Genomic DNA, 57671 nt, shown 5'->3' with positions numbered 1-57671 from the left:
GTTGAAGTCAAGAAATTTATTTATTTTTTTGGAAAAGCTAGTTAGATTTTTTAGCTAATGTAGTAAATTTAATTAATAAAAAATTTAAAACCTTGAGTTTTTATTAATTAAGCTTTACTATTGTGTAATATTATTACTAAAAAATATTTGTCATATTTAACTTTTTATTTTATAGTGCACCACAAATATATTAAGAGGAAAATAATTTATGCCAAAATTTTCTATACAAAAAAAAACTCATAGTATTTTCCCTACTATAGGTAAAGAAATAACAGAAACATCTGAATTAAAAATAAAAGCAGAAAATTCTGCCTCTGAACTCCCTTCTATAAAAGATAACAGAGTTTTATCTCTTTCAGGGGGAGGGGTAAAAGGAATAGTAGAATTAGTAATACTTGTAGAAATTGAAAAAATAACAGGAAAGTCTATATCTGAGCTATTTCCTATTATTACAGGTACGAGTGTTGGGGGATTAATAGGGGCTTTATTAACGATTCCCAAAGAGGAAGGCTCTAGAGAAGCAAAGTACTCGGCAGAAGAAGCATTAAAAATATTTACTGAAGCTGTTCCTAAGATATTCCCTAATATATTTTTAGGATCAGTAAAACAGGTCTTCACTCATAAATATAGCCAGGATCCTTTAGAAAAAATATTAGAAGAACATTTACAGGATAACAGATTAAGCGAAACTACTTCCCGTCTTATCATTCCGGTAACCGATTTAAATGCCACTAACAAAGAAATAAAAATTTTTGATAGCCACGACTCTTATAGTTTGCATATTAAAGTAAAGGATGTATTACAGGCTACAACAGCAGCGCCAACCTTTTTTAATTCAATTATAAATAAAGAAGTTGGAAATTCTGCCACCGGTACTCCTTACGCTTATGCAGATGGAGGACTCGTGGCAAATCGTCCCGCTAATGAAGCTTTAAAAATACTTAAAGAAGGACATACTAGAACAGAACAAGCAGAAATTCTAGATCACACTATGGTGTGTTCTCTTAACTTTAATAATGATATAGATGCACATACTCCTATACCACAATTCGATGAAAAACTTGCTGGGCTCATTAAAGTTAAATTATCTGCAAATCTTGGGCATGATATATTAAAATTTGGGCAGAATATGATAAAATCCAACGGGATAATCGGTTGGCTAACTACAGGTAAACTAGTAGACAGACTTATGCAGGGTAATGAAAACTTATCGACCGCAAGTGTAAAACTTGATTTACCTGGAGAAAATGAATTTTTTGAAATATCTATGCCTATTAATAAAGAAACTGCTGCATTAGATGATGCAAGTAAAAAGAATATAGATGCTTTAATTGCAATAGGAGAAAAATGGGTAAAAGAAAATCCTGAATTAATTCAGAAAATAGGAAATACCTTACTTGCTAATATTGCTCGAGAGCAAGAGTTCAATGCCACTAAAAATTCTTCTGAAAGCAATTTAGATACAGAATATGAGAATAATCAAAAAGAAGCAGATCAAACTATATCACTTAAATTACAAAAAATTGATAACGTTGAGGAAGAATTTAATAAAGAGTCAATTTTAATAACACTTCGTGAAGCTGCCCAGGAATTTCATAAACAATTTCTTAATTTAAAAGTGGATAAATTGCTTAATGGATTAAATAATTGTACTTACGGTGAATTACAAAAACTAGTCATAGAGTTTTGTAAATTAGAAAAACTTTCTGAAAAGGAAGCAACTCAGTTTGTTAAAAAGCTTAATCTACTTGAAAGTTTTAATCTTTCCGATCTATTAAATTTAATTTCAGATTTTTCTAATATTAGTCAGGAAGCATTTACTCCCTTTAGTAGCTGCAGCATAGAAGCGGCCAAAGAAGAATTATCACTAGAAGGAATTGATGATGTACCGCCGGAAGAAGTTTATTAAAAAACTTCGGAATGCGTTAAAACCGCATTCCGTAGAGATATACCTACTATTTATATAAGCTTCTGCTGTTTAGGCAGTAAGGATTATAATGCAGCAATGCAATCTAAAAGCTCATCACTAATTTAAAATTTTCGTTCTCACTAGCAATAATTTTGCTATCCGTATTGTAAATAATAGGGTCATTAATTTTACCATGCCCAAATCTATTAGTCTTAAATACTGGAATATTTAAAGTAGCGGCAAAATTACTAAGTACCGTTATAATATTTTCATCTTCAGGAGAAAAGCTACCAAATATTATTGCTTTCACGTTTTTTAATAAACCTGCTTGTTTTAAATGAAGTAAAGTACGGTCTATTTGATAAGGTTTTATATTTATATCTTCTAAAAAGAGAATTTTATCAACAGTTTTTATTTGCCACTCTGTACCGATACTTGTTTGCACCATAGTTAAGTTACCGCCGGTGAGCTTACCGTTAATAACCTTATCAAGCTTTGCCTCGCTATTCATCGCTATTAATTTATCAATCGTAATTTGTTTACCTTTACCGGAAATTATTTCGGCTATTTTTATAAAATTACTACATTCTTTTTCAGGTTTTAATATTTCAATCAACACACTACTGTGAATAGGTTTCCAACCCCATTCTTGAGCAAGAAAAATATGCAGAGCGGTTATATCGCTATAACCTATAAAAAACTTTTCTTTAGGAGGTTTTGCTAGTTTTTGTAAATACGGAATTAATTTTGCTGAACCGTATCCTCCTCGTAATACCCACACTACATGATTTGAGTTATCAAATAATGCGTCTTTTAAACATCTAAATCTTAGTTCATCACTATTAGAATGAAAAAGCACTTTTGTATTATCAAAGCATTTATGTGGTATATTTAATTTTAAGCTAATATTTTCTAAATTTGCTAAGATATCAATATCCGTACCGGAAGCAGGAGCAACCGCAGTAATTGAGGTGTGTTTTAATAATTTAATAAGTTCTGGATTATCTTTTTGAAAATTTGCGTTTGAAAATGCAGATAATATAAAAAATATAGTTAGAGTAAAAAAAATACGCATAATATAAAAAAATAAAAATATTTGTTGTGAAGCAGTAATAACTGGGTGGTGTCATTGCTCACTTTTGTACAGGTTTATTGCATGGCTTGATAAAAGCTCGGTACGTCATTATTGTGCAGGCAGGAATAGCTAAAAAATACTTTAAACATGCTCAACTTCAATAGGACCGCTAGTCGAGCCGTTAACAAATTGCTTTAAATAAGGGTTGTTATTATCGATTATTTCCTTTTTTTGACCGCTCCATATAATCTTCCCCTGATAAATCATTGCTACTTCTTTAGCTATTTTTTTGGCACTTTCTATATCATGGGTTATAGTAACGGTAGTTGCGCCCAATTCCTCTTGAATCTTAATAATTAACTCATTTATAACATTCGCCATTATAGGATCAAGCCCTGTTGTTGGTTCATCTAGGAAAAGAATTGAAGGAGTGCTACAAATTGCTCTTGCAAGCGCTACTCTTTTCTGCATTCCGCCGGATAATTCGGAAGGATAAAGATCGAGTATTCTAGAAGATAAACCGACAGATTCAAGTTTAGACCCCGCTAATTCATTTTTTTCCTTTTTGGATAAATTTTTAGTAAAAAAAGTAATATTAGCACGAACGGTCAAGGAATCAAAAAGCGCTCCTCCTTGAAATAAAAAGCCGATAGTTTCCATAAGTTTGAATCTTTTACTATCAGAGATATTTGTAGTATCTGCATCATCAATAAAAATCTTACCGCTATCAGGTTTAATTAACCCCACTATAGCTTTAATCAAAACTGACTTACCCGTACCCGATCCGCCAAGAATTACCAAGGAACTGCCTTTTTTTATATCTAAATCTACGCCGTCAAGTACCGTATGGTTAGAAAAGGATTTATGCAAAGATCGAATTTTAATTTTTAATACTTCTTTTGTCATTTCTTTATATACATTAATTTTGTGTAGGGCGCTGTTAACAAAGTTAGTAACTAACATCATAACGAAAATTTAAAGAAAAGAGGAGAAATAATTTAAATCTTGATGAAAATTTTTTGCTTTATTTATACAATGGCTAGCAGTTTCTTAGCTTTATTAATATCTTTGTCATTATTTCGATATATTTACTAGCGGGTTATTATTGACAAATATACAAAAAAGATTTATTATCACTTTTAAGTTTAAACAAATATTATTCCTTATGTCAAAAGCAAAAACCGCTTCAAAAAATAACCCGACTTCCAGGGAGCAAGCTAAAGAATATTTTTACAACGGTCAGAAAATTAAGCCAGTAAAACTTATATCCGCTCAAACTTCTTTTTTAGCAGCTGAATATGAAGGTTCCGGAGATTTGGTTTTAGGGAATAACGGTAAAGCCTTGGCTTGGGGCCTGGTAAAAAGTTTATCTTAATATTCTTACCTCACAAACCTTACTAACAAATAACAGGGGATGTAGCTCAGGGGTAGAGCATCTGCTTTGCACGCAGAGGGTCAAGGGTTCGATTCCCTTCATCTCCACCATTCGCCAGTTTTTGGTATTTCTATAAAGCTATCAAACGGCGGACGCAGCATAAAGTCAAGCTTTTCACCATTTAAAGAAAGGTTAGAGAATACCAAATTTACTAAACTCCTCTTTTCTGCAATTGTCGAACCTATAAAGGTCTGATGGGCGTCGGAAGCTAGTTCTACTAGGGAAATCAGCATTCTTGCAAAATTATCATCTGCCTTATTGTGTGCTTCGATTTCCTTTATGGTATCTTCTCGTTTTTGAGCTAATTGTTGCCGCTTCTCTTCATGCTCTGCTTTACTTAATTCTCCATCAAGGAATAAATCCATTAGCCTATCCATACGAGTTTTAAGTTTAGTATTTTCAGCGTAAAGCTCGCTTAATCTTTTCTTATGGTAATCTTTTTCTGCATTTGCAGAAGTCTTTATATAAGTTATTACTTCTTGCAGTAGCTCACGGCTTAATTTCATTGATTTAAACACGTTCTCGACTTCTTGTAATGCTATTGTTTCAGGTACATATATAGCTTTCGCATGATTTGTTGCATCCCACATTCTTAAATAAGTCCATTGCCCTACCTTTCCATTAACGTAAGTTTTCTTTTTAAGGTCAGGAGTTACTATGCGACCACTATTGGCACATCTAATTAATCCTCTAAATATAAACTCCTTTTCTCTATATTTACCTTGCGCCTTCCGACCCCAATTTAGCCGTATTCTTTTGCAAGTGTCAAATAAGCTTTTATCAATAATAGTAGGGTATTTATGTGGATATTCTTTGCCAGTCTTCAGTAATCTCATTACTCCGTAATAAAAAGGATTCTGTATTATTTTATAAATATGTGATTTACACAAATGTCCTTGATTACCTCTCGAATTAGTTAAGCCCCATTCCTTGGTTTTCTTAAGGATTTGTATAAGGCTATAATTACCGGTAGCGTAAAGCTCAAATATCCTTTTAACCAATACTGCCCTATTTTCATCAATTACAATATCACTTTGACCTCGTTTAGAAACATCTTTTTTAACATGCAAATATCCTATCGGGGCAGTACTTACCCATCTACCTTCACGTAATTTTTGAGAAATAGCACGATTTATATTATCCTTAAGGCTGTCAACGTAATTTTGTGCCAGCATAATAAATATATTCCACAGCATCCGTTCTTGATTAGTAGAGTATTTATGGATAATGCAATTTTCCGTATAAAAATGTAATTCTATTTTTTCTTCTTTAATGAGTTTATTTAATAAAGGCACTTTTTCATAACTACGTTGCAACCTATCTACTTTATCGGTTACTACTGCTATTATTTCTTTATGTTTTTTAGCAAAGTCTATAGATTCCATAAACTTTTTGCGGTCTCCTTTAGTAGAAGATTCAGCAAACTCAAAAACTTTTAATACTTCAAGACCCTTACGTATACAATATTCTTGCATACGATGCTTTTGAGCATTAATTGAGTAGCCCTCCTCTTGCTCTTTAGATGACACCCTTGATAATAATATTGCTTTTGTTGCTACTTTTCTTTCTATCATAATAGTTTCTTTATATTTTTTATATACAACCTACATATACACATTATACTTTATTTTAATACTATAAGTTGAATAGCTACACGCAAAACTATTCTTTACGTAATGACATAATTTTAGTTCTTGCGTGTAACGGAGTTAATTTTATTTTACTATGTTGCTATCTTGCTTAATTGCCTTTAGCTTTTTCCCACTCAGAGTATCTAGCAGTTTCACGGGTAACATTCTCAAATCTACCCCATCCTTCAACATCCAGAATAGTACGCCATTTATTCCAGCTACCTATGTCAGGCGATTTATCATATATTACCGCTTGGCATAAAAAGTCGTTTTCACGTTTATTTAACTGGCGTAATGATAACTCTTTGCCTTCCCGTACATAAACATAAATTTTTATTAGCTCTGCGGTTCTAAGTGTTCCTATTACTGCCCACAGTATTTTATTTATAGGAGTGCGTAGGCTGTAATAATCTATTAGCACCATAACAGGTTTAACTTGCCAATTATTTATTATGCGTATTAGCTTATGGAAACTATCATAATCATAGGGACTTATAGATTTAACAGTTTTAAGTATTCCATGGCCTTTTTGTTCACAATAAGCGGTAAGCTCTTCTCTAATTTGTTTGCTTTCAAGATCAAAAGGAGGTTGTAAGAATAAGATTGGTTTTGATGTTAATTGTTCTTTGTGGTAGGTTTTATTATTTGGATTCGACATTTTAATACTCCCATTAGTTAAACTTAAATTGCTCAAGTTTTAACCACCAACGAATTTCAAGAAAATCCGGCGGTGGTCGGGGAGTTAGAAAAACTGCTTGAAGACAGCTACAATAGCTTTTAGGTTTAAAGTTTACACTTTAGACCCTGAACATATGCTATTATCCCCCAGACCGTAAAGTCGAGGAATGCACCATTTTATGGTTGATGCTCACCACTTCAAGTTTGGAGTTTCTACACCCCGAAATAACATTGCTGCTACTTCAGCTACGATTTTATACTGAACTCCCCGGAAAAGTCAACTCTCAATTAAGTTTTACTAAGAACTTTGAGAATAATATAGTTATCGCTCTGTTTCCTTTATCTGATAAGCTTCCTAGGTGTTAATACAAACCTATTAATATAATATATGCTATATATATGATAGTTTATGATGGATTCCCCCTGGTATCTTCTATTATTTTCTGCAATTTCACTCCGTTTTTAACTATTTTTATCTAAAAACATGTGCGCAAAGCTAGATAGGGGGTTAGCCCGCATAGAATAGGGGTATAGGGGGCAAACGCAGAAAGATTTTTTTGAGAGCATTAATCATTTATACCAAAAATTTTCACTTTTTGTATATAAAATAATTTGTTTAACTTTCACCTAATATTTCAGTTCCAGGTAAACTGCTATATAAATACATTTCAGGAGATGGTGCAGAAATTAAAGCTCTAAAAAATTAAGCGTTTCCTCTTTATTATTACATTCTTTGTCGTATTTAATACTGCACTGATCACATGCTAATTTTATCTTATCATCTGCTACCAAATCTTTTAATTTTTTTACTTCTTCTACGGTAGCAAATTTTATATTATAAAAGCCTTCTGCTGCTGCATCTGACATAAAATTTACTTCTTGTTCAACCGTCATATTTATAGTATGCATATGTCTAGTATCTCCGCTAGTTAACCAAGAAACATAAGGTAAACTACTATCGTATTTTTGAAATAATCCCCAACACCAGCCTTGCTCCGCTCCTTCCGTATTTAAAGGAATCTTAATATAGCTTGCGTTGGCAAAAATTACGCCATTGTTAAATATATTATATCTGTCTATATCATTTATATTATAATGCTGCATTTTGGGAGTATAAGCTATAATTGCTCCAGTCCAATTAGATTTACATGTAAAATGTCTTTTCATAGTTCACCTTTTTAAAATTTAATTAAAAACTTTTACAAGATAGAAAAATATATATAAATATTATTAACTCACAATAATAAAATAATATTATATAATATCATCTTCTTCACCCATTAATTTAATTAAGTCTGGATAAGTTTTTTCATATTGATCTATTAGCTCAATTGCTTCTATTTTATAATGAGATGATAATTTAACTTGATCACTTTCTACTAGCCCTCTTAACTCTTTTATTTCTTGTAAAGTAGCATAATGAACGCTAACCTCCTCCCCATCTTTTGCATCATACCATTGACTTTGAGCATCCCATAAAAGGGCATTTTGCATACTGGTATTGTCACTAAGATTTGTTGGCTCTAAATCTGACTTCACAAATAAATTTTTTCTTATTGAAGTTGCTGGACTTTCCACAATAGGTAAATATGTCAATCCAAAACACTTATCGTTAGTTATACAAAACGGTTCTGCAGGCGTTTTAGAATTAATGCTTAAAAATGCACCTTTATAGAAATCAGGAATAAAACCATAAATTTTTATTTTATAGTATTGATTTATATAATTCATATCGTTTTTAAATAAAATTTTTTCTTTCATTTTTACCTTTTTAAGTAGTTAAATTCTTTTTATCAAAGTAGCCTAGCTATTTCAGCTTTTGATTACAACATAAAATTATAAAAATCTGCTAAATCAAAAGTAGAAAAAGCTATAATAAACTATACAGATGTAGGGTTACCTAAAGCTTAATATTTTTATTTTAATATAGTTTATATATGAGTACAAAATACTCACCAAAGAATTACAGCTTGTTTGAAAAGTACCTAAGTAAAATATCAAAAGCTATAACGACTAAATTTGGCTCGAGAGAGAATATTATAACATTTTTGGAGGAGCTCTGTAATAGCGGACATGTAGGACTTGCTGCCAGAAAAACATTAAGTAATCTAATCTCGCCGCTATTGCTATACAAGGTTATTAATAGTGATAGGCACTTAAGCAAGTGTGTTAAGCTTGCTCTTACTTACGCTGCCGAAATGGCTGAAGCGGTTTTATACGATCGAGCTATTAACGGTTATGAGGAATTAATATATAATGAGCAAGGCGAATGTATTTCCAAGAAGAAAAAATACTGCTCTAAAAGTTTATTGGAATATTTAAAAGCTAACTCACCGAAATATCAAACTAATATCAAAAACGTTGGTGAGATTAAAAAACCGGATAGTATACCGATTATTTCAGATGACATTGATATATTTGAGGTAGAGGCTTATAAAGCAGAAGAAACAGAAAGTGAAGAAGAAGCAAATAGTTAATAATGGCAGAGTTAATAAACAGAAGATTATAAAATTCCCTGTAGATTGGTCGCCTTATCCGTTTCAGTTGCCGCTATGGCGTTATTTGTATAAAGGCGGTAAGAAAGCAATCGCCATCTGGCATAGAAGGGCCGGCAAGGATATTATGGGGATTAACTGGATTACGGCTGCAGCACTTCGGGAAGTTGGGATATACTGGTATGTTTACCCGACCTATAACCAAGCTAAAATGTCGGTATGGGACGGCATGACCTTAGATGGTAGAGCTTACATGTCATTTATTCCGAAATCGGCAATTGCCAAAAGTCAGCAATATAAACAAAGAATAGTATTTAAAAACGGCTCGGTAATTCAGTTTGTCGGTAGTGATAGATATGCAAGCATAAGGGGCAGCGGTATAAAAGGGGCGGTAATCTCTGAGTATTCTTATCATGACCCTAGAGCTATGAGTTCGGTAATAGAGCCGATGGTAATACGCAATAACGCCTGATTATTATATTTATATACACCTGCTGATAATGCAAAATTAACTCATGGCGAAGAGTTATATTTAAAATATAAAAATGATAAGAACGCTTTTTGTGAGATTAAGACTATTGAAGATACTACGGACTGTGAAGACAAGCCGTTAGTAGCGATTACCAGCCTTAAGTCAGTAGACATGACGACGGAAGAAATCCGTAGAGAATTCTACTGTGACTTTGAGGCCTATAGATTTAAAAGAGCTGATCAGGGCGGTACTTTTGTAGAGCAGCTGCGATTAGCAGAAGCTGAAGGACGCATTGGCTTAATACCACATGATCCTGCTTATAAAGTAAATACCTACTGGGATATTGGTATAGTTGATTATACTGTCATCTGGTTTGCGCAAGAAAAACAAGAGTCGATTGATATTATAGATTTTTATATTAATCGTGGCAAAGGCTTAGAGTTTTACTTAAATCATTTAAGATTTAGACCTTATCAATATGGGCGTAATATATTACCGCATGATATGGCTAGGCGTCAGATGCCGACTTTGGACACGAGATTACAACAAGCAAACGAGGTAGCCGAGAAGCTGTGCTTTGCACCTTTTGACTTAGGACGGAAATATTTACGTGAAGAAATGATAAACAAAGCTCGTAATTTGCTTACGGCAAACTATTTACGAATAGACGAGAGAAAATGCCGAGAAGGGTTAAACGGCTTATATGAGTTTGACGCCGGTAAGCGTAGCACTCATTCAAGTTCTACTCGGTGTACTGATATTACTGAGAGCTTTTGTTATTTAGCGATGGACGTTAAAACTGGTAAGCAGCAAGCGCAATCTGGAATTAACTACTTAAGTTATAATAAAGTTATTAGTGATTATAACGCCTTAGAATTATAGAGGAGAAAAGAAATGGGAGGGTTCTTCAGAAAACCGTTTAAGGCACTTACTGGAGCGATAAGCAGGTACGTGCCAGGCGGGAAATATCTAACTGGTCGAGAGACCGCGCGGCAGAAATCTCTTTATAATAATGATCTCAATATTTACAATAATTATGCAGCAGAGGCTCAAAGTACCATAGATAATCTTAGCAAGCAATTATCCGAATCGGCACAGAAATTGCAAAGCATCGAACAGCAGAAACATCAGCATGGACAGAATAGCGGACATTTACACAATCAGGTAGAGCAATATCAACGAGGGTTACAGAATCTAGAGCAGCAAAAAACAGCTTTAGGGTCTGAAGCTAACGCTTTACAAATTGTTGCTCCTGTCGGTGATAATAGTACCAATAAAATCAGTAAAAATCGTAAGACCAATCAACACGAATATAGCTCGGAATATATTTATTTAGCCGAACAGCAAGTAATAGCCGAGTCCGGTTATTCATATTTTCCATTCTTTGTCACAAGGTAGATTAAAGAGGAAGGAGAAGTATACGGCTATGCTCCTGCTCATCATGTACTCCCTGATATAAAGCTACTTAACTCATTAAGACAAATAATGCTTAAGGTAGCACAGAAACAATTAGAGCCGCCATTGTTAGTGCCGAAAGACGGTTATTATTTACCACTATACACCAAGCCAGGTTCAATAAACTTTTATCGTAACGGCATGGCAGATAAGATAATACCGCTTACAGCACATAAGAATATCATACCAACCGAGATAGAACAAAACCAGTGTCGAGATTAGTGTCGAGATTCGATATTTAAAGCGTTCTATATTGATATATTTCGTATGCAGAAGGAAAACAAAGAAATGACTGCAACGAAGGTGCAAATCCGGAATGAAGAACAAATGCGGATGATGTCACCAATGGTTGGCAGAATCGAGACTGAGTTTTTAAACCCGTTTATTAAAGCTATTTACGGCATACTTAACAAATATAACAAATTACCGATATTAGAGGGACTCGCAAATGTGCAGTTAGATATCAGCTACACCTCCCCTTTAACAAGAGCGCAGAAATCAGCGGCTATTACCAGTATTGAGCAGATTATAGGGTTTGTGCAACGTAGCGGCATTAGTAACTTCTGCCCTGAAATATACGATAAAATAAACTTTGATGAATTCTTAAAGCTATTATTTGAGTTAAGAGATGCACCACAAAGAGTATTAAAGAGCGAGCAGGAAGTATTACAGCTAAGACAACAACGTAAAATAGCACAGATGCAGCAAATGCAGCAACAACCAGTATAGGGATAAGTTAATGAAGATTTTAATTGAGAACAATAAACCTGTTGAAAACGACTTAGAACTGACCATATCTAAAGCAAAAGATTTAGCACAAATTTATAGTAGAATGTTCACCTCAAAAGATGGTATAATGATACTTGAAGATTTAGCCAATATGACCGGCATGTATCGCAGCAATTTTATAGTCGATAATGATAGGCACACCGCTTTTTTAGAAGGACAGAGGGCATTGTTTCTTTATATCTGTTCCCAGCTGGAAAATAATACAAATAATATGGAAGGAAGTAGTTAATATGTCAAAAGTTAATCCGAGAGTAGATTTGGCTTTTAAAAAAATCTTTGGGGTAGAAGAAAATAAGGATCTACTGATATCTCTTATTAATTCAATAGTGTCAGAAGAAGACCAAGTTGTAGAAGTAATATTGCTTAATCCTTACAATCCCAAGAATTTTAAAGCAGACAAACTCTCTATTCTTGATATAAAAGCAAAAAGCGAAAGCGGTAAAAGATATAATATCGAAATCCAAGTAACCGATGAAGCGGATTATGATAAAAGAGCTTTGTATTACTGGGCAAAAATGTATACGGAGCAATTAAGGGAGGGATCAGATTATTCGGAATTAAATAAAACGATAGGAATACATATACTCAATTTTACCAGTATTACAGATACGGATAAGTATCATAACGCTTTTCAGTTAAAGGAAATAGAAAGCGGTTTAGTATATTTTAAAGATATAGAATTACATACAATAGAGCTTAATAAGTTTGCTAAAAATGCTAAAGAGGAGCTAACAGATATAATAGCAAAGGTAAAGAACTCGTTAGATGTATGGCTAGCTTTTTTAACTCGTCATGATTTACTTAACAAAGACAACTTACCGAAAGAACTAAACAATAAAACACTACAGAAAGCATTAGCAGTACTTGAGGTAATGAATTTTAGCGAAGAAGAAAGAAATGCGTATGAAGATCGTTTAAAGTGGCTCATGATTGAGGCTAATATTCTCAAAAAGGCTGAAGCAAAAGGCAGAGCTGAAGGAAAAGCTGAGAGAAATATAGAAATAGCAAAGAATTTATTAGTTAAAAATATCGATATAAATACTATATCAGAAATAACAGGGTTATCGGTAGAGGAAATAAAGGAACTAAAAGAGTAATACACAGTTAATAGGTGGTCGTTCCCCGCTACGCAGTATAACGACCATAAAAGGACGGCGTCGTGTTAGATAAGCACCCAAACCTGCAAAACGACGCAGTCACGACGTAAGTATATTATACTACTAAACGATTCAACCCACAACAAATTATTTTATATTTAGATTGAAAAAGATACTTTTTTTATAAGGAATAAAAATATGATAGAAGAACAAAATACGTTACAGGAAAATAATATAGGAGAAGCAGCTACGTCATGGCTTTCCAGCTTACCGGCAGAGTTACAAAAAGCCGAGTCTTTGAATAAGTTCAAAGATATATCCTCTTTAGCAAATAGTTATCTAGAAGCAGAGAAGAGCTTAAACAGCCGTATTGCGATTCCTAAGAATGATGCAGCTGAAGAAGATTGGCATAAATTTTATAGTCGTTTAGGACTGCCGGAAGATAAGAAATATACGGATAAGCGAGAGGCTGAAGATGAGCAATATTTAAGACAATATGAAGAGATGTTTTACCAAAGCGGCTTGAGTAAAAGGCAAGGAGAGAAGTTACTTGGCAGTTTATATAATTATTCTACAGATCTGCAGTCGAGACAGCAGGAAGAGTTGGAAGGAGTCCGCAATTCAAATATAGATTGGTTAAAGAAACATTATAACGACGGCTTTGATAGTAAAATGTCGGTGATGCAGGCGGCACTTAGTAAATTCGGCACGAAAGAATTAGCGGGATTAATAGAGGAATCAAATTACTCACCTGCGCTAGTAGATTTGCTCGTTAAGGTCGGTGAAACATTAAAATCGGACTCATTAGTAACAGGCAACGAAAAACCTGTAATACTAGGCGCTGAATCGGAATTAAAAGAGATAAAAAAGCTTGAATCCGACCATGATTTTATGGTAAAATATAGGAATAAAAATCATACGGGTCACGGGTCAGCCGTAACTCAAATGAACGAATTATACACGATCGCTTATAATACCAAGTGATAACTTCTTCGGGTCGTAAACTTTTCTAAAAAGTGAGCGGTAACCTTTTAAAAAGAAGCCACTAATAATTATCAAGTTAGATATTTATTAAAGCTTAACAATTTAAAAAGGTTACCGAGATGGAACAGATTACCGACGCACTAAAAGAACAATTCGCCCGCAATATCGCCTTAGTGGCACAACAAGAAGGCTCGAAACTCCGCAAATACGTCAATAACGAAACGCAAGAAACGGAAGTAATCCATTTTGAGACAATGGGGACTCATGAGGCATTACCGAGACACAAAACAGCTTCAGGTTATCATGAACCTAATCACCCTGACCAGTTAGAGAAACTTACTGATTTTAAAACTCCTGTAATAACAAGACGCCAGGCAGTAGCGCAAGCTTATTACTGGACGGCGGCGATGGATAGAAACGATAAGCTTAATCTGTTAAGTAACCCTACCAGCAAATTTCCTAAGATGGCGGGTTATGCGATGGGTAGACAACAAGACCGCTCTATAATAAACGCTTTTGCTTCGCCTATTAATAGCGGTAGAACAGGACAAAATCTCATCTACTTTGATGTAGCAAATAAAGTTATTCCGGTTGGTGTAAAACTGGTGGATGCGACACTTGCATTGTACGCTAATAATTTGATAGGTGACAATAACGGACAGCAGGGAGCTGTTAAAGCAAAAGAAGCGTTAAGAGTCGGAGGACTCACTGTCGATAAGTTATTAAAAGCGCATCAATTATTAAAAAAGCATAGTTTTGGAGCAGATGAGAAATATTATATTGTCTGTTCTTCTGCTCAAATCGGTAATTTACTCCGAGACAGCCAAGTAACAAGCCATGACTATAACAGTGTTAAAGCTCTTGTTAGCGGTGAAATAAACTCATTTGTCGGCTTTAATTTTATCATTACCGAGATGCTAGGAGGTATTAGAGGAACTGCAAACTCTATTCGAGACTGTTACGCTTTCACTGAAAGCTCTATAAGATTTGGCAGCGTTACTGGCTCCGTTGAGCGTCAAATAGATAGGCTGGTGCAATATCATTATGCACCGAGTTTATATTATTCGGAAAGTTTCGGCGCAACTAGAACTGAAGAAGGACAAATAGTTTGCATTAAATGTTTAGAATCTGTGGACGCGGCAGGACATAGAGGCGATCACTGGAAGATTTCTGCTGATGATGCTCATTTTAACGGCGCTACTTCAGCAAGTATAGTGCCATGGCAGATGGTGGGTAATGCGTGCCGCAATGTAGATAATACAGCTGATATTGCCGTTAATGCTTTAGAGCCTTTATTAGTTAAATAAATTATTTCTTAAAGTAATTAACTTGAAGTAATTAAAATGAAACAAGAAATAATCCGTAAAGCTTTAGTGTTGCTTGGCTCTAACAGTAGCAGTTACAGCAACGTGCAAAGCGGTAATAGCATCTCTAAAGCAGAGAATCTTTGTGAGGAGTTTGTAGAGCCGGCAACAGAGGAAGCTTTGTTGTCAGTTAAATGGGATTTTGCTTTAAAACGAGTGAATAAAATAGACGCAGAGACCAGCGGATTTAAAGAAATACCGAATATCAGCGATTGTATTAAACTTGCCGTTATAGTGCCGTCTAATTTGGGGAGGAAAGATTTACTTTAAAGGCGGTAATCTTACCTCGCTCTTTTATTACAGCGGTAAGATTTTAGAATTACTGCTTAATAATGATGGCAGAGCCTGGCAATTAGTCCCACAAAACTTTAGGCTAGTTGTCGCTCTCTCATTAGCATCGAAAGTAGCTTTTGCCCTTTACTCCGATAGCTTATTTGCTGATGGTCTGAAGAAACAATATTTAATTCATTTAGACCAAGCAAAGCGGCTTTATAATATCGGCTATAATATAGTTAACTCCGGTGAAGTATAGGTAAAAGTAATTTTAAGATAAAATTTTATGTCTGAACAATTTATCTATTCACAGAAAAACAATTTTTCGGGCGGGGAATTAACGCCTACTATCGAGGGACGCACGGAGCTTGGGCTTTATCAGAACGGCGCAAAAAAACTTACTAACTTTGTAATCTTGCCGTCAGGGGGAATTGTCAGGCGGCATGGGACTAAATTTGTGCATTTGTTTAAGGATTGTTGCCCTCGGAAAATAATCAGCGTGATGTTCTCAAGGGAATTATCATATTTACTGGTATTTGAAGCCCACCTAGACAAGACAATATGTTTATTCTTTGTTGATGGCAATTTGTTTTTGACTAGTAAAGTAATTCAGGATGAGGGGCAGAATTTCCATTTTAAACTTAAGAATTTCTCGCATACATGCTTTCAGGGAATAGCTTATATTAGCTTCGGTATTAATAGACCGATATTTAAATTTTCTGTTGACCCTGGTATAGTACAGGAGTTTTACAAGCATATAGCAGGTAGCGGGGCTACATCATCGGTTACACAAGCAGTAAATTTTCCTGATAAAGAAAAAATGTTTATTATAGAGCCGTTAAAAGCTCATGTTACTTATTATAAGCAAATGCAAAATAACGTATCAACACAAAAACCTTTTAATGAAGTAATCTATAATGCTGATATTGATAAAATAAATGATGTGTTAAAGAGTTTACATGCAGCAGGAAATGTTAACATTTACGAACAAAAGCAGGAAAAACTATATGCAAGTAGTGTAGTTACCTTTGAAAACCGCTTGTGGTGTTTTGGGGTAAATAAGAATATTCATTTAATTTGGGCAAGCTATAAGGGTGATTTTTACGATTTTCGTATGTCTTATAAAACTTTGCTTGAAGCACGCAATCCTCTTACTGCAATATCAGCTACTTTTTCTTCAAGTACTTTTGATAATGTATTATGGGCTGTGCCTTTCTCGAGTGAGATGTTGCTTGGCACTACCGACGGCATTTATTTAATAAAAGAAGGTGATAGATCAAAAGGCGAGTTTATCAGGATACATAAAGAGTTAGACGTACCGGTATCACCTATTAAGCCGGTTATAATCGGTAAAACAATATTTTTTGTCGAAGGTAGCGGTACCAAAATCAACAGCTTATATTACTCACAAGAAAAAGGCGGCTTTCAGCTCTCGGATATAACCGCCTACGCCGAGCATATATTTAGTAGCGGAATCAGGCAAATAGTCGGTATTAATAGCCCGTTTTCTATGATTTTTGTTGTGCTTAAAAACGGCTCATTTGCCAGCTTTACTTACTCGCAGGATTTAAAAATAATGGGCTGGACACCGCATAATTTAGGCGGCAATAATGCGATAGTGTTAAGCATTACTCCTATCTACAGCGAGGATGAAGATAAGTTATTTTTTCACGTAAGAAGATTAGACGATATAGCAGGAGGCAGTAAAGAATATATTGAGGTACTAGCGACAAAATATTTTACTATTAAAAGCTCTGAAATGCACAAGCCGGTTTATTTGGATTGTTATGTAGATATAACAAGACCGGAAGAGGCAGCGTTAGACCATGCTATAAAACAAGCTATTAAAAATGATAGTGGCGTAGAATTTAGAGGCGATAACACTAAGCTTGAAAATCTGGTACAAACACAAGCAGCAAATATCCTGAAACTAAATATTGGAAACGCTGATATTGATAATAACTTTATCGATAATAATTTTAAAGTTAATAATAAGCTTGTTAAGGATTTACTTACAAATGTGCAAGCTTCGTTAAAATTGTTCTTACAGAAATATTATAAAGAGCAATTGTCGCTTATAATGGAATTAATGGCTAGCTGCTTTGCATTTTACCGTTTAATAGGCAGATTATACTCGCTACTCTTGGATATCTTTAGCGAAGAAAACGAGAATATAGGGACGGCAGAGCAAATATTAAATGATGCGGAGCGGCTAAGCAATGATATAGCGATGTTGGTTACTAATATAGCAGGGCAGGACTTAAGCATTCCAAGTGAGATAAATAATAGCAGCTTAATAGAGTATCTACCAAATAACGCATTTTCCTTTAATATAAGTATTTGCGATAAAATCAAACAGCTAGATATAAATTTAATCAAATCATTAATCAGAGATATTAAAGAAGTAATAACTCTTACTAAAACCGCTATTGATTTGCAATTTGAAAAGATGCAAGAAATAAACGAGCTGCATAAGAGTGCGGCAGAGCTAAATAAAGCGTTGATTTTATATTATGCCAATAAGGATAATGACAACAGAAAAGAACTACTTACCAATTTACAAAAGTTTTTTAATAAGCGTATCCATAGTTTCTATAACGTTCTAAATGCTATTTGTCACCCTATTTTAACACCTTATATATTTGTAGCGAAATAAAAGAATTGGTGTTAAAAGAAATATCAAATTTAAATCAAACTACTAACGAGCTACAGCTAAAAAATAAAGTTAAAGCCGCAGTCCTTAATTTAATCAGAAAATTAGAGCAGAAATACGAAGCTAGTAAAATAATTAGTGTATCGACTAGTAAAAGACAAAAAGAAATTACTGATTTATTAACTAACTATTTATTAGAAAAAAACTTAAGCACTGAATTAAAAGAATTTTTACTAACCAAAGAATTTAGAAAATACGTTAAGCAAATTATAGAGCAACATTATATAGCTGACAGCTCAAGCGACGAGAGCGATATTGAACCTGAAATTACCAGCCATGATGAGGATCAGCTAAGCGTAAAAGTTTTTGATTTAATGCAAAATATTGGAGAAAACTTAAGAATATTTCATAATAGTATAATAGAGTATGCTGCGCTTATTATGCCTAATGACTCAAGACTATTACTTAAGGAGATCCTGGAAGATGGCAATAACCTTAAACTTGAGAAATATCTACTCTTATCGAAAAAATACTTTCCGTTATTTAAAAAGATGTTTCCTGATTTTAGCGTACATGATCTCGCACATCTTGCCCGTCACTGTTTGCCGTCCTTTAATCAGATATCGGCTAATTGGCTGCTTGATATTTATAAAAATAATATGGTGGCGATACTCGGTGATGAAGAAATGCACGAGCTAAAAATTATCGACAAAGTAGTAATAAAGCTAAAGCAGCCGGTAAGGTTTTTATCACTCGGTTTTAATTATAGCTCAATATTGCAGACATTTCCGTTTATTTTCCCTGATGAAATTGAACATAGCTATAAGAGTAATGTAGAAATCGGTATAAAAGTATTTAATACGAAAGGCGGTTATATAGAAGAGGCACTTGAGAACGGCGAGAGACATACGCAGCATCTTAATAGCAGATTTGTTGATAGTGACGATTTAGTTAGATTCGGTAGCGGAAAAAAGCATTTAGGGGAATATTTAGGAGTTAATAACGCTCTAAACCTACTTACCACCCCTTACAAATCAGGGTGGGTGAATTTTATTTTAAAAGAGCAAATTAAGCAGGACGTAGATTTTACTTTTGTGGTAGATAAGCCTTGCCCTGCAAGTATTTTAAAAATATACGCCAAGGCTAAAATATTACCAAGTTATAAAGAATTATAAACGTTATAGCTCTCTTATGAAGAAAAGAACCATAACGCTAGAAGTGGCATATATGCTAGCTGAGTTTACAGCAACTGACGTACCTAAACTTTTTATACCTAGCATGATAAATGCTGCTTTACTACACGATACGATAGAAGACACACCGCTCACGGAAGAAGAGATTGCCATTATTTTTGATAGAACTACCGCAACACATGTAGAAGGCTTAACCCGTGTTAAACCCTATGGCAAAATTAGTGCTGAAGAAAGTTTAAATTTATTAGTCAAGCAAAGAAGACACGAAACAATACTTATAAAAATGTTTGATCGAGTCCATAACATGCAAACCTTGGGAGCTAAATCCCCTGAAAAGATTAAGAAGATTACAGAAGAAACTATAAAAAGTTTTATACCTTTTACCATATATTTAGGTATAACTCAAATAGAGAAAAAATTAACTGAATTATGTTATAAGTACTTACCGATCAAGCCATTTTTGATAGAGAAGAATTTAATAGCGTGGGAGGAAAGTTCCCTGCCTCTTTTTCCAATTTTTCAAAATGGTACATACCAAATATAAACCCTATACTCGCGGGTACCATAATAATTAATAATCCATAATTATTGAAATGCATTATTAACCAATTAATACCAAACGAACTAATAACGTACATTATTGCTCTTGATGAAGCATACATTAATGCGCTGTAAGTAAAACGCTTAAAAACAGGAAAATGCTTAACTAAAATAGGAAAAGCAGGAGGAGTAGAGGTGCCAAAAAATACTACAAATAATTGTATTAAAAATATTTGAGTTGAATTAGTTACATTGTCTAGTAAATAAGGACAAAAAAGAACAAACGGAAGGAATAGAACCATCCTAAATTTTAGAATGCGTAAAGGATATATATAATAACTCAAATAAGCAGTTATTATCATTCCTAAAACTTGTACAACAGAAACAGAAAGGTTATTACGTATAATTTGCTCAGCACTAAAATTAAAAGAAATTTTTAAAATATTTCCACAATGTATAAAGGCAAAATAAAAACATACAGGCCATGCACATTCCATAAGCATTAAAGCCAAAGCACTTATTTTATTTACTTTTATATTATAAACAAAATTATCTTTTAGAGTTTTTTCATCTATATTAGCTTCTTGGTACTGTTTTTTAATCCGTCTCTTTGCATCAGCAAATTCTACAGTCTCACGTAAAGCATTTCTAGCAAACCCCCCTACTAATGCTATTGTAGCTCCAAATAAAAAAGCATATCTCCAATTAGTGCCGTAAGAAGTAACAAGAGTAGCAACAAATAAAGATGCGCAACCACCTAACCCAGCACAAGCTGAAGTTGCTGCAACACTTGGAAATTGTATAGACGGCTTGGTAACTTCTGTTATATACAGACCCGCTCCTATTATTTCCCCCATAGATGACATTCCTTGAACAATACGACATATTGTTATCACCCACGCAGACATAACTCCCATTGTTGCATAAGTGGGAAAAACAGCCATAACGAAACAAGATATAGACATCATAAATGTTGTAATAATAACTGTAGATTTTCTTCCTAAGGTATCACCTAGCCATCCAAATAAAATCGCTCCAAATGGCCTAAAAACAAATGCACTACAAAAGGCTAAGGAAGAAAAAAATGTATTATTGTGAATACCATCTGGCTTTGGAAAAAAAATCTCATTTAAAAATACTGCCATGTGTATATAAAGCATTAAATCAAAATATTCAAGAAAAGTACCTATGGAAAGTATACCAACGGCTTTTTTTTGTTCTTTATTTAAGTTCCTTTGCTCTTTCTCATAGCCTAACATCTTCTTAACAATTTAATTAAATGCTAAAAAACTATATTTTTTCCGTTGAAAGTCAAGAAGAATTTTCGCCTTTTGCGATAAAAAGATGAAATGTGGCTTAAACGCTTCATTATCACTTTATTTATTTAAATTTTTTGAAGTTTTTAGGATAGGTGTTAATAAAACGCCTTAGTATTGAGGAAATGGCAGAGCAAAAAAGATTATAATATATCGCAATGATGATATTTAGCAACATCTCCCGCTAAGTTAGTTTTTCCGTAATGTTCTATATTTAAAGGATCATTAAGAGTATGCGAAAAGTCAGCTGCTACAAAAATATCTAGAGCCTCGGATATTATCTGTGACGTCAATATTTCATTATTAGGATGATTATTGTACGTTGAGCCGACAAGCATCAGATATTTAATTGCTTTATCTAAGATGCCTTTTAAGTAAATGGGCTTTGATTGTAAAAATCCTGCTATATCGAATATTTCATCATTTCCACCTTTCATATATTTTTTACATATCGCGCTTTCTAAGTTATTTCCTACGGCTATATAATTTTACTTTATTTATATCTTGTTTAGTACCATAGCCATGATAATATGTAGTTTGTGCTTCTTTCTGCTCCGATATCATTATCTTTAAAACTTTTTTGTTTTGGCACTTTGGATTTTACATTCACTCCTAAATTTTTCTTATTACCATAATTTCTTAATTAACAGTTAAATAATTAGTAGACAATATAATTATTTTTTATATAAATAAGCATATAAAACAATTTAAAATGGAACTAACGATATGATAGAACTATTTGAAAGATTTGCGAATGATAATACCGAGATGTATTTTGATGACCGCACTCCTGTGTCTTTTAAGAACACAATAGAAAAATTGTGTAAAAATAATTCTCCTGCCGAAGCTCAACAAAAAATTCTAACTTCTTTACAAGCTTATGTAGCAGGAAATGCTAATAATGAAAATATGAAAGAAATAAAACATTTTCATGATTGGGCGCTTAATATTCATAACTCTCACTTAATAGCTCCTCCTGAGGGCGGATGGCCAAATAATATTTTTTTTAGAATATTACTAGAGCTTCGCACATTAAATTCAGCAGATCAGTTAAATCCTCAAGAAATTCTAATGCTGTGTATGATGGAGGGAATTAACGGTAGAAAAATTAATAAGGGTGAAACACCTACTACAGATTTTATTTCCACAACTCTTGCTACTCAAGTTGTCAAAGCTGTTAATACATTAGGGATCGAGGATGAAAAAAGTCAAATTTTTAAACAAAAATATGTACAAAATTCTAGCCTAGTTAAGCAATATAAATCGTTTATGCAAGGATATGAAGCCTTTAAAAATTCTCAAGATTCATTAATCGGTTATTTAGCTGCCAAAGATGCACTTGAATTAGAACATACAAAGAATCCTAATACCGGAGCAAATGCTTATTTACCTAAAACATTAGCGCCAGAATTCTTAAGTCAATTAGATAGTGTACAAATTAAAGCTTCTGAAGTTACAGATTTTTTAAATAAACAAGCTGATGAATTTAAAGAATTAATCCCAAATATAGGAAAAAATAGAATTTCTAAATCAGAAGAATTACTTTTATGGGATCTATCAGAATATGTAGAAAAAATAGTAGTAGCTTTAAAATTAGCTAATATAGATAATTTAGATATGCTTTTAAGTAAGCCATTTGTTGAAGAAATTATTACTCGTAATAAAACTGGAAATTATCCTGTTGCTAATGAACGTGCTATGGATTTAAAAGAGCTTGAGCAGGTAACAACGATATTTCAACAAGAAGAAATTCATGATTATAATGAACCAGGTATATTAGGAAATACAAACGATTTATTAATATGAAAACTTTCCGGAATATTTCTTGATCACAATAGGCATTATTGCATGACTCGATTTTTCCGTCATTGTAAGGATATTCGAAGAATCAACGCGGCAATCTAAGACTCTTGCCGTCATTGCGAGCGAAGCGAAGCAATCAAGCTCTTTTTTCTTAGATTGCCACGCTTTTTGCAATCGCTCGCAATGATTTTTGTAGTGTGCCACGGTCGGGATGCTGCTTCTCCTCATAATGACAGTACTCACATGTAACAATAATTTATTAGTAACCGTTTAGAAATTTATCATATGTAGCCATCACGCCTGCTTTATCTCTTTCTCGTACTCGCTTGTTGCCTAAATATACTCCCCACGGTTCTAAATTTTTGCTAACTATTGATCCCGCTCCTACAGCCACTCCTTCTCCAATTGTAACTCCCGGTAAAATAACGCAATTACTACCAATTATACTGAATTTTTCTATAATTATCGGGGCTTGATAAATATTTCTGTATTTTTCTGGAATAGTTGAATTGCCAAATCCCCAGTTTTTGAAATCATCAGTTTTAGTTACGATTCTACTACCGCTAGAAATAGCTGTAAAATCCTGTATCTCAAAATGGTCTCCACCATTGATTGAACAAAAGCTAGCAATATGAACAAAATTACCAATTTTCATCTTTTTTTGTGCGTATATGAATACAAAATCATCAATGATAACGTCATGCCCAAATTCTATATTTTCTTTACCTATTATTTTGGTATACTCGAAAGTTTTTAAAGGCATTTTATTATTTTCTATTAATTAGCAATAATTTTATATATTTTATTCCACTCATTAATACTTGCTTTTTTGAAGTATGTACTATTTTATTAAACAATGACTTTAATAAAGCTCTACCTGAAACCTCCTGATTAAACGAACCATTTAAAGAGGCGATTTCCCAAAATTTTTTATCATCAAAATTATATTTTGTTATTAAAATATAACGTATGTCAGTATCTTTTAGCCAATTATACAATTTTTCAATAGCAAAAATATTATAGCATCCCATTCGAAGATAAAGAAAAGCTTTTTCGATTTCGTACTCTTCAGAACCCACAAAATCTTTATTGTATAAAAAATCTTTAAACCCTTCCTTAAAAACTGCAATAGGCATTTCATCAAAAAAAGATCTCATAATTAAATGCGCTTCAGTCCTTCCTCTAATTTGATTCTCTAAACTTGGACTACTAGTATTTTTATTATTTTTAAGAATTCGGAATTTAACTAATTGCTCAGGCAAAACATGTAATTGAAATTTTTTACAAAATTTAATCCACATATCTAAATCAGGAAGTTGTCGGTATCTATTATCATAAAGGCCTAATACATCGTAGCATTTTTTTTTAATAAGTATGCTTGGATGACATAAACAATTTCCTTCAAAAAAAAACCTTTTTAACCACTGACCCGAGGATCTATTATTTTGTTGAAAAATATCACTAAAAAAAGGCTTTTCTTCTGCTTTAAATGGCTTCATATTTTCATCAAGAAATAATGCAGAGCTAAATACCGCATCTATTTTTCTATTATCTAACAGAAAACTAATTTGCTTTTGTAATTTATCTTTTACCCATACATCATCAGAATTAATAACTGCTATGTATTCACCCTTTGCCATTGAGATAGAATTATTGATAGCCGCACAAGCACCTTGATTATGTTCAAATATAAAAAACTTTATTTTTTTATTTTGAATATTTTGGATCACTGCAACGGTATTATCAGTAGAGCCATCATCCGTAATAATTATTTCAAAATCCTGAAAAGTCTGATTAAGAACGCTATATATCGCTTCTTTTACATATAATCCATGATTATATGAAGCCATTACGACACTAATTAAAGGATTATTTTCTTTCATGACACCTATTTTCTAAAGTATTTATACCATAAACGATAAATAATAGGAGGGCACATTAAATCAATAATTATCCATCCTAATCTAGGCATACATAAATTCCAACCGTTAATACGTAAATAATTATATATGGAAGATATGGATTTTGTCTTACTATAATGAATTTTTAGAGTATTAAATTCATTGTCAAATTTATAGTTTAAAAATTTATTGTAAGTAGGAATAATGGTTAGCAAATCTAAATTTCTTTTTTCTTGAGTTTTCTGAGACCATACTCCATCCTTGTGAATTCTATAGATAGACATAGGTTCTTTTAGATAGCCTATTAGACCATATTGAGAATTGACTATATTGAACATCCAATCATATACTTCCATTTCAAAGAGAGAGTCGGGTATTTGTTCTATTATTTTTTTCCTATACATACAAGTAGAAAAGTTACCTATAAAATTATGAGAAATTAAATCTGCCGTAACTAAAATTTCTTTTTTATGACTCATATCATCTGATAAAGAGAAACGCCCGGTAAATTGATCACGCCTAATGAATCTATTGTAACAGAAACTACATTCTTGATGATTATCTAAAAACTCCATTTGCTTTAAAAGCTTAAAAGGAGAAGTCCAATAATCATCTCCCTCTAGAACAGCTATATATTCACCCTTACATGCTCGAAAAGCACGTTGATAATTTTTAGTAATTCCTAAATTTTTAGAAGAATTAAGCACTATAATATTATCATTTTGAAGTTGATATTCTTCAATAATTTTTCTTGTATTATCCGTAGAGCAATCATCTGCTACTACAATCTCATATGCAACAGCTAGTTGTTGCATTAAAATACTATCAATAGCTTCTCTTATATACTTTTCGTTATTATAAGATACAAGCAATATACTTAATTTAAGATGCATCATTATTCTTTATTTTAGTTAAAATTGTATTTTTACTTTTATAAAACACTTAATACTAGCCTTGATATCACCTCAACCTCATTTATAGTCAAACTATTATACAAAGGTAAGCATAATATACGTTCAGAAATATCTAATGATATTGGCACATGACTTGGCTCAACATAATTGAGCGTAGATAAAGAAGGATAGAAATATCGACGTGCGAAAATGTTATTATTATTTAATATTTTTGTTACTTCTAATAAATTTTTTTGAGATGGTAAAATTATAGGATAATAGGCATAATTATAAGTTGTTCCTTCTCTTATTAAGGGTTTAATAATCTCTTTATTAATTAATAATAAACTATCATATAATTCAGAAAGTTCTTTTCTTTTCGCTATCAAGTCAAAAATTACCGGCAAATTACATAATCCCATTGCTGCGTGCAATTCTGAATTTTTACCATTGATTCCAATCCCAAAAAAATCTTCCGCTCCATTATGACCAAAATTTCTCAAATAAGAAGATTTATGCGCAATATCCTTATCAGAGGTGATAATAGCTCCTCCTTCTATAGTTTGAAATAACTTAGTCGCATGAAAGCTTAAGGTAGAAATATCTCCATAATTTACTAAAGGAATATTTTTATATTCTACTCCAAAACAATGTGCAGCATCATAAATAACTTTTATTCCATAACTACAAGCAATCTTTTCTATATTTTCTACATCACAAGGATTACCATAAACATGCGTTGCTATTATGGCCGTAGTTTTAGCTGTTATAGCTGCTTCTATTTTTTTGGGATCTATAGTCAAGCTATCTGATTCAATATCTACGAAAATTGGTTTACATCCTTCCCATGCTATGGAAGAAGTAGTCGCTACATATGAAAAAGGTGTGGTAATAATCTCGCCAGTAAGATTTAAAGCTTTTATCGCTATCTGAAGAGCAATAGTGCCGTTTGAAAGAAAGAAACAATAATCAGTTTTAAAAAAATTTTTAAGCTTAGATTCAAGCTCAAGAACAAAAGGGCCTGCGTTAGTTAACTGCTCATTTTGCCAAATTTTTTTTACATAACCAATATACTGATCTATAGGAGGAAGATAAGGCTTTGTTACAGGAATCATAATTATTATTTATACATATATAATGATTGATAGAAAAATATCGTTTATACGTTGATAAAAATACAGTAACTTTTTAAATTATACTATAAATTTTTTATCCTGACTAACCTTTAAGCAAAAAAATGTAATGAATATGCACTTTTTATTTTAAGTGCATGAAGGGGCGTTCTATATAGAGATAGCTAATTGTTGATAAGAACGTTGCTAAAATAAATGCTATACAGTTAAGCATTGAAAAAGAAAACTTGGAAAGCATAGTGATATCTAGAATATATAATTTTGAGACCGTCCAAAATACAGCAAATATTACCATCGCATGAAGCAAGTAAAAGCTATAGCTTATGCAGCCCATTGATACAATTGTTTTGGTAGTTAATATTTTCGGTTTAGTAATCACAATGGCGGCAAATAATATTGTTACTAACAACCATCTCTCCGGCCCATAATCTCCAATACCATAATATTTCATAAAAACTCCAGTTATAAATGTCAATATAATTACTATATAACCAATTATGCATGATATTTTGCTAAATTGTTGATACATTAATGGAACGCAGATTGCTCCGGATATAAAAAACACCCACGCAGAGTGACGTATTAAAAGTATGTCACAAAGTGCGAATACAATTATAACAACCCAAGTAAATGAACGCCAAGTTTGTATAAAAATAAATAATATCGGTAATAACACATAAAATCGCCATTCTATAGCTAACGTCCAATTCACTCCAAGTACAATTAGCTAGATTAAAGCCGTTTATAATAGGAAGAGGAAGTAGACCAAATGATAGAAGTTTAGGTAATTCAGGTAAAATTCCCAACAAAGATTGTTTCACAGGCCATGTACTCCATAAAGTAAGCATAAGAGCTACGATACAAGCACAAAAATACGCTGGGACAATTCGCAGTAAACGTTTTTTATAAAATAAAGTCCAATCTATTACTTTAGCGTAAATGATTTTATGAGCAAATAACATCCCTGTTATACAAAAGAATAATTGAACTCCCAGTGCACCGGTAAAATGAAATAATGTATATTCCTGTTTGATAATATGTACTTGTACATGAGTTAAAGCTACTAACATTGCGGCAATACCGCGTAGACCATCTAACCATTTGCTTTCAGGGTGTGCTTCACTGCTTAAAATGGGAATAAGGCGTGACAGAATCCACGTTGTAGTAAGTATAATTACAAATATTCCTACTGCTAGTAAAAACACAAAAAAATCTCTTTCTATTATAACTTTCATATATTTTTATTATAAAGTTACTCAATCTATAAAAGCGGAAGGTATATCTCTTAATAGTCCTATATGTCTTTCTACAATTTCTAAAATTACTACGTTGGGTTGCTCTTGCTCTATCAGTTTATAATCTATTTCATAATTCCAGATATATGTGGATTTAGAAAAATTTGGCGCTACAAACGGTAATAAATTAATAAAAAAAGAATCTCTAAAAATAACTGCTTTAGGTAAAGAAAGGTTATCGGTTTTAGTAACTATCGTTGAAGAAGGTAAGCTTTCGTTTGGTAAAGAAGTAATAGAATAAGGAATAACAGGGTTATGTATTATTTCAGTATAAAATTCCTTTTCATCTAAAGTTATCATATTGGCTAAATCTCCTATAAACTCCAAACTATTCATTTTAACCCTAAAATCATCTAAATTAGAATACGGGATTGATGAGAAATGTTCATGCAGCTCTTGGTATAAATCCTGATAATATAAAAATGCTCCTAAAGGAGTCCAATGTGTATCAGTGCAATAGTAAAGCTTTCCTAAATATTTGCTTTTTTGTAGCTTATTAATAGAGTAGATAATTTTTAACTTATTATCTAAATGATCTATTAGCTGCTGTACTCTAGTTAAGCTATTTTTAGCTTTTTTATTAATGGAGTTTGGTAAAAATTCTGAAAATACTTCTTCTTTATTAGGAGGAATCATTATAATAAAAATAATTCCTTTTTTTTGCATCCAATTATTCCAACTTATTAATTTGTTAGAAATGATATTTAACTCTTCTAGGGTAAATAAATTTGTTCCCAAATAATCAGCGATAGGCTCTCCATCATTTTTAGCATTATAAAACAACCAATTATTTTTCCCAAGCAAAACTACTTTTTTTGAAGAAGTTTTAAATATATGACGTTTTAACCAATTATTTATTTTAATACATACAGAATGAAGAATGAAATTATCTTCAAAATATTTTTCATATTCTTTCGTAAATTTTTGAGGAGATTTTATTAATAGTCCTAAGGAAGGTAATGATGCTAAATTTCTATTTTCGTTTATTTGACTTCTAATTAAAGTGAAATTTAGAAGCCATGAGATAATCAAGATGGTAGCTAGTAAAGTAACATATAACCTGGATAATTTTATGCTCATTCCTTAAAACCTAAAATAAATAAACGGGTTATGGGTTGTAGAAAAAATTTCTATAATAGATAGACTAAATAATAACAAAGAAAAACTTATTAAGACAAGACTCTTTGCTACTTTAAGAATTCTTAAATTCTGTATAATATAATTATCTTCTAACTTCAGCCACTGAGTATAGATATTTAAGTTTTTCCAATAAATGCAACCTATTATACTTAAAACCAGTATAAATAATATTTCCCTATCAAGAAAATAAGATAAATTATAAAATGAAGATATTTTAGATTGTTCGAGAGCAAACATAACTTTAAGATAATAATAAGCTTGGTATAAAGTATCTGATCGAAAAAACACCCAACCTATGATTATAATAAGTAAAGTATATAAATGCCTTAAGGGTAACCAAAGCATTTGTAAATAGTAGGAAAAGTTGGTTCTTTCTATAGCTAAAAAAAGCCCGTGAATCAGTCCCCAAATTAAAAAATTTAAACTTGCACCATGCCACAACCCACACAATATAAATACTGTAAATAAATTCCGATAAGTTTTTATTTTACCGTGTCTGTTTCCTCCTAAAGGTATATAAAGATAATCTCTAAACCATCTACTAAGGGACATATGCCACTTTTGCCAAAAATCTTGTATGGTTGAAGCTTGATAAGGATAGTTAAAATTTTCTGGGAAGATAAAACCAAACATTCTCCCAAGACCTATTGCCATATCAGAATATCCAGAAAAATCATAATAAAGCTGTAAACTATAACAAATAATCCCAACCCAAGATACTTGAAATGTTAATTCTGCTTGCGGCATAGCAAAAATATAATCGGCAACTTTTCCTAAGCTATTGGCAATTAGCATTTTTTTACTAAGACCGATAATAAATCTATAACTTCCTATAGAAATATTATTTATTGAATTAATTCTAGCTTTAATTTCGTGAGAAATTTCCTTATAACGTACAATAGGCCCCGCAATCAAATGAGGAAATAAAACATTATACAAGGTAAAATCAATAAAATTTTTCTCATATTTTATTTCTTTCCTGTATACGTCAATAAGATAAGAAGCACAATGAAAGGTAAAAAAAGAAATACCCAGCGGCAAAGGAATTTGTAATGGAGCTAACGAATATGTAATGCCTAAAATTTTCAACGATGAATTAATATTGCTGATAATAAAATCGGTATATTTAAAGTAAATTAAAAATAAAAAATTAATTAATAACCCTATTGCTAAAAATTTTTTACCTTTTTGCTTTGTTCTGCTTTCTATTAATAATGCTATTAAAAAGGCATTTGTAATTAGCAACATCAATATCCAGCTATATTGCAGTTCCCCCCAAATGTAAAATAAAATACTTGCTAGTACTAAAAAAAAATTTCTTACTTTTAGGTTAGGTATTAGAAAATGCAGAGATACTACTAAAGGAAGAAAAATAAATATAAATAAAGGAGAAGTAAATAACATAAGACTAAAGACCTAATATACGCGAATATTATCAAAATTTATTCCTAACTTGTCTTTTTCAGAAATAATAAATTCCTTTTCTTTAATAGGCGAAGGCCATTTAATCCCGATAATGTCATCAGACCATAAAAGACATCGCTCTAACTCTGGAGCATAATAATTTGTTGTTTTATATAGCACTTCTATTTCTTCGGACAACGCTAAAAAACCATGAGCGAATCCTTCAGGAATCCACAATTGCTTTTTATTTTCTGCAGATAAATATTCTCCTACCCATTTACCAAATGTTGGCGAGTCTTTTCTAATATCAACGGCTACATCAAAAATCTTGCCTTTACTAACTCTTACTAACTTTGCTTGAGCTTTAGGAGGCAATTGATAATGCAATCCTCGGAGTACATCTATATTTGAACATGAGTGATTATCCTGGACAAAATTAACTTTATAGCCGACAATTTTTTCAAAATTCTGTTGATTAAAACTTTCAAAGAAGTAACCTCTAGAATCTTTATAAGTTGTTGGTTCTAGTAATATGACTTCCGGTATTGATAAGTTAATATATTTCATCGCTATTATCTTTCATGTAAAAGATTTAATAAATATTGTCCGTAGCCGCTTTTAACTATTTTACTGCCCAATTCTTCAAGTTTTGCCTCGTTAATCCAGCCCATACGCCAGGCAATTTCCTCCGGACAGCCTATTTTTAAACCCTGCCTATGCTCTATGGTTGCAATAAACTGGGAAGCTTCTAATAAAGATTCATGGGTTCCGGTATCAAGCCAGGCATAACCACGCTTTAAAATTTTAGTAGATAATTTATTTTTTTCTCGATAAAGATTATTTAAGTCCGTGATTTCTAATTCCCCTCTAGCCGAAGGTTTTAGTTGATTAACTAAATAAGGGGCTTCTTTATCGTAAAAATATAAACCGGTAACTGCAAAATTTGATTTTGGGATTTTAGGTTTTTCTTCTAACGATATTACATTACACTTATCATCAAACTCAACTATCCCGTATCTTTCGGGATCGCTCACCCTATAAGCAAATATGGTAGCTCCTTCTTTTTTAGAATCTGCTTCATATAGCAAATCTGACAGGCAATCACCATAAAAAATATTATCACCTAATATTAAAGCACTCGGATTGCTATCAATAAAATTTGCTCCAATAGTAATTGCTTGTGCAAGTCCATCCGGAGAATTTTGTACTGCATACTCAAAACTCATTCCCCAACTACTGCCATCTCCTAATAATTCTTTAAATAAAGGGATATCCCTTGCAGTAGAGATAATTAATATTTCTCTAATTCCGGCTAACATTAAAGTTGTTAAAGGATAATAAACCATTGGCTTGTCAAATACCGGAATCAATTGTTTAGAAATAGCCAGGGTTGATGGGTGTAAACGTGTGCCAGAACCGCCAGCTAATATAATTCCTTTTCTACTCATATTAAGTTCATCATATTAATCTCTTCTATAAACTTCGGAATATATATATCCCATTTCGGCATTTTTAAGTTAAAGCTTTCCTCTAGTTTTGATACGTCTAACACCGAATTTGCAGGACGAGGAGCTGGCGTAAGATACTCAGCTGAGCTAACAGGCTGAAGACCAGAAACATCAAACTTGAAATCACTATCAATGAGGTTCGCCTGGCTTACCAGAAACTTTGCAAATTCAAACCAGGAAGTTCGCCCGATGGTAGACAAATTATATAACCCAATAAATCTAGCATTTTCCTTAGTTGTTAAAATTCTATAAAGAATTAAACATGTTATATTAGCGATAAATATTGCGTTATTAGGTGAACCAAATTGATCATTAATAATTTTTAAAGGCTTGTTCTGTTTTGCTAAAGACAGAATTTTTTTTGGAAAGCTGGTACCATAGGAATCATAAACCCATGAAACACGTAAAATTAAATAATTTTTTGCTATATCTTGGATATAAGCATCTCCTTTTGCTTTACTTTTACCATAAATACTTAAAGGGTTAACTTCATCCTGCTCGTTATATGAAGTTTTTTTAGTACCGTCAAAAACATAATCCGTAGAAAAATGAATTAACCAGGCGTTTAATTTATTTGCTTCTTCTGCTAAAATTCTCACTGCTTCTGCATTAATCAAAAAAGCATTATCTTGATCCGTTTCAGCCTTATCGACTGCGGTATATGCAGCTGCATTTACTATTATATCCGGGTTATGGTATTTTACACATGCTCTTAATTTATTACCGTCTCTAAAATCGACGTCTTCGCTACAATATGCTATTACTTTACCAAGAGGTAACAAAGTTATATAAAGCCGCCTAGAAACCTGACCGTTCTTTCCAAATAATAATATTTTCACTACTCAGCCTTCATATTACACTGTAAGTATTCACCAGTTTTTATAGAATTAACCCAAGAAGAGTTATTGACATACCATTCAACAGTTTTAGCAATTCCGGTTTCAAAAGATTCTTTAGGTTGCCACCCAAGCTCTTGTTGGATTTTATTAGAATTAATTGCATATCTTCTATCATGGCCAAGCCTATCAGGAACAAAAGCTATAAGCTCATGGTACGAGGTCAACGCAGCTTTTGTTTGAGGATGGAGAATTTTACGTGAATGTAAAGGTAATAACTTATCAAGTAATAAACAAATATTTTGCACAACCTCTAAATTTGTTTTTTCATTGTTTCCGCCGATATTATAAGTTTCTCCTATTTTTCCTTTATGCAATACTGTACGAATTGCCTCACAATGATCTTGTACAAATAACCAGTCTCTGATATTTTTACCATCTCCATATATTGGTAATAATTGACCGGATACAGCATGATCTATAACCAATGGAATTAATTTTTCTGGAAACTGAAATGGCCCATAATTATTTGAGCAGTTAGTAGTAATTACCGGTAAACCATAAGTATGGTGCCATGCTCTTACAAGATGATCGGAGGAAGCTTTGCTTGCCGAATAAGGACTATTGGGCTGGTAAAGCGAATTCTCAGTAAAAGCCGACTCATTTTGTTCTAGGGAACCATATACTTCATCAGTACTAATATGGAGAAATCTAAATACTTTCTTTGCCTCCTCCGGTAAAGAATTCCAATAAACACGAGTCGTTTCAAGTAAATTATAAGTACCTAAAATATTGGTATGAATAAAATTAGACGCGTCAGCAATTGATCGGTCTACATGACTCTCTGCTGCAAAATTAATAATGGCATAAGGTTTATGTTCTTCCAATAATCTAAGGACTAAATCTCTATCCGCAATATCACCTTTGACAAAAATATGCCTGGGGTCATCTTTTAATGATTCTAAATTATTACTGTTACCTGCGTAAGATAATATATCTAGATTTATAACTTTAATGTTTGAAGTATGTATCCATTGCAAAATAAAATTCGCTCCAATAAAACCGGCTCCTCCAGTAACTAATATACACTCCGAAGAATTTTTATACATACTATATTTTATTAAATATTGCGCCTATCCATAAGGCAATTTGCCCAGAAAAGCTCTGCCTGAAAATACCAGCTTTATAAAAACCTGTCAAGCGCCCTACAATAGGCTTATTACGCGCCTGTTCAAATAAATTTAGCTTTATAATATTTTCTTCAGATAATAGAATACTATTCTTTTTAAGAACTTTAATGTTTTTGCTATTCCATGATCTAAAAGAGTTATCTAATAACTTTTTTATTCTAAATAATTTAGCAAATATACCAATATTTCCGCCTATTAAGTTATCACTATGTTGGCGATATAATATTTCAGGACTTGGATCATAAAAAACTTTGCCACCCGCTCCCGTTACCAATTGGTACAAAAACCAGTCGTGGCTAATAATAACTGTATCACAAATCGCACGTGATATTAAATTATGAGCTGCCTGATTAAATACCATAGTATTACCTCCAGCGATGCTTTGTACAAGAGCATTACTGAAAGAAGGCGGTTTAGAAAACAGGGGAGAGAGCCCTGTTTTTTTATTTGAATTATTATATAGCGTAGTTCTGGAACAATAGAGAGCGGGAGTATTAGCCCGAATTGTTTTTAAATAATCTACAGCTCTTTCCAGTTTTTTACTACACCATATGTCATCTTGATCAGAAAAAGCATAAAAATCAAAATTTCTCGAAATATTTTTTGTAGCATTTAAAAAATTGTTAACGAAGCCCAGTTTATTTTTATTAATATTTAAAGTTATTTTGTGGTTTTGATTCGCGATTTTAAATTTTTTTATTATATCAATTGTTGCATCAGTTGAATTATCATCAGAAATAAATAATTCCCATTTCTTATAATTTTGTGATTTATAAGAATCCAATTGTTCTTGTAAGTAATTTTGTCCGTTATAGGTACATAATATTATCGCCAGGTCTTTTTGCATTTTTTTATTAGTAATTAATTATTTTTTATATTCTAATCTGAGCAATATACTCTGCACCCAGATTTCAAAATAATTAAATTTAGCTTTGAGCGTAGTATTTTGGGCTATAAATTAGAAATGTTTGTAAAAATATAGCAGGATTAAATTTATCGAGATATAGTTTAATTTACTTCTTTAAAAATATTCTAAAATTATTATTTACTCAATAAGGTAAAAAGAGTTTTTATTCTATTATGATCAATTTTTTCCTTATTATTTGCAACATCTAAAAAATACTCTAATTGCCACGCTTGAGTCTTTTTGGCCTGTTTATTTAACCCCATATCCCAAGGAGGATATACACGAATAGCCCGTTTACCCCCAGTCCCATTATTTGATATAACTCCATGCTTATATAGAACTGATTGCGAGAATATAAATTGACCAAAATGATAACCTTTACGAACTGACACAATAAAAATATCTATCTCATCTTTTATATCATATGGTTGAATTGGCCCATTTCCCTGTCTTTTCCATAGAGTTACAAACTGACCTGTTTTTGCAGGCGTAATTTTAGCTATCCTGAATATTACTTTTGTACTATTTAATTTAAAGGTACAGGCGCCATATTCAGAGCTTTCTTTCTCCATCATCAATTCAGAAATTTTAAATTTACAATGCTCATAAATCAAATCTCTTAAGATTATAAAATCGGAATGAATTAAATTTGAAGACATATTATAATTCATTATTTTTCCTTTCTAAATCATTCCATTTATATTATATCTCTCTAAAATATTTTTCATATAATATTAAATCAACTTTTTAAACTTTTTTACTATAGAGTCTATTATTATTTTTCAACCAATTATTAAAATACTTGACTTATTTATTTTATCTCTCTAGGTTAAAAGTCACTTAATGATGTTTAACCTCTATCGTTAACATAGTAGGTACTGCTAATAATTAAAATACGTTTATTAACAGTACCTAAATCGACCCAAGGCTAATGTTTATTATGCCGGGAGTCTGCTATTATAAATATCTCTCGAGATGTGAAGTATAGCAGAAAGTCGTTACGTTGATGACTGAGGTTAGCTCCCGGTACCTCTTTTAATTAAGCTGTAGCTTGATTATTATATAATCCCTTACAGTTCCAATTATCTGCTAAAAAAATCCAAAGACACATTCAATTGAATATATTTAACAGCTCTAACAATAAAAACGTTATATTTAAGCAAGTTAAATTCTATAATCTTTGGTTATTAATACGGTATATACTGATTAGATATAAAATTTTTGTATTAGAACAACATAGGCCAATTATAAAAGAATTCTATATAGCGGATATTAAAGCCGCTCATTATCTACTTTTTGCCGGCATTGAAATAATCGGTACTGGTAGAATTATATATGAGAACCACATAGCTCTTTTAAAAGAATATAGAAATCAAGGCTACGGCGCAGTAGTAACTAAAGCATTAATTAATATTGTAAAAAAGGCAAAGGAAGCAAAAATAATAAGCCTCTTTGCCGAAGATAAAAAAATAAAATTCTATAAAAAATTCGGTTTTGTAGAAACTGAAATGGTACTTAATCTTTAATGATATTCCATATGTTAATATGGAATATCAACATGAGAAAGGAAAAATTTAAATTTTGTTCATACAGCCTTAGTATATTCCTTCAATAAATAAAAAATACATGCCTAAATTTCGGTCGCACGTTTTCCTCAATTTACTATAATTAAAAAAAAGAGGTAAACATGTTAACTGAAATCACTAAGCAGGAATTTTATCAAGCTTTAATCAATAAAAATTCGGAATATGAAGGGATATTTTACGTAGGAGTTAAAACAACCGGTATATTCTGCCGTCCAACCTGTTCCGCTAGAAAACCGAAATTTGAAAATTGTGAATTTTTTACAAATGTAGAACAGGCATTACTTGCATCGTTTAGACCGTGCTTGCGTTGTCGTCCTCTTTCTCATCCAAATCAGGTTTCAGAATTGATACGAATTTTGGTTGAAGCTATTGAGACGAATCCTGAAAAAAGATGGAAAACTCAAGATTTTAAAGAATTAGCTGTAGACCCCTCAACTGTCAGCAGGCAGTTTAAAAAACGTTTTAATATGACTTTTATAGAATATGCGCGAGCAAGAAGAATGGGGATTGCCATGAAACAAATTAGAAAAGGGGAGGCGATAATTGAGACGCAGCTTAATATGGGTTACGAATCAAGTAGCGGTTTTAGAGATGCTTTTTCTAAGATTATGGGAGCAGCACCGACAAAATTCGATAATCATCATAATATTTTAAAAGCTAGTTGGTTAGATACTCCCCTCGGTCCGATGATTGCTATTGCTGCTGAAAATGCTTTATATCTTTTAGAATTTGTCGATAGGCGTGGTTTAGAGCGTGAAGTTGAAAGACTACGCATTAAAACCAAAGCGGCTATTATTCCCGGTAGTAATGCTCCGCTTAAATCAATTGAGACAGAACTTAAATTATATTTTGCTGGCAGCCTAAAAGAATTTAAAACACCTTTGCATCTTATGGGTAGCCCATTTCAGCAGCATGTTTGGCAGGAGCTAATGCGCATTCCTTACGGAACAACAAGAAGCTATCTAGATCAAGCTAAGGCAATTGGTAAACAAACAGCTTACCGGGCAGTAGCAAACGCCAACGGAGCGAATCAACTCGGTATCATAATTCCCTGCCACCGCATTATTAACAGTAACGGTGAACTTGGCGGCTATGGCGGTGGTATCGCTCGTAAAAAATGGTTGATTGAGTTTGAGAAAGAAAATTAAAACGTTGTTGCATAATTTAATTAACTTGATTATATACAAAATTTATGATTTAATTGATTAAATTAATTAAAATGATCAATTTTATGGAGCAATTAAATGCAACCTATGCAAAACGCGAATTTGGTGAATTACTTATTAAAGCTCAATTAGAGCCTATTAGTATAGTTAAAAATGGTAAGCCTATAGCTGTAATAGTATCTGATAAAGACTTTCAAGAACTTGAAGCTTTTAAAGAACAAATATTAAAAATGGCTATGGCTGAAGGACTAGACGACTTAGCAAGAAATAAAATACATAACCATAAAAATGTTTTTGATAGTTTAAAGATGAAAATCAATGAGCATATGTAATTTTACGGATAGTGCTAAACGTGATCTTGAGGATATTACGGATTATAGTCTAAAGCACTGGGGGAAACAACAAACTATAAAGTATTTAGATGAAATATATGAAAAAACTATTGCTTTGAGCTATAATCCTAATATAGGAATTCTACGTGCCGATATATGCCCTAACATATTAAGCTTTCCTATAAAAAAACATGTAATTTATTACATAAAACAAAAGCAAGGTATTATGGTTATTAGGGTGCTGCATACACAAATGCACCTCAAAATTCGTAATTTTCAATTTCCTAAATTAAAATAAATTATGAAACTTTTTAAAATTATTTTCTTAAGCTTAATTTGTCTAGCTAATAACTGCTTTGCCAAAATTATCCCCACTAATGACTTTAAAGTAATAGAAGAATATGTAAATAAAGCCGACAAAGATACGCTAGTTATTTTCGATGTAGATGACGTGTTAATGATGCCGACTGATGAATTTGCTTTTACTGCACCGGTTAGAAGAGAACTAACTAAAAAACTAAAAGAGAAATATTCCGAAGATGAACTTAAATACTTATTCACTCCCATTTTTAAAATTCGTACCGTACAGCTAGTTGCTTCTGGGATGCCGGATTTAATAAAGGATTTAGAACAACGTAAAATCCCAACAATTGCTTTGACAGGATGGTGGACCGGTAAATATGGCCATATAACTAAAATGGAAGATTTTAGATTCGACGGTTTAAAACAAGTGAATATTTCTTTTATTAATACTTCACCTTTTAAAGAAGATATGATTTTTCCGGAATTTAAAAATAAAGATGGCGTTCCTATGTTAAAATCAGGAGTTATTTTAACAGCCTCTGCAGATAAAGGTTTAGTACTTAAAGCCGCTCTTGAGAAATCCAATTTACATTTTAAAAAAATTGTTTTTATTGATGATAATTTAAAATTCCTTGAATCGGTTGAGAAAATTTGCCTTGAGTTAAATATTGATTTTCAAGGTATTCATTATGGAGCTGCTAAAATAGCTCCTTTGCCTATCCTTGATAAAGGAAAAGAACAATTACGCTATAAGGTACTTGAGCAAGAACATGTTTGGCTTTTGGATAAAGAGTTAGAAGAAAGATTTAAAAATAATAAAGCAAAATGACTTGTTGCCTGAATATCCTAAACGACCTTGGTGTCATTCCCTCGAAAGAGGGAATCTACTTAACAATATAGCAAAAGTGAGATACCAGCTTTCGCTGGTATGACACCAAAAATTCGATCCACGCAACAAGGTTTTCAGTCGTTTGCAATGACGTTTGGAGTATCCACGCAACAATGCCAACTTACCTTGCACCATAATATAATTTATAATTTTTTACTATATGAAAGCCAGCTTTTTGCGCAATAGAGGTTGACATCGGTGAGGTTTGTATAAAGGCTTTTGGTATTTTTAACTGTTTAAGCATTTTAAACCTGGTATGATATAAGCTGCTCGCGATGCCAAAATTTCTACATTCTGGTAGAGTTGAACCGTTATAAAAACCTGCTATGCCGTCTATAAAAATTATTGATGCTGTCGCAACTATTTTTTTGTCGTCATAAGCTGCAAAAGGAATAAAAATATCATCTTTACCTAAAAGGTCTAAGAATTTATTTATATACAGGTTATATACATCGCTGCCGAATCCAAAGCATTCCATTAATACGCTTACCCATTCACCAAAATCTTTACTACTAGTTACCGGCCTGATTTGAATACTACCCAAATCATTGGGTAATCGCTCTTGATGATTTGTTAAATCAATAACCATTCCCGGTACATCGCCAAAACAGCTATAATTTCTACTTTCTAAACGCTCTTTCATATAATTTGAAATTTTATTTTCATCAACCCACCAAGCGAAAGGTAGTTTTTGTGACTTAAATATATTTTCTAACTCATCCATAATTTTAGAATCTATCGACTCCGGTAAAATAAACATATTCCAAAAAGGGTGTTTACAGCCGGTTTTTAATAAATGATAATTTACCCCTGCCATTTGAATTGTTTGCATACCGAAATATCGGTAGGTTGCCAATAAATTTTGGTCTGCTAATTCTGTATCTTTCGTTGATATTATATTTTTGTTAGTGTTGTCGTTCATTCTGCACCTAATTTTATTACGTTTCGTTATTCACATATAAATTAATATTTGTTGCAACCGCTAATATACTGTATAATCAGCTATTAATAACCTTATCTTATAAATTATGACAATCATTATCTATCTAATAGGAAAACCAGGCACGGGGAAATATACCATTGCTAAGGAACTTGCTAAACATGATTATATTATTTGTGATAATCAATTAATTAATAATCCTGTTTTTGCATTGCTTAAGTATGATGGCTTTAAAGATATTCCAGAATTTGCTTGGGAAATAATTAGGAAAATTCGTAATAATATTTTCGAGTTTATAACTAAAGAACCAGAAAATAGTTACGTATTAACCAATGTACTAAATGAAGACGAAGGAGATCATAAGCTTTTTAAGCAAGTAGAAAATATGGCTTTGCAACGCAGCTCTCTTTTTGTACCAGTAAAACTGCTTATTTCAGAAGCAGAAAATAAAAAGCGTGTAGCAAATTCTGAGAGAGCTGTACGTTATAAATCTTTGAAAATTGAAGAAAATATGGAGTTAATTAATATCTCTCATCCTCATTTATTAGAGCTTGATGTCAGCGATTTATCACCTTTCGAAGCTGCTAAAAAAATTTTAGAGCATGTAATAGTATTTAGAAAAAGTTATGGTTAATATACGCCCTATTACAATTAAAGATATATCAAACATTTTACCGTTAATGTCACAGCTTGGTTATTCGTGCAGTTTAGAAGAATTAACCGCTCGTTTTAAGAGTTTTATAAATAATGATGGTTACGGAGTAGTTGTAGCTAAGTTAGATAGCAAAGTAGTAGGGCTTATTGCTTGGTCTAAATCTTTATTGTTTGTGTCGGATAAAATAAGAATTCATATTGAGGCTTTAGTTGTGGATGAAAATTATCGAAGACAGCAAATTGGTGAAAAGCTTATAAGTTATCTAGAAGAGATAGCAAAAAGGCATAATCCAGTAATTATTGATCTCACTTCCGGTTACCGTAGAGCAAAAGGCGGCACGCATGCGTTTTATGAAAATTTAGGTTATCATTCGGGCGAAAAAGCAGGTTTGTATTTTAGGAAAGAGTTATGAATAACGAATTTATAAAAAATATACATTTAATCCCCACAACGCTTGCTGATTACCCTGTAATCCAAAATATGGCCCGGTTTTATATATATGATCTATCACGTTATTGTGGTTTTACCTCAGACGAATATGATTGGGCATTACCAAAAGACGGCTTATATGAAAGCAATGACTTTAAAAATTATTTTTTAGAAGCAGATAGAAAAGCATATTTGGTTAAAGTAAATGATGAGCTAGCAGGTTTTGTATTGCTTAATAAAATTGGAACACAGGATAAAGTCGATTGGAATATGGGAGAATTTTTTATTATTGCAAGATTTCAAAATAAGGGAGTTGGTAGACAAGTAGCTAAACAAATTTGGCAAACGTATCAAGGGCTATGGGAGGTTTCGGCTTTACCTGAAAATAAACCGGCGCTTGCTTTTTGGCGTAAAACTATTGCTGAATTCACAAAGAATAATTATTTTGAAGAAGTTAAATTAGTTAAGCATGATGGATATGAAGCAGAACGTATTATTTTTGAGTTTAACACAAGGCTAATTAATATCTGAATGTATCTAAAATTTATTTTAAAATAATAACCTTAAAAAAGAACTTATTTCCTATAATATCTTGTTATTGTCAATTTAAATATTCTCCTTAAACCAAATGAAAAGTTTTTTGAAAAAACTTGGGTTTTCATTTAAGTCAGTATGGAAAGATTCCTGTTGTTGTCTTAAGGCATGAATTTTTAGTACACCGATAACGGTGGAGTAGATAGCGGGGTTATAATCTTCGGCAAAGCCGTCAATAATTTCTGGTTTACCGAGACGGACCTGCTGCTCAAAAATTCTACCTGCCAGTTCCTTAACTCCTCTAAGCATTGAACCGCCGCCAGTGATGATGGTTCGGGATGCTACCGGTTGCCCTTTTGTTGCCTTGTCATATTCCGCTTTTACCATGGATAATATCTCTTCTACCCTCGGCCCGATTATTTCGGCAAGCTTGTAAGTAGTAATTGTTGCATTAAGATTATAAGGGCTATCAATTTGCAAATCTTCTAAATTAATAATAGAATTTTTATCAAAAGAAGATAATACTGCATTGCCGTATAGAATCTTTAATTTCTCTGCCGTACTAAGATCGACGCCAAACACCTTGGCGATATCGGAAGTAATATGAAAGCTTCCTAAATTTATATGCCCCGTATATATTAATTTGTCTGCAAAGAAAATGCCGAAGCAAGTAGTTTTATCTCCTATATCCATAATAAGAGATCCGAGTTTTTTCTCATCTTCGGAAAGACAGGCAATGCCCGAGGCATAAACTGCAAGTATTATATTAGTGATTTCAACATGACATTTAGCGAAGCAGTTAACTATATTGGAAAGCATGTTGCTACTTGCGGCTATAATGTGCAGCTCGCAAGCCAATTCTTTTCCATACATACCTATAGGATTTTCAACTGCATTATTATCAAGCGTAAACTCTATCGGAAAATAGTGAATAATTTCCTGATCTTTTATTTTAAACTCCAGTAAGGCTTTTTGCAGTAGTTTTTTAACGTCTTGATCAGAAACAATAGCATTTGTAAGTTTTATTTTATGATTTACGTAATATGATTTAGTAGCAGTACCCGATATGGAGACAATTACTTTTTTGATGTTTTTTCCACAATCTTTTTCCAAATCGTAGATTGCGCCAATAAGGCTGCTCTCTGCCATTTTTAAATCTAATATAACACCGGATTTACTACCTTTGGAATGGTGTAAATTTTGGCTTGCTATCCTGGTTTCGCCTTTTTTACCAATATAAGCGGCTATACAGGTAATTTTACTGCTACCGAAATCCAGGGCCACAAAATTAGATATTTTATCCTTCATGTTCGTAATTAGTTGTTTATTTGTAGTTGTAAAAACATTAGTATTGCGAAGATCGTAGCCCACCACGTCATTGGGAGGAGGGGTATGGCCCGTGGCAATCTAAACAATATTATCTTTCTTAATTACCGCCTCGATTCTTCGAATCTCCTCGTAATGCCGGCTAAAAAAATCTATCTACGCAAAACTATTTAATACTTCTCAAGATAATATTTATTATTATCACGTAAATCTAAAGTCTTATAATTTTGGTTAAATAGTTTACTCGCCTTATTTAAAGCATCGATATATTTTAAGGCTTCTTCAGTGCCGGTTTCAGACATCTTAACTGTTATATTCCCTTCAAGATTTAAGTCCCATCTACGATCCCCGCAGCGTACGGCTGATAAAGATTTAGTCATTATAGCAGGGTATTTTTTTAGCTCTTTTACTAACTCGCTAGCATAGATATTGGCACCATTGCCAACTACATGTAATAAATGCGGAAAAGGTTCAATATTTTTAGTGATTTTATAGCCTTCTTCGTCGATTAGATAGAGTTGCCTATTAATTTGCCAAATAGCAATAGGCTCGCGTTCAAATAATTTAATATAAACGGTATTAGGTAACCGCCTGCCAACATATACGTCTTTAATCCATTTATTATTTTTTAAATTATTTCTAATATCGTTTAAATTAATAGCAAAAATAGGCGTGCCGTTTTTAGCGTTTAAAACTTTTAATATATCGGGTTCAGAAACATTTTGTTGTCCTTCTATTATAATATTCTCAAGCCTAAAACCGATATTTGCTGTCTTTACATAAATAGTTTGTGCTATTTTTTGCTTTGTAGAAGCGAAATATTTTGTAAAAAGAAACAAAGCTACAAAAATAATGAGTATAATTTTAACAATAAATATTATTTTAGTATAAATTAGCCCTATCTTTCTACGGAGTGAAATATTAGTTTTTTTTACTTTATTTTTTTTACTAGCACGTAGTTTTTTTGTCATGAGTCAAAGCTTGCCGTCTTTAAAATTTCTTTAATTAAATTAATAAAACTTATATTTTTATACGCTGCTATCTCCGGTACAATCGATAAAGGAGTCATACCCGGATGAGTGTTTATTTCAAGAGCAAATAATTTATTTGTTTTTTCTTCTAAAATAAACTCTACTCTTGCCACCCCTTTACAGTTTGAAGTATTAAAAACTTCTTCAGATTTTTTAAGTAATTTATTGTATAAATCAGCGGATAACGGAGCGGGACATAAATGCTCTGCAAATCCTTCGGTATATTTAGTTTCGTAATCATAAAAACGATTTTTTAAAAGTTTAATTTCTAAAGCTCCTAAGGCTTTGCCATTTAAAACCGCTACTTGCAGCTCACGCCCTTTTATATATTTTTGTACTATTATTTGATCACCGTAAGGAAAATTATAATCAGCAAAATTAAAATTATCTTCCTTAAATATCACCTCGACTCCAATACTAGAGCCTTGATTAAGCGGTTTAATTACATAAGGACGCTCTATGGGATCAGTTTTTATATTATCATTTTTATTTACAATAATAGTTTTAGGCATGGTAATATTATGCGCCATAAAAAAACTGGCTGAATAAATTTTATCAAATGTTAAGGCAGAAGTTGCTAAACCGCTATGCGTATATGGAATACGCATAATATTAAGTAAGCCCGGTAAGCATCCGTCTTCACCGTATGTGCCGTGTAAACAATTAAAAACAATATCGGGCTTTATCTCAAGAAGCTTTACGGCAATATCTGCGCCCATATCTATAAAAGTAACCTGATACTCTGCATCTATTAGTGCTTTACTAACGCCTTCCGCCGATACTAATGATACTTCTCTTTCGGCAGACATCCCGCCGGCAACTAATGCAATATGTTTCTTACCGCTACTAGCTAGTATTGTAACTTTAGAATTCTCGACCCATCGTGTTTGATATTTATGCATATACTGCTCGTTAACGTTATTATTTTTCTATTTTTATGTCATTCCTGCGAAGGCGGAATCCAGAAAAACACTTTCAAGTCATCCTGAATTTATTTCAGGATATACTGAAAAGATGCTGAAACAAGTTCAGCATGATAAAAAACTAGATTCCCGCCTTCGCGGGAATGACATCGGAGCCACACAACAATACCGGACAAGCCACGGTATGACGCTGAAGACTTTTCTCAAACCATACAGCAAGGTCATAATTATTTAAGCATATTTTCCTATCCTTTTAATTTCCCACTCTAATATGACTCCGCTATCTTCAAATACTTTTTGCTGTACCAAATTGCCTAAATCTTCGAGCTCTTTAGCGGTGGCATTACCATGATTTATCATAAAATTACAATGTAGTTCAGAAATAGAAGCATCGCCTATTCTATAACCTCTGAGGCCCGCTTTGTCAATTAGTTGCCAAGTTTTATATTCACAATTAGCAGGATTAGCAAACGTACTCCCTCCTGTACGCTCTTTTATCGGTTGAGCCTGGGACCTGGCATTATTTATTTCATTCATCCGTTTTGTTATATCTTTTTCATTACCTTCTTTATTTTTAAAAATAGTTCTAGTGATGATTATATCTTTCGGTAGATTGTTACCACGATATTTAAAACCTATTTCCTCATTAGAAAAAGTTAACGTCTTCCCGGAAAAATCAACTGCTTCAATTTCTACTACAATATCTTTGAATTCAGAATTATAAGAACCAGCATTCATTGCGACGCCCCCCCCGATAGTACCAGGAATACCTACTAAAAACTCGAAGCCGCTAATTAAATTAGCCTGACAAAATTTGGCAAGATTATAGTTAAGGCAGCCGCTACCAACTACAAGGTAATTGGCTCTTGTAAACTCAATATTAGTAAAATTTTGTCCAAGTTTTATAACATACCCATCTATTCCGCCATCTCTAATAATTATATTGGAACCTGCACCTAAAATCGTTATTGATAATTTTTGGTTATTTTGTTTTAAGAAGTTTATTAAATCATCAGTGTCAGCGGGTTTAAAAAATATTTCGGCATTACCACCTACTTTAAACCAGGTTAAATGCTTTAAATTATAATCTCTTCTATACTCACCACGAATTTTGGGTAATATCATATTAACTTCGTTGATAAATCATTAGCCCATGTTGAGATACTTCCCGCTCCCATCATTATTATCATATCACCAGGCTGTGCATTATCTTTAATAATTTGTATTATATTTTGCTTCGCTGCTATAAAATTTGCTCGTGAATGATGTTTATTTTTCGTTATTTGCTCAACTAAATTCTTACCTGTGATGCCGTCCATCGGAGATTCACCGGCTTCATATATATCGGTAATATAAAGTATATCAGCATCGTTAAAACAAACCATAAAATCATTAAATAAATATTTCACCCTCGAATATCTATGTGGCTGAAAAATAGCGATAACTTTCCCTTTTTGTTTGTCGGCAATATTCCTGGCAGTGGCAAGTGTAGCTTTCACTTCTTCTGGATGATGTGCGTAATCATCAATAATAAAAGCATTATTATATTCAGCTACCTTCGTAAATCTGCGTTTTACGCCTTTAAAATTACTAAAACCGTTTTTAATAACCTTGATGCCAAAATCTAACTCTACTCCCACTGCAACAGCGGCTAAACTATTTAAAATATTATGCCTTCCAGGCGTCGGAATAGTAATCTGCTCAATAATCGTAACGCCACTTACATTCGGTAATTTAATTCTAATATCGAAAGTGGAGGATGCTATATCAGTGCTTATATTAAAAGCCTTAACATGAGCATCCTCTGAATCTATGCCATAAGTAATAACTTTACGCTCAGTGATAGTACTAATTAGCTCTCTAACTATTTTATGGTCAATACAACCGACAGCGAAACCGTAAAACGGTAAATTAGTAATGAAGCTTCTAAAAGCATTAATTAAAGTAGCAAAATCTTTGTAATAATCTAGGTGCTCCGGATCTATATTAGTTACTATCCCAATAGTTGATGGTATATTAATAAAAGTTGCATCAGATTCATCAGCTTCCGCAATTAGATAATCTCCTGAACCAATATAGGCATTGGTTGCTTTATTGTTAATAATGCCGCCGTTAATTACGGTAGGGCATAAGCCTGCTGCTTCAAATAAGCACGCCGTAAGAGAAGTTGTTGTAGTTTTACCGTGCGAGCCGGAAACCGCTACTGAGCATTTTAATCGCATTAACTCGGCAAGCATTTCTGCACGCCTAATAATCGGAATTTTTCTTTGCAAAGCTTCTTGTATTTCCGGATTATTTTTGTTAATTGCCGAAGATATTACAACGTAAGAAACATTGGTAATATTTTGAGAGTAGTGGCCCAGGAATATTTTAATACCGTTGGACTCTAGTCTTTTGGTATTATAATTTTCGAATAAATCAGAGCCTTGCACTTTGTAACCGAGATTATGCAGAATCTCGGCAATACCGCTCATGCCGACACCACCGATCCCTATAAAATGTATAGTCTCAAGAATTTGTTTAGTTCTTTTTAATTCAAGTAAAAGCATTTAATTATTTAATATAAAATTTAACAATAGGCGTCTTTCTTGACATAAAGGTTTTTAATGTAGAAGTCAATAAGAACTCATTATTTCTTTATATCCTGAACCCTATCAAAGGTTGCTTCTGAAAAGAAATTTCCCTGCATGCCGCTAACTTTTAAATCAATCAAAAATTGTGCTATTTCGCCGTTTTCAACAAACTCTGCTACTGTTTTCATTCCTAAATCTTCGGAGATTTTAATTAACTTTTCAACAAAATATTGGCTATGCGCATCACTTATAATATTACGCACATATTTGCCATCAATTTTAATAATATCAATCGGTAAATTTTGCAGTTGTTTAAAAGAAGTAAAACCTGAACCAAAATCGTCTAAAGCAAATTTACAGCCGAATTTACGTAATTTATTAATAAATACTGTTATTTTTTCATAATTTTCATTAAAAGAAGTTTCGGTAATTTCAATAATTAATCGATCACGTACATCATGAGTTTGTAATAAATTTTCGGCAAGCTCCCATAAAGCTTCATCTATCGTACCCATATTTGAAATATTAACGGTAAGAATTAAATCAGGATTTTTAACTAATTCTTGAACAGTCATTTTAAGAACTGCTTGATCAATTGCAAAAATTAATCCTTTGTTTTCTGCAATAGGAATTATCGGACCGACGGAAATATAATTATTATGCGCGTCAGGTACTCGCAGTAAACACTCATAATAATGAATTTTCATAGTAAGACGGTCTACGATAGGTTGATAAGCGAATATCATAGTTTTTTTAGCTAAAGCTTGCCTGAGTAAATTAAGCTGCATATTTGATTTTTTAATATTTTCTAAATCATAATCAATAGAATTATATTCACGATAATAATATTCTCCGTTTTGAGAAGAGAGTAACATATTCAAAATATTTGTAATTTTCTCAGCATCGTTGCTTATTTGAGGAAATTGGACGCTTGCAATATAGCAATTCATATAAATAGCAGGCTCTTGCTCATCAGTATAAAGCTGAGAAAGTAAATACAATCTTCTGGCAAAAGTCCTAATTACATGCGAATCTTGCGTTTTTAAGATAAATAATATTCGATCTTTTTTTATTTCTTTATAACTGAATGGAGTATTAAGCTCAGTACTTACTAGATCAATAATTTTATTAAGCTCTTCAATTATAGGATTTATACTTTTTCTTATCGTTTTAATTTCATAATAATTGACTAATTTACAAGCCAAAGCTGTAGCTTTTTTTAAATTATTAATCTCTGACTGGAAAATCTCTAGCTCGGTCATTAATTTTATCATATTTATTTTATTTATATAATATGTTAAAATCATATTATATAATGAAGAATATAGGAATATGGCACGAATAGATCGGATAAAAGAAAAATTAATTGTGTTAAAACCACATTTCTGTAAGATAACAGATGAAAGCCATAAACATGCTGGGCATAAATACGGCGGAGTCGAGAGCCACTTTAAAATTCAAATTTCCACAAATTTATTTGACGGTAAAAGCTTAATAGCAAAACATCGAATGGTTAATGACCTGCTAGCAGAGGAATTGGCAAACGGTTTACATGCTTTATCAATAGAGGTAGTATGAACACAAACAATATTTTAAAAATAATGATCGGTGCGAGCAGCATTGCACAAAAAGTTACCAATAACATAGTAGATAAAAGCCATAATTTAATTGAAGATAAAATATTAAAAGGTAACTACGTTACTAGAGAAGAATTTGAAAAACTACAAATTTTAGTAATAAAATTACAAAAACAGTTAACAGAATTAAAAAAATAAATTTATTTTTTAATTCTGGGTTTTATTTATAGCATTTAGGTAAGCCTTAGTAAGCTCAACATAACTTTTAATGTTATCTTTCATATGCTCCAACTCCTGCTCCGTTATATATCTAATGAATTTAGCGGGTGATCCCATCCATAACTCTTTAGATTTTATTACTTTATTTGGGGGAACAAGGCTACCCGCAGCAATAAAAGCGTATTCTTCAATTACGGAATAATCCATTATGGTAGCTCGCATACCGATAAAGGCATTACTATGAATTGTGCAAGCATGTATAAGCGACATATGCCCGACGGTTACGTTATCTCCAATCTCTACCGGCCCGTTAAATCGTGAAGTATGGATTACCGTCCCGTCTTGAATATTAGTACTATTCCCTATTTTAATCGAATTAACATCTCCTCTAAGAGTAGTATTAAACCAAATACTTGATTTACTGCCGACCTTTACCGCTCCTATTAAAACGCAATTAGGAGCAATATAAGTTTCCTTATCGATTTCCGGAACAATTCCTTTAAAGGAAATAATATTATGAGGCATTTTTAGCATTGTTAATAAAGTTTTTTAGTTAATAATTAAATAACCTTGTTAACGGTGCTGTAATCTATCCACGAGATATTACCGTCTTTACGATGATAAACTATATTGATACGATCGTTTTTAGTATTTAAAAATACTAAAGCAGGAAGATTTTCTAAATCCATTTTCATTACTGCGTCTTTTACTGACAATGTTAGTATCTCTAAAGGTTTTTCGGCAATAATAACAGGGTTATTATCCTTTAAATCCTTATCGTCATCTGCTAAATAGTCTTCATTACTGATAACATATTTTGTTCCTTCAGAAGCAATTTCAGAAGCTTTTACCTTACCAGTATGATGATTTTTAAACTTTGATTTATATTTTCTAAGTTGCTTCTCAAGCTTTGCAAGCGATATATCAAATGCAGAATATATATCATCGGTGGTATAACTACTTTTTACTAAATTGTGTTTTCCAGCGCCGTATTTTACTATGATATCACAAGTAAAAAATGCGCTCTCTTTTGAAAAATGTATACTAGTATTTATTATATCGGTAAAATATTTTTTCACTATTTGTGTAGTACGCTCTTTTGAATGCTCCTGTAATGCGCTACCGATAGAAATATGTTGTCCTGAAACTGATATACTCATAAATACTCTCGTGGTTTTATAATAAAAAATAGATAAGGGGCTAGAACTTAAATAACCTCTATACAATTAGTGTATAACTAAATTAAATTCAAGTCATTATTATTGTAAAATTTAAAATTTTAAATTATCAAGATGCTTCTATACGATTCCTTGTTTTTTTAAGAGATTTAGATTTTAAAGGTATAATATTGTTTTCTCTAAATTGAGATTTATTCTTATGTAACTTAATTAATTCTTTAGTAATCCTGACTACTACCGAAGGTTCAATTTCCGCTTCAAAACAGATTGATAAAAAATCTTCACTTCTGCCGAAAATCCATCCTTTCGCTTCATATTCCATTTTTTTTGCCTCCATTTTTGGGGAAATATTAGTTGCATCAATTATCGCCTGCGTGATAATTGCCCTACGCAGCGCAACATCAGGAGAAACATTATATAGTTTTATGCGCTCAAACGGAGTAGTTAATCTAATTACATTTGGCTTAGCCATCGTATACCTCTTATATTAAGGGATTTAAAATAAAATTTATTAAATTACGTTAAGAATTTTCTGAATTTAGATACAGCACCTCCCTTTTAATGAATCTTGCAAAGTATAGTAATTTTTTAGATTCAACTAAGAGTTAGGCTTTAAAATGATTAGCCTATCTTAGGTTTTTGTATTTAAGGAAAGATATCTTTATGAGTTAGGCCTTCTGCGTGCAAAGCAGATGGTCGAGAATTCGATTCTCCTTGCCTCAACCAGAAGGTGTATTTTAAGAACGATATTGTTGCGTGGCTTGAAAATTAATAAAAACTCGTCACGGCAAGCGAACTGCGTGGCGGCCATCAGAAAATAATAGTCATTACTTCATTTATTTCAGGAGCTCTTTTATAGACGCGGCAAACTTGTTCAGCATAACTAAAGACTGGATGGCCACGACGCCAAGTGACGTCTTGCCCTGACGTTCAGATATTCACGCAACAACATTTTCACCTGCTCGCAACGACGTTGAATTTAAAAATAATTTATATTTAGTTAGAAATGCCTTTATATTTTTACATTTTGCTCTTGCAGTGATGGAATAATTATTATATATTAACGCCTGTTGCTTTTACCTTAAAGGGGGTGTAGCTCAGTTGGTTAGAGCGTCTGCCTGTCACGCAGAAGGCCGCGGGTTCGAGTCCCGTCACTCCCGCCATATTCCCTCAGGGCTTTTCAGCCTTTCTTAAATTTTCTCAAACCTTCATATGCTCCTATTATTCGCCTTTTGGCTTGATTTTCGAGTGGTGTGATAGCTCGCCAGGCCTCTTCTTAACTGGGTTCGCGAGGGGAGGGTATATGCAGAAATTAGTTGCACCTTTTCTTGCTTCCACAACTGTAAATGATACTATCTTTTATAATATAGTCGGTAATTTTATCCCTCCTGAGTGGCGTAACCTGACCTCTAGCAAGGGTAAAGTTTTAAGTAAAACCTCTATACAAGTTTTATCATTGGTAGTTTCACGAGTACAAAATGATAAGATTTTAGGCAAGATTTTGGAGGGGGGAAGCGATAAATCAAACGAATTACAGGAAAGTTATTATTATTTTGAGCAACTACTCGGAGTATGTCAGCGTCGTATAAGGCAATGTTTAGTTGAACTTGAAAAAAGCGGCTATCTCAAACTCACGCTAATTAATATGACGAAACAATATATCAAATATCGTAATATTATTTGCATTAGCCTTACAAAAAATTTTGCTCAGCTAAATTCAGAAAGTTTTGGACAAGATGAATTTAAGGCTGAGCCTCCCAGCGTACATTAATACGTGAGCACAGGTAAAACAAGCTGCAGGCTGGCAAGTCACGTAAACGAAACATATCAGCTAAAATTAACAAGAGAGATTGAATTATCAGAAAATATGCAAAAAGCACTACTAAAACAGATAAGAGCGATTTATGGTAACAGTGTAAAATCCTTGGAAATAATACCTTATTCTAATCAAAAATTAATGGAGCAGAAGAATAAACCGATACGCAGTGATAAAGAAACCGAGCAGCAATATCTAGGAGCTCAAGGATTCAACGATAATACAATATAGTCAAAGGTTAAAGGATATCTGCTAGAGAAATACGGCATACATGTTTATCATAGTTGGTTTAGAAATTTGATGATGGTAGAAGAAGATAGCAAAACTAACAAATTCTCATATTTTAGAGGTGTTAGATAACATTGATGGATTTGTGCTAAAAAGGATTGATCTTGATTTATTAATAAAAATATGCCTTAATAATAAAGTATTACCTGAGATACTTACGAAAAAGAAACACATAAGTCAAGTGACAAAAAGTAACGTTATAGCAGAAATTTTTGAGCATAAAGATGATTATATGGCCGTTCAAAAAATCTTAGAATTTTCTTACGAACCACAGATAGAAATAGAACATTTAGGGGATAGTAGAGAGTTATGAATCTTCTGATAAATATTTAAAACGTGGAATTTGTTTTCCCTTTATTGTTATCAGCCAATTAAACATATCTACCGGACAAACCCAAAAAGCAAAATCGTCATATAAAGCTTGATAAACAACTAGCTCTTCAGCAGTTTCTGTATGTTTAGCAGTAGCAATTACTTTATATTGTTTACCTTTATAATGCTCGTATATTCCTAAGGTTATCATATTACATCGGTATTGCATTATCAAAAATTCTATTTATAGTAGAATAGCTCTAAACGAGAAAAATGCAAGATGAACAAATTAGCTTACTTATTTCTTATCTCAATATTATTTAGTTCTAATATGTATGCGGCTAAGGATGAAGGTTTAACCTATAATCGTTATAAAAAAGATAAGCATGTTATTCATCAATTAACTATTGACCCTAAACATTTTCATTTAAAATTAGTTAAAGCACATAATCAAGTTATAGGCAGAGAAACTGTAGAGGCTATGGCGCTACGCAGTAATGCGGTTGCTGCTATTAATGCTGGATTCTTTGAGATTGCAGGTAGTGATGATGGAAGGCCTAGCCTTACTTTAATGATTAATGGCAAACTGTTTGGTCTTAGAAAACAATTGCAAAGCCTATTAATCATAGATCAAAGTAATATTCAAATTATTGAAGCTAATGCAAAAATTTCAGTAGAAATAGATGATAAATCTATTATTCCAAATCAAGTTAATTATTTTGCAAGCTCTAAAGATATTACTTTCTATAATGATGTTTGGGCGCCAACTACCTTAACGCCTTATACTAATAAAGAAATCTTGATTGATCAGAATTTTGTTATTATAGAAATAAGCAATCATGGGGATAATCAAATTCCACAAAAAGGTTTTGTATTGTCCTTTGGGGCTGATAGAGCAATGCCTTTAGTCAAAGCTGGTGATAAAGTAAAACTCAATTTAGAATTGATCGATAAAGAAAATAAACCTGTAAATTTAAGTAAAAATGCTTCAATAGTAACCGGTATTCCCTTATTGGTTCAAAACGGCAAAAATGTTATAAATAATCCAAAAAAAAATGATCCAGCTCATGCTCATACTGCTTTAGGAATACGTAATGATGGTACTATAATTATAGTCGTGGCCGAACATATCTATAAACAGCATATAAAAGATCTAAGACTAGAACAAGTTAGATTAATTTTAAAAAAAGTAAAGAGTAGCACTTGATAAATTAACGCTCCCTGCAGCTTTAAAAATTCTAGAAAAACAGTTTGTCAATAATCAAGTAATAGGTTTAACTATAGGTGAACTTGCAGAACATATGCAAGACCTTGGTTGTAAATCAGCCATTAATTTAGATGGGGGAGGCTCTTCTACTTTATTTATGAAGGGAAAAGTCGTTAATAATATTACGGGTGATACAGATGAAGCATTAGGCGAGCATGTAGTGCGTTCTGTATCTGATGGAATAGTTATTATATAAAATAATTAATATAGAATAAATTTTTATGCGTTTCCTGATTATAATTATAACTTTATTTTTAACAGAAGCAGCTATAGCAAGAGAGTGTAATTTACCGGAGCAATGGCAAAAATTATGCTCAATTCTAGAAGCAAGAGTAGAGCAAACTGCTCAGAAAATGAAACTGAAAGAGGCAAGCGCCAAAAACCTAGAACATTTTTTAAACTCTGGTAATTATAACTTTGTATACTTACCTGCGTTACAAAATGATTTACCAAAAACTACTTTAGAATTATTAATAGCAATAAATGAAAGAGCCTTAAATATAAAAGAAGCTGATTTAATAGCAAAATATTTGCAAGGATTAATAGAATCTTATAATTTCCAAAATGTGGCCGCGTTTGATGAAAATACGTCTCATATTATAGGAAGAGATTGGGATGAGATTGATTATTCAGGCGAAAATATGACATGGCAAGGTCAAAAAGCGAAATATGCTTCTTATAATATAACTGATTTTAAATCTGTAGACTCCTTAAAAAAGTTTTTTACAATAGAATCAAAGTTGCCGTATTTCAATAAAATATATAAACCTCAAATGTTAAAAAAATATTATGGTAATAGCGGCTGTATAGTTAAAAAGAATAATCAGTTACTAGTTGTAAAAGTATCTAAGTCTGATAAATATGATATTCCATCTGGTAAACCTGAAGGTGTTGAATTAGCCTATAAAACAGCTGAACGTGAGACTAAAGAAGAAACAGGTATCAAGCTCAAAGCAATAAAATTATTAGAAGATTTTAAAGATGAATTTTACGTTTATGAATGCCATATAATGGATAAAAATTTTACCATTCCTAAAGATAATTCATTAAAAGTACCAAATCGTGCAATAAATGAAATCTCTGAGGCTAGATTTATTGAAATTGATAAACTAACCCCTGAAAATGTACGTTTCCCTTCGGTTTTGTCCAGGATAAAAGATATTTTTAAAACTTTATCATAAAGCTATTATATTAAAGTTACTAATTATTTTTCTTCCCAACCATATTCATAGAAATTTTTATTATTATTTAAAGACTCTACCCCTCTTTTAGCGAGTGGCCCTATATTTGTTGATAAATGATTTAAAGGATACCACTCACCGGTAAGATGAATATTCGGTTCTTTATTATATGGTGTGCCTTCCCAAGATTTGGTATAAAAAAAGAAGTGGATTTTATGCTTATCATCTAACTTTCTAGCTATTATAGTTGTAAGCATTAAATCGTTTGGGTTTACCTTAACTCCTACTTCTTCCATTACTTCTCGAGTTAGTACGTGCTTTAAAGATTCACCTTTTTCAACGTGACCACCAACTAAAGTATATTCATAACTTGTCTTTGTATTTTTCTTTAAAAGAAATACATTATTATCGCTGCTCACCCGAATTAGCCATACTATAATTTCTATCATATTACACAAATCCTTTAGCTGTTTCTCTACTATTGGCATTTTTAATTTTGATTCAGATTTAACTTTTAGTACCAAAAAATTAATAATGATAATATTAAAGAAAAATTGAAATTTCAGCCTGTTGAAAAAATATTAAAGATAGTATTATTGAATTTTTAATACTGTTATATGCTGTGATTAGTTATAAAAGTACACAAGAAATAGATAGTAATATTTAAATTCTTGACGTAGGAGTAATTTATTGATAAATTCCAGTATATGGTTTTAAATGTTGACAAATAAGGGGTTGATAATTACAAACATTCCTTATAAAAGTTTTGCAATTTTATTTGTAAATATATACATTAGCTTTCTGCAATGTTTTATTAGTAGCTAGATTTTAGAAAATAGCTATAATAATAACTATTATTTAGGTTTTATAGATGAAAAATTATTTTAAAAAAACTTTATTTGTTTTTGTAGGACTTCTTTTTATAGGAAGTGGTTTTCTATTTGGTCAACCAGAAAAAGTTGATGCAGCATCTAAAGAAGAAAAGAAAAAATTTGGTAACTGGGCCTTAAGTTGTATAGCTGATGATAAGAAAAAACAAATTTGTTTTTTATCTCAACAAGTAAATAATACTACTAAAGGTAAAGAGCAAGAAGTTTTAGCGATGTATCAAGTTGGTTATTTTGGTCAAGAAAAAGAATTAAAAATAATTGAAATACTGCCTGCAAATATTCAAATCCCTGCGGGCACTTCAATTATAAGTTCAACAAAATTAATAGCTCCTGGTAAATATGTTAATTGTACTGCGGGTAACTGTCAGGCTATAGCTCCCCTTTCTCAAGAAGATTTAAAAACTATTTTGTCAAATGAAAATAACTCTATAGGCGTAATGAATGCTGAAGGTAAGCAAGTAAATTTCCCCCTTTCTAAAGACGGTTTAGAAGAAGGATTAAAAGCTTTAAAAAATAAAAATTAATTTTGGAACTATTTTAAGTAAATATGATTTTTTAATTTTTATGGCAAAATATGCCAAAAAAAATTTATTTATGCGATAAACTTTAACCATAACATTATTAATATAGTTTTATACACCTTACTTTATAATTTTTAAAGTACAAGAAAAATTTATTCAAAAAAAGAATGATTCTCTTGGGTTGAATTATTTGTTGTTAGCTCCTAATACTCTCTCATTTATCCCCTTCAGGTTTAAGATATTATTATCTATCGATAATAACGTAGTAAAAAATACTAGAGTATTCATATTGTTATTCTGTATTATATTTTATATATAAAAAAATTTCATAAGTGTAGAGTTAATATTTTTAATCGCTTACCTAGG

66 protein-coding genes, 2 tRNA genes and 2 pseudogenes are annotated in these 57671 nt (G+C 32.2%); 36 read left to right on the top strand and 34 right to left on the bottom strand.

All coding sequences use genetic code 11. The features are described 5' to 3' along the window. The first annotated feature begins 208 nt into the window (after window positions 1-208). Complete coding sequence (locus OTR29_RS02680) at window positions 209-1909, top strand: patatin-like phospholipase family protein (RefSeq protein WP_422229126.1); 1701 nt, start codon at window positions 209-211, stop codon at window positions 1907-1909. Between the two features lie 103 nt (window positions 1910-2012). On the opposite strand, the gene OTR29_RS02675 is transcribed toward OTR29_RS02680, so the two are convergent. Both OTR29_RS02675 and OTR29_RS02670 read right to left on the bottom strand, forming a co-directional pair. After that, entirely contained in the window at window positions 2013-2984 is a 972-nt protein-coding gene (locus OTR29_RS02675; RefSeq protein ID WP_422229125.1) for an LD-carboxypeptidase, read from the bottom strand. A 141-nt stretch (window positions 2985-3125) separates the two neighbouring features. Further along, complete coding sequence (locus OTR29_RS02670) at window positions 3126-3890, bottom strand: ABC transporter ATP-binding protein (protein WP_422229124.1); 765 nt, start codon at window positions 3888-3890, stop codon at window positions 3126-3128. A gap of 259 nt (window positions 3891-4149) precedes the next feature. On the opposite strand from OTR29_RS02670, the gene OTR29_RS02665 reads away from it, so the two are divergent. After that, window positions 4150-4359, top strand: coding sequence for a hypothetical protein (locus OTR29_RS02665; RefSeq protein WP_341790528.1), 210 nt, complete (start codon window positions 4150-4152; stop codon window positions 4357-4359). A gap of 35 nt (window positions 4360-4394) precedes the next feature. Then, window positions 4395-4469: transfer RNA gene (locus OTR29_RS02660), tRNA-Ala, on the top strand. Here the strand turns inward: OTR29_RS02660 and OTR29_RS02655 are convergent. From OTR29_RS02655 to OTR29_RS02640, 4 genes are all read right to left on the bottom strand, one after another. Further along, window positions 4458-5993, bottom strand: coding sequence for a recombinase family protein (locus tag OTR29_RS02655; protein WP_422229123.1), 1536 nt, complete (start codon window positions 5991-5993; stop codon window positions 4458-4460). The two genes, OTR29_RS02660 and OTR29_RS02655, sit on opposite strands and share 12 nt — an antisense overlap. A gap of 166 nt (window positions 5994-6159) precedes the next feature. Beyond that, entirely contained in the window at window positions 6160-6708 is a 549-nt protein-coding gene (locus OTR29_RS02650; protein ID WP_422229122.1) for a hypothetical protein, read from the bottom strand. A 707-nt stretch (window positions 6709-7415) separates the two neighbouring features. Then, on the bottom strand, window positions 7416-7895 hold the full coding sequence (locus OTR29_RS02645) for a hypothetical protein (protein ID WP_422229121.1): 480 nt from the start codon (window positions 7893-7895) through the stop codon (window positions 7416-7418). An 87-nt stretch (window positions 7896-7982) separates the two neighbouring features. Then, entirely contained in the window at window positions 7983-8489 is a 507-nt protein-coding gene (locus OTR29_RS02640) for a hypothetical protein (protein ID WP_422229120.1), read from the bottom strand. A gap of 176 nt (window positions 8490-8665) precedes the next feature. On the opposite strand from OTR29_RS02640, the gene OTR29_RS02635 reads away from it, so the two are divergent. The 13 genes and pseudogenes from OTR29_RS02635 (at window position 8666) to OTR29_RS02575 (ending at window position 20047) form a co-directional block, all read left to right on the top strand. After that, window positions 8666-9205 (top strand): hypothetical protein, encoded by a 540-nt coding sequence (locus OTR29_RS02635; RefSeq protein ID WP_422229119.1) that lies wholly within the window; start codon window positions 8666-8668, stop codon window positions 9203-9205. Next, window positions 9183-9695, top strand: coding sequence for a hypothetical protein (locus OTR29_RS02630; RefSeq protein WP_422229118.1), 513 nt, complete (start codon window positions 9183-9185; stop codon window positions 9693-9695). Before OTR29_RS02635 ends, OTR29_RS02630 begins: the two co-directional genes overlap by 23 nt. A gap of 171 nt (window positions 9696-9866) precedes the next feature. Continuing rightward, window positions 9867-10577, top strand: coding sequence for a hypothetical protein (locus OTR29_RS02625; RefSeq protein ID WP_422229117.1), 711 nt, complete (start codon window positions 9867-9869; stop codon window positions 10575-10577). Window positions 10578-10589: 12 nt separating this feature from the next. Next, window positions 10590-11093 (top strand): hypothetical protein, encoded by a 504-nt coding sequence (locus OTR29_RS02620; protein WP_422229116.1) that lies wholly within the window; start codon window positions 10590-10592, stop codon window positions 11091-11093. Beyond that, window positions 11094-11879 (top strand): annotated as a pseudogene (locus OTR29_RS02615) (portal protein). A 10-nt stretch (window positions 11880-11889) separates the two neighbouring features. Further along, entirely contained in the window at window positions 11890-12168 is a 279-nt protein-coding gene (locus OTR29_RS02610; RefSeq protein WP_422229115.1) for a Bbp19 family protein, read from the top strand. 1 nt (window position 12169) lies between these two features. After that, the gene (locus OTR29_RS02605) at window positions 12170-13036 is read left to right on the top strand and encodes an Rpn family recombination-promoting nuclease/putative transposase (protein ID WP_422229114.1); all 867 of its coding nucleotides are present in this window, start codon (window positions 12170-12172) and stop codon (window positions 13034-13036) included. Window positions 13037-13234: 198 nt separating this feature from the next. After that, entirely contained in the window at window positions 13235-14020 is a 786-nt protein-coding gene (locus tag OTR29_RS02600) for a hypothetical protein (protein WP_422229113.1), read from the top strand. A gap of 119 nt (window positions 14021-14139) precedes the next feature. Further along, complete coding sequence (locus OTR29_RS02595; protein WP_422229112.1) at window positions 14140-15327, top strand: phage capsid protein; 1188 nt, start codon at window positions 14140-14142, stop codon at window positions 15325-15327. Window positions 15328-15363: 36 nt separating this feature from the next. After that, window positions 15364-15654, top strand: coding sequence for a hypothetical protein (locus OTR29_RS02590; RefSeq protein ID WP_422229111.1), 291 nt, complete (start codon window positions 15364-15366; stop codon window positions 15652-15654). A gap of 289 nt (window positions 15655-15943) precedes the next feature. Further along, window positions 15944-18313 (top strand): phage tail protein, encoded by a 2370-nt coding sequence (locus tag OTR29_RS02585; protein WP_422229110.1) that lies wholly within the window; start codon window positions 15944-15946, stop codon window positions 18311-18313. An 8-nt stretch (window positions 18314-18321) separates the two neighbouring features. Next, entirely contained in the window at window positions 18322-19485 is a 1164-nt protein-coding gene (locus tag OTR29_RS02580) for a hypothetical protein (protein ID WP_422229109.1), read from the top strand. Between the two features lie 16 nt (window positions 19486-19501). Next, on the top strand, window positions 19502-20047 hold the full coding sequence (locus OTR29_RS02575) for an HD domain-containing protein (RefSeq protein WP_422229108.1): 546 nt from the start codon (window positions 19502-19504) through the stop codon (window positions 20045-20047). Here OTR29_RS02575 and OTR29_RS02570 read toward each other — a convergent pair. Beyond that, window positions 19953-21302, bottom strand: a complete 1350-nt coding sequence (locus tag OTR29_RS02570) for an MFS transporter (RefSeq protein WP_422229107.1) — start codon at window positions 21300-21302, stop codon at window positions 19953-19955. The two genes, OTR29_RS02575 and OTR29_RS02570, sit on opposite strands and share 95 nt — an antisense overlap. A 200-nt stretch (window positions 21303-21502) precedes the next feature. After that, window positions 21503-21796, bottom strand: coding sequence for a hypothetical protein (locus OTR29_RS02565; RefSeq protein WP_422229106.1), 294 nt, complete (start codon window positions 21794-21796; stop codon window positions 21503-21505). Between the two features lie 289 nt (window positions 21797-22085). Here OTR29_RS02565 and OTR29_RS02560 point away from each other — a divergent pair, with 289 nt between their 5' ends. Next, complete coding sequence (locus OTR29_RS02560; RefSeq protein WP_422229105.1) at window positions 22086-23165, top strand: hypothetical protein; 1080 nt, start codon at window positions 22086-22088, stop codon at window positions 23163-23165. 256 nt (window positions 23166-23421) lie between these two features. Here OTR29_RS02560 and OTR29_RS02555 read toward each other — a convergent pair whose 3' ends face one another. The 14 genes from OTR29_RS02555 to OTR29_RS02490 form a co-directional block, all read right to left on the bottom strand. Beyond that, the gene (locus OTR29_RS02555) at window positions 23422-23925 is read right to left on the bottom strand and encodes an acyltransferase (RefSeq protein WP_422229104.1); all 504 of its coding nucleotides are present in this window, start codon (window positions 23923-23925) and stop codon (window positions 23422-23424) included. Between the two features lie 4 nt (window positions 23926-23929). Then, a complete protein-coding gene (locus tag OTR29_RS02550; protein WP_422229103.1) occupies window positions 23930-25045 on the bottom strand; it encodes a glycosyltransferase in 1116 nt (371 codons plus the stop codon). Between the two features lie 5 nt (window positions 25046-25050). After that, entirely contained in the window at window positions 25051-25959 is a 909-nt protein-coding gene (locus tag OTR29_RS02545) for a glycosyltransferase family 2 protein (RefSeq protein ID WP_422229102.1), read from the bottom strand. A 35-nt stretch (window positions 25960-25994) separates the two neighbouring features. Continuing rightward, on the bottom strand, window positions 25995-27071 hold the full coding sequence (locus tag OTR29_RS02540) for a DegT/DnrJ/EryC1/StrS family aminotransferase (RefSeq protein WP_422229101.1): 1077 nt from the start codon (window positions 27069-27071) through the stop codon (window positions 25995-25997). Window positions 27072-27213: 142 nt separating this feature from the next. After that, window positions 27214-27540 (bottom strand): hypothetical protein, encoded by a 327-nt coding sequence (locus OTR29_RS02535; RefSeq protein WP_422229100.1) that lies wholly within the window; start codon window positions 27538-27540, stop codon window positions 27214-27216. 142 nt (window positions 27541-27682) lie between these two features. After that, complete coding sequence (locus OTR29_RS02530) at window positions 27683-28324, bottom strand: acyltransferase family protein (RefSeq protein ID WP_422229099.1); 642 nt, start codon at window positions 28322-28324, stop codon at window positions 27683-27685. A 21-nt stretch (window positions 28325-28345) separates the two neighbouring features. Then, a complete protein-coding gene (locus OTR29_RS02525) occupies window positions 28346-29464 on the bottom strand; it encodes an alginate O-acetyltransferase AlgX-related protein (RefSeq protein WP_422229098.1) in 1119 nt (372 codons plus the stop codon). 3 nt (window positions 29465-29467) lie between these two features. Beyond that, a complete protein-coding gene (locus OTR29_RS02520; protein ID WP_422229097.1) occupies window positions 29468-30928 on the bottom strand; it encodes an MBOAT family O-acyltransferase in 1461 nt (486 codons plus the stop codon). A gap of 12 nt (window positions 30929-30940) precedes the next feature. Next, entirely contained in the window at window positions 30941-31495 is a 555-nt protein-coding gene (rfbC, locus tag OTR29_RS02515; RefSeq protein ID WP_422229096.1) for a dTDP-4-dehydrorhamnose 3,5-epimerase, read from the bottom strand. 5 nt (window positions 31496-31500) lie between these two features. Beyond that, complete coding sequence (rfbA, locus tag OTR29_RS02510) at window positions 31501-32376, bottom strand: glucose-1-phosphate thymidylyltransferase RfbA (RefSeq protein ID WP_422229095.1); 876 nt, start codon at window positions 32374-32376, stop codon at window positions 31501-31503. Next, window positions 32373-33275: a dTDP-4-dehydrorhamnose reductase gene (rfbD, locus tag OTR29_RS02505; RefSeq protein WP_422229094.1), complete on the bottom strand. Its 903-nt coding sequence runs from the start codon at window positions 33273-33275 to the stop codon at window positions 32373-32375. Before rfbD ends, rfbA begins: the two co-directional genes overlap by 4 nt. After that, complete coding sequence (gene rfbB, locus OTR29_RS02500) at window positions 33275-34381, bottom strand: dTDP-glucose 4,6-dehydratase (protein ID WP_422229093.1); 1107 nt, start codon at window positions 34379-34381, stop codon at window positions 33275-33277. Before rfbB ends, rfbD begins: the two co-directional genes overlap by 1 nt. Window position 34382: 1 nt before the next feature. Continuing rightward, window positions 34383-35309, bottom strand: a complete 927-nt coding sequence (locus tag OTR29_RS02495) for a glycosyltransferase family 2 protein (RefSeq protein ID WP_422229092.1) — start codon at window positions 35307-35309, stop codon at window positions 34383-34385. Window positions 35310-35503: 194 nt separating this feature from the next. Then, a complete protein-coding gene (locus OTR29_RS02490; protein WP_422229091.1) occupies window positions 35504-36028 on the bottom strand; it encodes a MepB family protein in 525 nt (174 codons plus the stop codon). Window positions 36029-36484: 456 nt separating this feature from the next. Here OTR29_RS02490 and OTR29_RS02485 point away from each other — a divergent pair, with 456 nt between their 5' ends. From OTR29_RS02485 to OTR29_RS02460, 6 genes and pseudogenes are all read left to right on the top strand, one after another. Next, on the top strand, window positions 36485-36895 hold the full coding sequence (locus tag OTR29_RS02485; protein ID WP_422229090.1) for a GNAT family N-acetyltransferase: 411 nt from the start codon (window positions 36485-36487) through the stop codon (window positions 36893-36895). 161 nt (window positions 36896-37056) lie between these two features. Beyond that, a pseudogene (locus tag OTR29_RS02480) lies at window positions 37057-37578 on the top strand (bifunctional transcriptional activator/DNA repair enzyme AdaA); the annotation flags it as partial. Then, window positions 37564-38103 (top strand): methylated-DNA--[protein]-cysteine S-methyltransferase, encoded by a 540-nt coding sequence (locus tag OTR29_RS02475; protein ID WP_422229297.1) that lies wholly within the window; start codon window positions 37564-37566, stop codon window positions 38101-38103. The pseudogene OTR29_RS02480 and the gene OTR29_RS02475, both read left to right, overlap by 15 nt. Before the next feature lie 83 nt (window positions 38104-38186). Then, window positions 38187-38453, top strand: a complete 267-nt coding sequence (locus OTR29_RS02470) for a type II toxin-antitoxin system prevent-host-death family antitoxin (protein WP_422229089.1) — start codon at window positions 38187-38189, stop codon at window positions 38451-38453. Then, a complete protein-coding gene (locus OTR29_RS02465) occupies window positions 38440-38751 on the top strand; it encodes a type II toxin-antitoxin system RelE/ParE family toxin (RefSeq protein WP_422229088.1) in 312 nt (103 codons plus the stop codon). Before OTR29_RS02470 ends, OTR29_RS02465 begins: the two co-directional genes overlap by 14 nt. A 3-nt stretch (window positions 38752-38754) precedes the next feature. After that, complete coding sequence (locus OTR29_RS02460) at window positions 38755-39585, top strand: DUF2608 domain-containing protein (protein WP_422229087.1); 831 nt, start codon at window positions 38755-38757, stop codon at window positions 39583-39585. A gap of 181 nt (window positions 39586-39766) precedes the next feature. On the opposite strand, the gene OTR29_RS02455 is transcribed toward OTR29_RS02460, so the two are convergent. Beyond that, window positions 39767-40567, bottom strand: coding sequence for a hypothetical protein (locus OTR29_RS02455; protein ID WP_422229086.1), 801 nt, complete (start codon window positions 40565-40567; stop codon window positions 39767-39769). Window positions 40568-40673: 106 nt separating this feature from the next. Here OTR29_RS02455 and OTR29_RS02450 point away from each other — a divergent pair, with 106 nt between their 5' ends. From OTR29_RS02450 to OTR29_RS02440, 3 genes are read left to right on the top strand one after another with little or no spacing between them, the layout of a single operon-like run. Then, complete coding sequence (locus tag OTR29_RS02450) at window positions 40674-41219, top strand: hypothetical protein (protein ID WP_422229085.1); 546 nt, start codon at window positions 40674-40676, stop codon at window positions 41217-41219. Then, window positions 41212-41652, top strand: a complete 441-nt coding sequence (locus OTR29_RS02445; protein WP_422229084.1) for a GNAT family N-acetyltransferase — start codon at window positions 41212-41214, stop codon at window positions 41650-41652. The genes OTR29_RS02450 and OTR29_RS02445 overlap by 8 nt, the downstream gene beginning before the upstream one ends. After that, the gene (locus OTR29_RS02440) at window positions 41649-42200 is read left to right on the top strand and encodes a GNAT family N-acetyltransferase (protein ID WP_422229083.1); all 552 of its coding nucleotides are present in this window, start codon (window positions 41649-41651) and stop codon (window positions 42198-42200) included. Before OTR29_RS02445 ends, OTR29_RS02440 begins: the two co-directional genes overlap by 4 nt. A 75-nt stretch (window positions 42201-42275) precedes the next feature. Here OTR29_RS02440 and ftsA read toward each other — a convergent pair whose 3' ends face one another. The 6 genes from ftsA to OTR29_RS02410 all read right to left on the bottom strand — a co-directional run bounded on the left by ftsA (window position 42276) and on the right by OTR29_RS02410 (window position 49345). Continuing rightward, window positions 42276-43511 (bottom strand): cell division protein FtsA, encoded by a 1236-nt coding sequence (ftsA, locus tag OTR29_RS02435; protein WP_422229082.1) that lies wholly within the window; start codon window positions 43509-43511, stop codon window positions 42276-42278. A 188-nt stretch (window positions 43512-43699) separates the two neighbouring features. Beyond that, a complete protein-coding gene (locus OTR29_RS02430; RefSeq protein ID WP_422229081.1) occupies window positions 43700-44500 on the bottom strand; it encodes a cell division protein FtsQ/DivIB in 801 nt (266 codons plus the stop codon). Next, window positions 44497-45462, bottom strand: a complete 966-nt coding sequence (locus OTR29_RS02425) for a D-alanine--D-alanine ligase (protein WP_422229080.1) — start codon at window positions 45460-45462, stop codon at window positions 44497-44499. The genes OTR29_RS02430 and OTR29_RS02425 overlap by 4 nt, the downstream gene beginning before the upstream one ends. Before the next feature lie 252 nt (window positions 45463-45714). Next, on the bottom strand, window positions 45715-46608 hold the full coding sequence (murB, locus tag OTR29_RS02420) for a UDP-N-acetylmuramate dehydrogenase (RefSeq protein WP_422229079.1): 894 nt from the start codon (window positions 46606-46608) through the stop codon (window positions 45715-45717). Then, a complete protein-coding gene (murC, locus tag OTR29_RS02415) occupies window positions 46605-48032 on the bottom strand; it encodes a UDP-N-acetylmuramate--L-alanine ligase (protein WP_422229078.1) in 1428 nt (475 codons plus the stop codon). The genes murB and murC overlap by 4 nt, the downstream gene beginning before the upstream one ends. Before the next feature lie 80 nt (window positions 48033-48112). Beyond that, window positions 48113-49345 carry an EAL domain-containing protein gene (locus tag OTR29_RS02410; protein ID WP_422229296.1) on the bottom strand — a complete coding sequence of 411 codons (1233 nt, stop codon included), beginning with the start codon at window positions 49343-49345 and terminating at the stop codon, window positions 48113-48115. 43 nt (window positions 49346-49388) lie between these two features. Between OTR29_RS02410 and OTR29_RS02405 the strand changes: the two genes are divergently transcribed. Continuing rightward, window positions 49389-49634 (top strand): BolA family protein, encoded by a 246-nt coding sequence (locus OTR29_RS02405; protein ID WP_422229077.1) that lies wholly within the window; start codon window positions 49389-49391, stop codon window positions 49632-49634. After that, the gene (locus OTR29_RS02400; protein ID WP_422229076.1) at window positions 49631-49831 is read left to right on the top strand and encodes a coiled-coil domain-containing protein; all 201 of its coding nucleotides are present in this window, start codon (window positions 49631-49633) and stop codon (window positions 49829-49831) included. Before OTR29_RS02405 ends, OTR29_RS02400 begins: the two co-directional genes overlap by 4 nt. A 9-nt stretch (window positions 49832-49840) precedes the next feature. On the opposite strand, the gene OTR29_RS02395 is transcribed toward OTR29_RS02400, so the two are convergent. The 3 genes from OTR29_RS02395 to OTR29_RS02385 all read right to left on the bottom strand — a co-directional run bounded on the left by OTR29_RS02395 (window position 49841) and on the right by OTR29_RS02385 (window position 51502). Further along, window positions 49841-50377 (bottom strand): gamma carbonic anhydrase family protein, encoded by a 537-nt coding sequence (locus tag OTR29_RS02395; RefSeq protein WP_422229295.1) that lies wholly within the window; start codon window positions 50375-50377, stop codon window positions 49841-49843. A 35-nt stretch (window positions 50378-50412) separates the two neighbouring features. Next, window positions 50413-51012 (bottom strand): ribosome hibernation-promoting factor, HPF/YfiA family, encoded by a 600-nt coding sequence (gene hpf, locus OTR29_RS02390; RefSeq protein ID WP_422229075.1) that lies wholly within the window; start codon window positions 51010-51012, stop codon window positions 50413-50415. A gap of 127 nt (window positions 51013-51139) precedes the next feature. Next, on the bottom strand, window positions 51140-51502 hold the full coding sequence (locus OTR29_RS02385) for a hypothetical protein (RefSeq protein ID WP_422229074.1): 363 nt from the start codon (window positions 51500-51502) through the stop codon (window positions 51140-51142). 614 nt (window positions 51503-52116) lie between these two features. Between OTR29_RS02385 and OTR29_RS02380 the strand changes: the two genes are divergently transcribed. From OTR29_RS02380 to OTR29_RS02365, 4 genes are all read left to right on the top strand, one after another. Then, window positions 52117-52193: transfer RNA gene (locus OTR29_RS02380), tRNA-Asp, on the top strand. A 140-nt stretch (window positions 52194-52333) separates the two neighbouring features. Continuing rightward, the gene (locus OTR29_RS02375; protein WP_422229073.1) at window positions 52334-52801 is read left to right on the top strand and encodes a hypothetical protein; all 468 of its coding nucleotides are present in this window, start codon (window positions 52334-52336) and stop codon (window positions 52799-52801) included. A gap of 3 nt (window positions 52802-52804) precedes the next feature. Beyond that, window positions 52805-53077 carry a hypothetical protein gene (locus tag OTR29_RS02370; protein WP_422229072.1) on the top strand — a complete coding sequence of 91 codons (273 nt, stop codon included), beginning with the start codon at window positions 52805-52807 and terminating at the stop codon, window positions 53075-53077. Window positions 53078-53195: 118 nt separating this feature from the next. Further along, window positions 53196-53447, top strand: a complete 252-nt coding sequence (locus tag OTR29_RS02365) for a hypothetical protein (protein ID WP_422229071.1) — start codon at window positions 53196-53198, stop codon at window positions 53445-53447. On the opposite strand, the gene OTR29_RS02360 is transcribed toward OTR29_RS02365, so the two are convergent. Further along, on the bottom strand, window positions 53442-53657 hold the full coding sequence (locus tag OTR29_RS02360) for a DUF1653 domain-containing protein (protein WP_422229070.1): 216 nt from the start codon (window positions 53655-53657) through the stop codon (window positions 53442-53444). The genes OTR29_RS02365 and OTR29_RS02360 overlap by 6 nt on opposite strands. Before the next feature lie 69 nt (window positions 53658-53726). On the opposite strand from OTR29_RS02360, the gene OTR29_RS02355 reads away from it, so the two are divergent. The 3 genes from OTR29_RS02355 (at window position 53727) to OTR29_RS02345 (ending at window position 55894) form a co-directional block, all read left to right on the top strand. After that, window positions 53727-54653 (top strand): phosphodiester glycosidase family protein, encoded by a 927-nt coding sequence (locus OTR29_RS02355; RefSeq protein ID WP_422229069.1) that lies wholly within the window; start codon window positions 53727-53729, stop codon window positions 54651-54653. A gap of 94 nt (window positions 54654-54747) precedes the next feature. Next, the gene (locus OTR29_RS02350; protein ID WP_422229068.1) at window positions 54748-54909 is read left to right on the top strand and encodes a phosphodiester glycosidase family protein; all 162 of its coding nucleotides are present in this window, start codon (window positions 54748-54750) and stop codon (window positions 54907-54909) included. Window positions 54910-54934: 25 nt separating this feature from the next. Next, window positions 54935-55894: an NUDIX hydrolase gene (locus tag OTR29_RS02345; RefSeq protein ID WP_422229067.1), complete on the top strand. Its 960-nt coding sequence runs from the start codon at window positions 54935-54937 to the stop codon at window positions 55892-55894. Window positions 55895-55917: 23 nt separating this feature from the next. Here the strand turns inward: OTR29_RS02345 and OTR29_RS02340 are convergent, their stop codons facing one another. Further along, window positions 55918-56382, bottom strand: a complete 465-nt coding sequence (locus OTR29_RS02340) for an NUDIX domain-containing protein (protein WP_422229066.1) — start codon at window positions 56380-56382, stop codon at window positions 55918-55920. 383 nt (window positions 56383-56765) lie between these two features. Between OTR29_RS02340 and OTR29_RS02335 the strand changes: the two genes are divergently transcribed. Next, entirely contained in the window at window positions 56766-57308 is a 543-nt protein-coding gene (locus OTR29_RS02335) for an invasion associated locus B family protein (protein ID WP_422229065.1), read from the top strand. The last annotated feature ends 363 nt before the right edge of the window (window positions 57309-57671 follow it).

The sequence above is a fragment of the Rickettsia endosymbiont of Halotydeus destructor genome (assembly GCF_049278075.1).
Taxonomy (GTDB): Bacteria; Pseudomonadota; Alphaproteobacteria; order Rickettsiales; family Rickettsiaceae; genus Rickettsia.
This window is presented reverse-complemented; position numbering and strand designations above follow the sequence as displayed.

Coding starts and splice junctions, on each gene's coding strand:
- OTR29_RS02595 (WP_422229112.1), top strand. CDS start 14,140: ATGGAACAGATTACCGACGCACTAAAAGAACAATTCGCCCGCAATATC.
- OTR29_RS02335 (WP_422229065.1), top strand. CDS start 56,766: ATGAAAAATTATTTTAAAAAAACTTTATTTGTTTTTGTAGGACTTCTT.
- OTR29_RS02620 (WP_422229116.1), top strand. CDS start 10,590: ATGGGAGGGTTCTTCAGAAAACCGTTTAAGGCACTTACTGGAGCGATA.
- OTR29_RS02470 (WP_422229089.1), top strand. CDS start 38,187: ATGGAGCAATTAAATGCAACCTATGCAAAACGCGAATTTGGTGAATTA.
- OTR29_RS02560 (WP_422229105.1), top strand. CDS start 22,086: ATGATAGAACTATTTGAAAGATTTGCGAATGATAATACCGAGATGTAT.
- OTR29_RS02605 (WP_422229114.1), top strand. CDS start 12,170: ATGTCAAAAGTTAATCCGAGAGTAGATTTGGCTTTTAAAAAAATCTTT.
- rfbA (WP_422229095.1), bottom strand. CDS start 32,376: ATGAGTAGAAAAGGAATTATATTAGCTGGCGGTTCTGGCACACGTTTA.
- OTR29_RS02555 (WP_422229104.1), bottom strand. CDS start 23,925: ATGCCTTTAAAAACTTTCGAGTATACCAAAATAATAGGTAAAGAAAAT.
- rfbC (WP_422229096.1), bottom strand. CDS start 31,495: ATGAAATATATTAACTTATCAATACCGGAAGTCATATTACTAGAACCA.
- OTR29_RS02550 (WP_422229103.1), bottom strand. CDS start 25,045: ATGAAAGAAAATAATCCTTTAATTAGTGTCGTAATGGCTTCATATAAT.
- rfbB (WP_422229093.1), bottom strand. CDS start 34,381: ATGTATAAAAATTCTTCGGAGTGTATATTAGTTACTGGAGGAGCCGGT.
- OTR29_RS02535 (WP_422229100.1), bottom strand. CDS start 27,540: ATGAAATATTATGGTATTGGAGATTATGGGCCGGAGAGATGGTTGTTA.
- OTR29_RS02625 (WP_422229117.1), top strand. CDS start 9,867: ATGACGACGGAAGAAATCCGTAGAGAATTCTACTGTGACTTTGAGGCC.
- OTR29_RS02350 (WP_422229068.1), top strand. CDS start 54,748: ATGCAAGACCTTGGTTGTAAATCAGCCATTAATTTAGATGGGGGAGGC.
- OTR29_RS02635 (WP_422229119.1), top strand. CDS start 8,666: ATGAGTACAAAATACTCACCAAAGAATTACAGCTTGTTTGAAAAGTAC.
- ftsA (WP_422229082.1), bottom strand. CDS start 43,511: ATGAAGGATAAAATATCTAATTTTGTGGCCCTGGATTTCGGTAGCAGT.
- OTR29_RS02460 (WP_422229087.1), top strand. CDS start 38,755: ATGAAACTTTTTAAAATTATTTTCTTAAGCTTAATTTGTCTAGCTAAT.
- OTR29_RS02525 (WP_422229098.1), bottom strand. CDS start 29,464: ATGAGCATAAAATTATCCAGGTTATATGTTACTTTACTAGCTACCATC.
- OTR29_RS02430 (WP_422229081.1), bottom strand. CDS start 44,500: ATGACAAAAAAACTACGTGCTAGTAAAAAAAATAAAGTAAAAAAAACT.
- OTR29_RS02495 (WP_422229092.1), bottom strand. CDS start 35,309: ATGCAAAAAGACCTGGCGATAATATTATGTACCTATAACGGACAAAAT.
- OTR29_RS02530 (WP_422229099.1), bottom strand. CDS start 28,324: ATGAAAGTTATAATAGAAAGAGATTTTTTTGTGTTTTTACTAGCAGTA.
- murB (WP_422229079.1), bottom strand. CDS start 46,608: ATGATATTACCCAAAATTCGTGGTGAGTATAGAAGAGATTATAATTTA.
- OTR29_RS02585 (WP_422229110.1), top strand. CDS start 15,944: ATGTCTGAACAATTTATCTATTCACAGAAAAACAATTTTTCGGGCGGG.
- OTR29_RS02440 (WP_422229083.1), top strand. CDS start 41,649: ATGAATAACGAATTTATAAAAAATATACATTTAATCCCCACAACGCTT.
- OTR29_RS02665 (WP_341790528.1), top strand. CDS start 4,150: ATGTCAAAAGCAAAAACCGCTTCAAAAAATAACCCGACTTCCAGGGAG.
- OTR29_RS02590 (WP_422229111.1), top strand. CDS start 15,364: ATGAAACAAGAAATAATCCGTAAAGCTTTAGTGTTGCTTGGCTCTAAC.
- OTR29_RS02575 (WP_422229108.1), top strand. CDS start 19,502: ATGAAGAAAAGAACCATAACGCTAGAAGTGGCATATATGCTAGCTGAG.
- murC (WP_422229078.1), bottom strand. CDS start 48,032: ATGCTTTTACTTGAATTAAAAAGAACTAAACAAATTCTTGAGACTATA.
- OTR29_RS02445 (WP_422229084.1), top strand. CDS start 41,212: ATGGTTAATATACGCCCTATTACAATTAAAGATATATCAAACATTTTA.
- OTR29_RS02340 (WP_422229066.1), bottom strand. CDS start 56,382: ATGCCAATAGTAGAGAAACAGCTAAAGGATTTGTGTAATATGATAGAA.
- OTR29_RS02675 (WP_422229125.1), bottom strand. CDS start 2,984: ATGCGTATTTTTTTTACTCTAACTATATTTTTTATATTATCTGCATTT.
- OTR29_RS02545 (WP_422229102.1), bottom strand. CDS start 25,959: ATGATGCATCTTAAATTAAGTATATTGCTTGTATCTTATAATAACGAA.
- OTR29_RS02450 (WP_422229085.1), top strand. CDS start 40,674: ATGACAATCATTATCTATCTAATAGGAAAACCAGGCACGGGGAAATAT.
- OTR29_RS02385 (WP_422229074.1), bottom strand. CDS start 51,502: ATGGCTAAGCCAAATGTAATTAGATTAACTACTCCGTTTGAGCGCATA.
- OTR29_RS02650 (WP_422229122.1), bottom strand. CDS start 6,708: ATGTCGAATCCAAATAATAAAACCTACCACAAAGAACAATTAACATCA.
- OTR29_RS02475 (WP_422229297.1), top strand. CDS start 37,564: ATGGGAGCAGCACCGACAAAATTCGATAATCATCATAATATTTTAAAA.
- OTR29_RS02465 (WP_422229088.1), top strand. CDS start 38,440: ATGAGCATATGTAATTTTACGGATAGTGCTAAACGTGATCTTGAGGAT.
- OTR29_RS02490 (WP_422229091.1), bottom strand. CDS start 36,028: ATGTCTTCAAATTTAATTCATTCCGATTTTATAATCTTAAGAGATTTG.
- OTR29_RS02680 (WP_422229126.1), top strand. CDS start 209: ATGCCAAAATTTTCTATACAAAAAAAAACTCATAGTATTTTCCCTACT.
- OTR29_RS02375 (WP_422229073.1), top strand. CDS start 52,334: ATGCAGAAATTAGTTGCACCTTTTCTTGCTTCCACAACTGTAAATGAT.
- OTR29_RS02565 (WP_422229106.1), bottom strand. CDS start 21,796: ATGAAAGGTGGAAATGATGAAATATTCGATATAGCAGGATTTTTACAA.
- OTR29_RS02670 (WP_422229124.1), bottom strand. CDS start 3,890: ATGACAAAAGAAGTATTAAAAATTAAAATTCGATCTTTGCATAAATCC.
- OTR29_RS02645 (WP_422229121.1), bottom strand. CDS start 7,895: ATGAAAAGACATTTTACATGTAAATCTAATTGGACTGGAGCAATTATA.
- OTR29_RS02395 (WP_422229295.1), bottom strand. CDS start 50,377: ATGCCTCATAATATTATTTCCTTTAAAGGAATTGTTCCGGAAATCGAT.
- hpf (WP_422229075.1), bottom strand. CDS start 51,012: ATGAGTATATCAGTTTCAGGACAACATATTTCTATCGGTAGCGCATTA.
- OTR29_RS02540 (WP_422229101.1), bottom strand. CDS start 27,071: ATGATTCCTGTAACAAAGCCTTATCTTCCTCCTATAGATCAGTATATT.
- OTR29_RS02570 (WP_422229107.1), bottom strand. CDS start 21,302: ATGTTAGGCTATGAGAAAGAGCAAAGGAACTTAAATAAAGAACAAAAA.
- OTR29_RS02360 (WP_422229070.1), bottom strand. CDS start 53,657: ATGATAACCTTAGGAATATACGAGCATTATAAAGGTAAACAATATAAA.
- OTR29_RS02345 (WP_422229067.1), top strand. CDS start 54,935: ATGCGTTTCCTGATTATAATTATAACTTTATTTTTAACAGAAGCAGCT.
- OTR29_RS02640 (WP_422229120.1), bottom strand. CDS start 8,489: ATGAAAGAAAAAATTTTATTTAAAAACGATATGAATTATATAAATCAA.
- OTR29_RS02355 (WP_422229069.1), top strand. CDS start 53,727: ATGAACAAATTAGCTTACTTATTTCTTATCTCAATATTATTTAGTTCT.
- OTR29_RS02600 (WP_422229113.1), top strand. CDS start 13,235: ATGATAGAAGAACAAAATACGTTACAGGAAAATAATATAGGAGAAGCA.
- OTR29_RS02655 (WP_422229123.1), bottom strand. CDS start 5,993: ATGATAGAAAGAAAAGTAGCAACAAAAGCAATATTATTATCAAGGGTG.
- OTR29_RS02610 (WP_422229115.1), top strand. CDS start 11,890: ATGAAGATTTTAATTGAGAACAATAAACCTGTTGAAAACGACTTAGAA.
- OTR29_RS02405 (WP_422229077.1), top strand. CDS start 49,389: ATGGCACGAATAGATCGGATAAAAGAAAAATTAATTGTGTTAAAACCA.
- OTR29_RS02520 (WP_422229097.1), bottom strand. CDS start 30,928: ATGTTATTTACTTCTCCTTTATTTATATTTATTTTTCTTCCTTTAGTA.
- OTR29_RS02425 (WP_422229080.1), bottom strand. CDS start 45,462: ATGCATAAATATCAAACACGATGGGTCGAGAATTCTAAAGTTACAATA.
- OTR29_RS02400 (WP_422229076.1), top strand. CDS start 49,631: ATGAACACAAACAATATTTTAAAAATAATGATCGGTGCGAGCAGCATT.
- OTR29_RS02455 (WP_422229086.1), bottom strand. CDS start 40,567: ATGAACGACAACACTAACAAAAATATAATATCAACGAAAGATACAGAA.